49 protein-coding genes, 1 tRNA gene and 2 pseudogenes (1 of these 52 only partly in view) are annotated in these 55,223 nt (G+C 69.5%); 30 read left to right on the forward strand and 22 right to left on the reverse strand.

Annotated features, from left to right (window positions below):
• From prmA to ACW7G5_RS01055, 7 genes are all read right to left on the reverse strand, one after another.
• A protein-coding gene (gene prmA / locus ACW7G5_RS01025) for a 50S ribosomal protein L11 methyltransferase (protein ID WP_457002800.1) crosses the window boundary here: on the reverse strand, positions 1 to 690 show its 5' portion. The gene continues 231 nt to the left of window position 1, outside the view; 690 of the gene's 921 nt are visible here — the first part of the coding sequence; its start codon is at positions 688 to 690; its stop codon lies beyond the left edge, outside the window.
• Between the two features lie 89 nt (positions 691 to 779).
• Positions 780 to 2,780 carry a hypothetical protein gene (locus ACW7G5_RS01030; protein ID WP_457001053.1) on the reverse strand — a complete coding sequence of 667 codons (2,001 nt, stop codon included), beginning with the start codon at positions 2,778 to 2,780 and terminating at the stop codon, positions 780 to 782.
• A gap of 142 nt (positions 2,781 to 2,922) precedes the next feature.
• Positions 2,923 to 4,293, reverse strand: coding sequence for an acetyl-CoA carboxylase biotin carboxylase subunit (gene accC, locus ACW7G5_RS01035; RefSeq protein ID WP_457001055.1), 1,371 nt, complete (start codon positions 4,291 to 4,293; stop codon positions 2,923 to 2,925).
• An 11-nt stretch (positions 4,294 to 4,304) separates the two neighbouring features.
• Positions 4,305 to 4,784: an acetyl-CoA carboxylase biotin carboxyl carrier protein gene (accB, locus tag ACW7G5_RS01040; RefSeq protein WP_457001057.1), complete on the reverse strand. Its 480-nt coding sequence runs from the start codon at positions 4,782 to 4,784 to the stop codon at positions 4,305 to 4,307.
• A gap of 85 nt (positions 4,785 to 4,869) precedes the next feature.
• Positions 4,870 to 5,316 carry a type II 3-dehydroquinate dehydratase gene (aroQ, locus tag ACW7G5_RS01045; protein ID WP_457001058.1) on the reverse strand — a complete coding sequence of 149 codons (447 nt, stop codon included), beginning with the start codon at positions 5,314 to 5,316 and terminating at the stop codon, positions 4,870 to 4,872.
• Positions 5,317 to 5,430: 114 nt separating this feature from the next.
• Positions 5,431 to 6,030: a TlpA family protein disulfide reductase gene (locus ACW7G5_RS01050; protein WP_457001060.1), complete on the reverse strand. Its 600-nt coding sequence runs from the start codon at positions 6,028 to 6,030 to the stop codon at positions 5,431 to 5,433.
• Positions 6,030 to 8,417, reverse strand: a complete 2,388-nt coding sequence (locus ACW7G5_RS01055; protein WP_457001061.1) for a protein-disulfide reductase DsbD family protein — start codon at positions 8,415 to 8,417, stop codon at positions 6,030 to 6,032. Before ACW7G5_RS01055 ends, ACW7G5_RS01050 begins: the two co-directional genes overlap by 1 nt.
• Before the next feature lie 246 nt (positions 8,418 to 8,663).
• Between ACW7G5_RS01055 and ACW7G5_RS01060 the strand changes: the two genes are divergently transcribed.
• The 4 genes from ACW7G5_RS01060 to ACW7G5_RS01075 all read left to right on the forward strand — a co-directional run bounded on the left by ACW7G5_RS01060 (position 8,664) and on the right by ACW7G5_RS01075 (position 11,058).
• The gene (locus ACW7G5_RS01060) at positions 8,664 to 8,918 is read left to right on the forward strand and encodes a hypothetical protein (RefSeq protein ID WP_457001063.1); all 255 of its coding nucleotides are present in this window, start codon (positions 8,664 to 8,666) and stop codon (positions 8,916 to 8,918) included.
• A 23-nt stretch (positions 8,919 to 8,941) separates the two neighbouring features.
• Positions 8,942 to 9,631 (forward strand): hypothetical protein, encoded by a 690-nt coding sequence (locus ACW7G5_RS01065; protein WP_457001065.1) that lies wholly within the window; start codon positions 8,942 to 8,944, stop codon positions 9,629 to 9,631.
• A complete protein-coding gene (locus ACW7G5_RS01070; RefSeq protein WP_457001067.1) occupies positions 9,628 to 10,389 on the forward strand; it encodes a hypothetical protein in 762 nt (253 codons plus the stop codon). Before ACW7G5_RS01065 ends, ACW7G5_RS01070 begins: the two co-directional genes overlap by 4 nt.
• A 168-nt stretch (positions 10,390 to 10,557) precedes the next feature.
• Positions 10,558 to 11,058 carry a hypothetical protein gene (locus ACW7G5_RS01075; protein ID WP_457001069.1) on the forward strand — a complete coding sequence of 167 codons (501 nt, stop codon included), beginning with the start codon at positions 10,558 to 10,560 and terminating at the stop codon, positions 11,056 to 11,058.
• A gap of 203 nt (positions 11,059 to 11,261) precedes the next feature.
• Here ACW7G5_RS01075 and ACW7G5_RS01080 read toward each other — a convergent pair.
• Positions 11,262 to 13,037: pseudogene (locus tag ACW7G5_RS01080) on the reverse strand (endonuclease); the annotation flags it as partial.
• A gap of 153 nt (positions 13,038 to 13,190) precedes the next feature.
• On the opposite strand from ACW7G5_RS01080, the gene ACW7G5_RS01085 reads away from it, so the two are divergent.
• From ACW7G5_RS01085 to ACW7G5_RS01100, 4 genes are all read left to right on the forward strand, one after another.
• A complete protein-coding gene (locus tag ACW7G5_RS01085) occupies positions 13,191 to 13,691 on the forward strand; it encodes an acyloxyacyl hydrolase (protein WP_457001070.1) in 501 nt (166 codons plus the stop codon).
• Between the two features lie 178 nt (positions 13,692 to 13,869).
• On the forward strand, positions 13,870 to 14,157 hold the full coding sequence (groES, locus tag ACW7G5_RS01090; protein WP_457001072.1) for a co-chaperone GroES: 288 nt from the start codon (positions 13,870 to 13,872) through the stop codon (positions 14,155 to 14,157).
• A gap of 57 nt (positions 14,158 to 14,214) precedes the next feature.
• Positions 14,215 to 15,855, forward strand: a complete 1,641-nt coding sequence (gene groL, locus ACW7G5_RS01095) for a chaperonin GroEL (RefSeq protein WP_457001074.1) — start codon at positions 14,215 to 14,217, stop codon at positions 15,853 to 15,855.
• Between the two features lie 86 nt (positions 15,856 to 15,941).
• Complete coding sequence (locus ACW7G5_RS01100; protein ID WP_457001076.1) at positions 15,942 to 18,104, forward strand: hypothetical protein; 2,163 nt, start codon at positions 15,942 to 15,944, stop codon at positions 18,102 to 18,104.
• Between the two features lie 109 nt (positions 18,105 to 18,213).
• Here ACW7G5_RS01100 and ACW7G5_RS01105 read toward each other — a convergent pair whose 3' ends face one another.
• Positions 18,214 to 20,826 (reverse strand): protein kinase domain-containing protein, encoded by a 2,613-nt coding sequence (locus ACW7G5_RS01105; protein WP_457001077.1) that lies wholly within the window; start codon positions 20,824 to 20,826, stop codon positions 18,214 to 18,216.
• Entirely contained in the window at positions 20,816 to 21,391 is a 576-nt protein-coding gene (locus ACW7G5_RS01110) for an ECF-type sigma factor (protein WP_457001079.1), read from the reverse strand. The genes ACW7G5_RS01105 and ACW7G5_RS01110 overlap by 11 nt, the downstream gene beginning before the upstream one ends.
• 156 nt (positions 21,392 to 21,547) lie before the next feature.
• Here ACW7G5_RS01110 and ACW7G5_RS01115 point away from each other — a divergent pair, with 156 nt between their 5' ends.
• The 4 genes from ACW7G5_RS01115 to glnE all read left to right on the forward strand — a co-directional run bounded on the left by ACW7G5_RS01115 (position 21,548) and on the right by glnE (position 28,638).
• Entirely contained in the window at positions 21,548 to 22,462 is a 915-nt protein-coding gene (locus tag ACW7G5_RS01115; RefSeq protein WP_457001081.1) for a DUF808 domain-containing protein, read from the forward strand.
• 9 nt (positions 22,463 to 22,471) lie between these two features.
• On the forward strand, positions 22,472 to 23,671 hold the full coding sequence (locus ACW7G5_RS01120) for a UDP-N-acetylglucosamine--N-acetylmuramyl-(pentapeptide) pyrophosphoryl-undecaprenol N-acetylglucosamine transferase (RefSeq protein ID WP_457001083.1): 1,200 nt from the start codon (positions 22,472 to 22,474) through the stop codon (positions 23,669 to 23,671).
• A gap of 7 nt (positions 23,672 to 23,678) precedes the next feature.
• On the forward strand, positions 23,679 to 25,292 hold the full coding sequence (locus ACW7G5_RS01125; protein ID WP_457001085.1) for a phytoene desaturase family protein: 1,614 nt from the start codon (positions 23,679 to 23,681) through the stop codon (positions 25,290 to 25,292).
• A gap of 532 nt (positions 25,293 to 25,824) precedes the next feature.
• On the forward strand, positions 25,825 to 28,638 hold the full coding sequence (gene glnE, locus ACW7G5_RS01130) for a bifunctional [glutamate--ammonia ligase]-adenylyl-L-tyrosine phosphorylase/[glutamate--ammonia-ligase] adenylyltransferase (RefSeq protein WP_457001087.1): 2,814 nt from the start codon (positions 25,825 to 25,827) through the stop codon (positions 28,636 to 28,638).
• Between the two features lie 33 nt (positions 28,639 to 28,671).
• Here glnE and ACW7G5_RS01135 read toward each other — a convergent pair whose 3' ends face one another.
• Positions 28,672 to 29,610 (reverse strand): phosphoribosylaminoimidazolesuccinocarboxamide synthase, encoded by a 939-nt coding sequence (locus ACW7G5_RS01135; protein WP_457001089.1) that lies wholly within the window; start codon positions 29,608 to 29,610, stop codon positions 28,672 to 28,674.
• A 78-nt stretch (positions 29,611 to 29,688) separates the two neighbouring features.
• On the opposite strand from ACW7G5_RS01135, the gene ACW7G5_RS01140 reads away from it, so the two are divergent.
• The 5 genes from ACW7G5_RS01140 (at position 29,689) to trpE (ending at position 35,866) form a co-directional block, all read left to right on the forward strand.
• Positions 29,689 to 30,021 (forward strand): J domain-containing protein, encoded by a 333-nt coding sequence (locus ACW7G5_RS01140; RefSeq protein ID WP_457001091.1) that lies wholly within the window; start codon positions 29,689 to 29,691, stop codon positions 30,019 to 30,021.
• Positions 30,022 to 30,125: 104 nt separating this feature from the next.
• A complete protein-coding gene (gene rpe / locus ACW7G5_RS01145) occupies positions 30,126 to 30,812 on the forward strand; it encodes a ribulose-phosphate 3-epimerase (RefSeq protein WP_457001093.1) in 687 nt (228 codons plus the stop codon).
• 40 nt (positions 30,813 to 30,852) lie between these two features.
• Positions 30,853 to 31,803 (forward strand): lipid kinase YegS, encoded by a 951-nt coding sequence (yegS, locus tag ACW7G5_RS01150; RefSeq protein WP_457001094.1) that lies wholly within the window; start codon positions 30,853 to 30,855, stop codon positions 31,801 to 31,803.
• Between the two features lie 342 nt (positions 31,804 to 32,145).
• Entirely contained in the window at positions 32,146 to 34,344 is a 2,199-nt protein-coding gene (locus ACW7G5_RS01155; protein WP_457001095.1) for an FG-GAP-like repeat-containing protein, read from the forward strand.
• Between the two features lie 43 nt (positions 34,345 to 34,387).
• Entirely contained in the window at positions 34,388 to 35,866 is a 1,479-nt protein-coding gene (gene trpE, locus ACW7G5_RS01160; protein ID WP_457001097.1) for an anthranilate synthase component I, read from the forward strand.
• A gap of 15 nt (positions 35,867 to 35,881) precedes the next feature.
• On the opposite strand, the gene ACW7G5_RS01165 is transcribed toward trpE, so the two are convergent.
• A complete protein-coding gene (locus tag ACW7G5_RS01165) occupies positions 35,882 to 36,142 on the reverse strand; it encodes a DUF2249 domain-containing protein (RefSeq protein WP_457001099.1) in 261 nt (86 codons plus the stop codon).
• 80 nt (positions 36,143 to 36,222) lie between these two features.
• Positions 36,223 to 37,068, reverse strand: coding sequence for a cytochrome c oxidase assembly protein (locus ACW7G5_RS01170; RefSeq protein ID WP_457001101.1), 846 nt, complete (start codon positions 37,066 to 37,068; stop codon positions 36,223 to 36,225).
• A 141-nt stretch (positions 37,069 to 37,209) separates the two neighbouring features.
• On the opposite strand from ACW7G5_RS01170, the gene ACW7G5_RS01175 reads away from it, so the two are divergent.
• Positions 37,210 to 37,671 carry a CopD family protein gene (locus ACW7G5_RS01175; protein WP_457001103.1) on the forward strand — a complete coding sequence of 154 codons (462 nt, stop codon included), beginning with the start codon at positions 37,210 to 37,212 and terminating at the stop codon, positions 37,669 to 37,671.
• Positions 37,672 to 37,696: 25 nt separating this feature from the next.
• Here ACW7G5_RS01175 and ACW7G5_RS01180 read toward each other — a convergent pair whose 3' ends face one another.
• From ACW7G5_RS01180 to coxB, 4 genes are read right to left on the reverse strand one after another with little or no spacing between them, the layout of a single operon-like run.
• Complete coding sequence (locus ACW7G5_RS01180; RefSeq protein ID WP_457001104.1) at positions 37,697 to 38,224, reverse strand: DUF2231 domain-containing protein; 528 nt, start codon at positions 38,222 to 38,224, stop codon at positions 37,697 to 37,699.
• 1 nt (position 38,225) lies between these two features.
• Positions 38,226 to 38,600, reverse strand: a complete 375-nt coding sequence (locus tag ACW7G5_RS01185) for a hypothetical protein (protein ID WP_457001105.1) — start codon at positions 38,598 to 38,600, stop codon at positions 38,226 to 38,228.
• The gene (ctaD, locus tag ACW7G5_RS01190; RefSeq protein ID WP_457001107.1) at positions 38,597 to 41,113 is read right to left on the reverse strand and encodes a cytochrome c oxidase subunit I; all 2,517 of its coding nucleotides are present in this window, start codon (positions 41,111 to 41,113) and stop codon (positions 38,597 to 38,599) included. Before ctaD ends, ACW7G5_RS01185 begins: the two co-directional genes overlap by 4 nt.
• Positions 41,110 to 41,961 carry a cytochrome c oxidase subunit II gene (coxB, locus tag ACW7G5_RS01195; protein ID WP_457001109.1) on the reverse strand — a complete coding sequence of 284 codons (852 nt, stop codon included), beginning with the start codon at positions 41,959 to 41,961 and terminating at the stop codon, positions 41,110 to 41,112. The genes ctaD and coxB overlap by 4 nt, the downstream gene beginning before the upstream one ends.
• A gap of 268 nt (positions 41,962 to 42,229) precedes the next feature.
• Between coxB and ACW7G5_RS01200 the strand changes: the two genes are divergently transcribed.
• The 4 genes and pseudogenes from ACW7G5_RS01200 (at position 42,230) to ACW7G5_RS01215 (ending at position 45,707) form a co-directional block, all read left to right on the forward strand.
• A complete protein-coding gene (locus ACW7G5_RS01200) occupies positions 42,230 to 42,808 on the forward strand; it encodes an anthranilate synthase component II (RefSeq protein WP_457001111.1) in 579 nt (192 codons plus the stop codon).
• A gap of 72 nt (positions 42,809 to 42,880) precedes the next feature.
• Positions 42,881 to 43,906, forward strand: a pseudogene (gene trpD / locus ACW7G5_RS01205) (anthranilate phosphoribosyltransferase); the annotation flags it as partial.
• Positions 43,907 to 44,037: 131 nt separating this feature from the next.
• Positions 44,038 to 44,859, forward strand: coding sequence for an indole-3-glycerol phosphate synthase TrpC (gene trpC, locus ACW7G5_RS01210; RefSeq protein ID WP_457001113.1), 822 nt, complete (start codon positions 44,038 to 44,040; stop codon positions 44,857 to 44,859).
• Entirely contained in the window at positions 44,856 to 45,707 is an 852-nt protein-coding gene (locus ACW7G5_RS01215; protein ID WP_457001115.1) for a haloacid dehalogenase-like hydrolase, read from the forward strand. Before trpC ends, ACW7G5_RS01215 begins: the two co-directional genes overlap by 4 nt.
• A 115-nt stretch (positions 45,708 to 45,822) precedes the next feature.
• Here the strand turns inward: ACW7G5_RS01215 and ACW7G5_RS01220 are convergent, their stop codons facing one another.
• The 3 genes from ACW7G5_RS01220 to crp form a co-directional block, all read right to left on the reverse strand.
• A complete protein-coding gene (locus tag ACW7G5_RS01220) occupies positions 45,823 to 46,575 on the reverse strand; it encodes a sulfite exporter TauE/SafE family protein (RefSeq protein WP_457001116.1) in 753 nt (250 codons plus the stop codon).
• A 100-nt stretch (positions 46,576 to 46,675) separates the two neighbouring features.
• The gene (locus ACW7G5_RS01225; protein ID WP_457001118.1) at positions 46,676 to 47,143 is read right to left on the reverse strand and encodes a GNAT family N-acetyltransferase; all 468 of its coding nucleotides are present in this window, start codon (positions 47,141 to 47,143) and stop codon (positions 46,676 to 46,678) included.
• A gap of 6 nt (positions 47,144 to 47,149) precedes the next feature.
• The gene (gene crp, locus ACW7G5_RS01230) at positions 47,150 to 47,782 is read right to left on the reverse strand and encodes a cAMP-activated global transcriptional regulator CRP (RefSeq protein WP_457001120.1); all 633 of its coding nucleotides are present in this window, start codon (positions 47,780 to 47,782) and stop codon (positions 47,150 to 47,152) included.
• A 215-nt stretch (positions 47,783 to 47,997) separates the two neighbouring features.
• Here crp and speD point away from each other — a divergent pair, with 215 nt between their 5' ends.
• Complete coding sequence (gene speD / locus ACW7G5_RS01235; RefSeq protein ID WP_457001121.1) at positions 47,998 to 48,789, forward strand: adenosylmethionine decarboxylase; 792 nt, start codon at positions 47,998 to 48,000, stop codon at positions 48,787 to 48,789.
• A 184-nt stretch (positions 48,790 to 48,973) separates the two neighbouring features.
• The gene (gene sugE / locus ACW7G5_RS01240) at positions 48,974 to 49,291 is read left to right on the forward strand and encodes a quaternary ammonium compound efflux SMR transporter SugE (RefSeq protein ID WP_457001123.1); all 318 of its coding nucleotides are present in this window, start codon (positions 48,974 to 48,976) and stop codon (positions 49,289 to 49,291) included.
• Here the strand turns inward: sugE and coq7 are convergent.
• Complete coding sequence (coq7, locus tag ACW7G5_RS01245; RefSeq protein ID WP_457001125.1) at positions 49,288 to 49,929, reverse strand: 2-polyprenyl-3-methyl-6-methoxy-1,4-benzoquinone monooxygenase; 642 nt, start codon at positions 49,927 to 49,929, stop codon at positions 49,288 to 49,290. The two genes, sugE and coq7, sit on opposite strands and share 4 nt — an antisense overlap.
• Positions 49,930 to 50,108: 179 nt before the next feature.
• On the opposite strand from coq7, the gene rplM reads away from it, so the two are divergent.
• The 6 genes from rplM to maiA all read left to right on the forward strand — a co-directional run bounded on the left by rplM (position 50,109) and on the right by maiA (position 53,938).
• Positions 50,109 to 50,537 (forward strand): 50S ribosomal protein L13, encoded by a 429-nt coding sequence (gene rplM, locus ACW7G5_RS01250; protein ID WP_343255050.1) that lies wholly within the window; start codon positions 50,109 to 50,111, stop codon positions 50,535 to 50,537.
• A 3-nt stretch (positions 50,538 to 50,540) separates the two neighbouring features.
• A complete protein-coding gene (rpsI, locus tag ACW7G5_RS01255) occupies positions 50,541 to 50,933 on the forward strand; it encodes a 30S ribosomal protein S9 (RefSeq protein WP_457001127.1) in 393 nt (130 codons plus the stop codon).
• A 50-nt stretch (positions 50,934 to 50,983) separates the two neighbouring features.
• Positions 50,984 to 51,058 (forward strand) — tRNA-Gln (locus tag ACW7G5_RS01260).
• Positions 51,059 to 51,166: 108 nt separating this feature from the next.
• Complete coding sequence (locus tag ACW7G5_RS01265; RefSeq protein WP_457001129.1) at positions 51,167 to 51,910, forward strand: 2OG-Fe dioxygenase family protein; 744 nt, start codon at positions 51,167 to 51,169, stop codon at positions 51,908 to 51,910.
• A 247-nt stretch (positions 51,911 to 52,157) separates the two neighbouring features.
• Entirely contained in the window at positions 52,158 to 53,147 is a 990-nt protein-coding gene (locus tag ACW7G5_RS01270; protein ID WP_457001131.1) for a fumarylacetoacetate hydrolase family protein, read from the forward strand.
• A gap of 86 nt (positions 53,148 to 53,233) precedes the next feature.
• Positions 53,234 to 53,938: a maleylacetoacetate isomerase gene (maiA, locus tag ACW7G5_RS01275; RefSeq protein WP_457001133.1), complete on the forward strand. Its 705-nt coding sequence runs from the start codon at positions 53,234 to 53,236 to the stop codon at positions 53,936 to 53,938.
• A 75-nt stretch (positions 53,939 to 54,013) separates the two neighbouring features.
• Here maiA and ACW7G5_RS01280 read toward each other — a convergent pair whose 3' ends face one another.
• On the reverse strand, positions 54,014 to 55,129 hold the full coding sequence (locus ACW7G5_RS01280; protein WP_457001135.1) for a PilT/PilU family type 4a pilus ATPase: 1,116 nt from the start codon (positions 55,127 to 55,129) through the stop codon (positions 54,014 to 54,016).
• Between the last annotated feature and the right edge of the window lie 94 nt (positions 55,130 to 55,223).

A 55,223-nucleotide genomic window follows, 5' to 3' on the forward strand; every position in this document is an offset into this window, starting at 1 on the left:
GCCTTCGGGTGCGTATACCGACATGCGCTCGCCCACGGCATTGCGCTCGGCGTTGTCGGCGGTGGCGAGTAGTGCCTGTGGGTCGTTGTCGATGCCGGTGGCGTGGGCGGCGCCGAGCTTGAGCGCGGCCAGCGCCAGGATGCCGCTGCCGCAGCCGAAGTCGAGCACGCGGACGCCGTCCAGCAGGCCGTCGGCGGCCAGGCCGTCCAGCCAGCGCAGGCACAGCGCCGTGGTGGGGTGGGTGCCGGAGCCGAAGGCCAGGCCGGGGTCCAGGCGCACGATGGCGGCCTCGTCGCCCTCGGCGCCGTCGGGCAAGTCGTGGTTCCAGGGCACGATCCAGGTGCGTTCGCCGAAGCGCAGCGGCACGTACTGGTCCATCCATGCGCGCTCCCAGTCCTGGTCCTCGACGTTGCGGAACGAAACCCGGCTCCAGTCCAGGCCGGAGTCGAAGCTTTCCAGTGCAGCGAGCAACAGCAGGGCATCGGCGTCGTGCGGGAACAGCGCGCTCAGCGAGATCGCCGCCCAGAGCGGGGTTTCGCCTACGCCGGGCTCGAGGATCGCGCGTTCGTTGCCGGTATCGGCGTCCGCATCGAGCATGGTCACCGCCAGTGCGCCGACGTCGTCGAAGGCGTGCTCGTAGCGGGGTTGTTCGGATTCGCGGCAGTGCAGGGTCAGTTCAAGGAAGGGCATCACGCGGTGGCCGGACCAGGGAAACGCCATGGTACCGGCCAGCGCGTCGGGTTTGCCGGCCCGGGAATGCCCCGGGCCGGCAAGAGGGCTCAGCGGCCCGGCACCAGGGTCTCGACCTGGTAAGCGGTGCCACGGCCGGTGCCGTCGGCGCGCAGCGTCGCGGTCCCGCTCACCGGGGCCTGGGTGGACAGCACGGTGAACGAGTACAGCTCACCCCAGCCCAGCGAACGGCCGCTGGAGCCGGTGCTCCACTCGATGCTGTTGGCGCCGGCCTCGAAGGCCCAGTCGTTCGCCGCGTCGAGGTCGCCATCGCGGACCGTGGTGGCGGTGACGGCGTCACCCGATGCGGTGGCCAGCGCAAAGGCGTCGAAACCCTGCGTGGAGTGGATGCGCAGGTTGGGCGAGTTGCCCTCGGTTTCCGCGAACGCGAAGTCGAAGTTCATCAGCGCGTAGTGGTACTGCCAGAGGCCGCCCGCCAGGCGCCTGGCCTTGACCGCCAGCTTGGCGTGCGAGTCCCCGGACACGAGCTCGGTGATGAGCTTGCGCTCCTTGGTCGGGTTCATGTGCGGGTTGCGCGGATTCATCGTCGCGCCGCCGGAGTCGAACCAGCGGTCGATGGCCGAGCCCAGGCGTTCCGCACTGGTCCCGATGTTCCAGATGCTTCCGGTCCACGACGGGTTGGTGACCTTGGTGGACATCGAGTTGTAGATGTTGATGTCCTTGCGGGCCACGTACCAGGACTCGAACATCCAGGTGGCGCCCGGGTTGGCGGACGGCGACACCTGTGACTCGCCGACCAGCAGGCGGTGGACGTAGTTGTCGCCGGGCGCGGTGTTCTGGATGCCGTTGCAGTCCGGATCAAAGACCGAGCCGCAGCGCCCCCAGAGCCCGGAAGACGGCAGGATCTCGTCGCGCGAGGTCATGCCCTGGGTGTAGTCGTTATTGCCGACGGAGTAGGTGTCGGTGCAGCCGCGGCCGAGCGCGTGGCCGTGGTGGTCGTTGCTGTCCAGGCAGCTGCCGTTGGTGGTCAGGTACGCGTGCTTCACGCCCGAGCGGCCGATCTGCTCGAAGCTGCCATCGGCATTGGTCCGGTACATGTTCCAGATCAGGTAGGGATGCTGGTCGTTGTTGTACGGCGCCGAATTGCCCGTGAACTTCTGGTGCCACGGGATGCTGGCCGTCCACATCGCGCTGCTGGTGCCCAGCGGGTCGTTGGGCACGGTGGCGTTGATGCTGCCCTCGTTGACGTTGTTCTTCAGCGTCGCCGACGGCGCGATGGCCATGGTGCCGCTGCCCTCTGCTCCGGTGCAGTCCTGGCAGCGCAGGTACTGCGCGAAGGTGCTGAGCATGAAGATGTCGTTCTGGTAGGTGCTGCCGTCGGGTGCCGGGTCGCCGTCCCAGGTGATGTGGTTGGCCTGCGGCCGCAGGTCGCCGCTGCCACGCATCTGTACCGGAACGTCGAGCTGCAGTTCGGCGATCGCCATGCCGGCGGCATACGGGGCGCCGATGCGCTTGGCCAGGCGTTCGCTGATGCGGATGTCGGACGAGCCGATGGTGAACGATGCCGGATCGTCCAGCAGCTCGTGCATCACATGGTCGACGTGGAACCAGGCCACGCCCTTGGCGTCGACCAGGTCGAACTCGGGTTCGGCGCCGCGCTTGACGGCGCGCGGCACCAGGCGGAAGCCGTCAAGGTCGATGTTGCCGCCCTTCAGCTGCACCACGTAACCGCCGCGGGCCTGCAGGGCACCGCCGGCCATTTCACGGGCGTAGCCGTTGTCGACGATGAAGCGCATCTGCCGGGCGTCCTGCAGCGCGAAGCGCTCGGAGCCGTCGGAGGTGGGCTGGCCGTGGACGGAGGCGGGCACGATGCGCATGCCGAGGTCGCCGGCAAGGTCATGGTTCCAGCGGATGCCGATGTCGCCACCGCCGATGCTCCAGGGCCTCTCGGCCGAGGTTTTGTCATCAGTGGTTGCGCCCTTGGGCGCGGGCGCAGCGGTAGGTGGCTGTGCAAATACGATCCCGGCGGTGGCCGTGGCCAGAAGGCCGCCCAGCACGGCGGTGGCGACCCTGCTCTTGCGAACGCGCATCGATCCTCTCTCCCTTGTCGTTGGTACCGGCCCCCGTGCCCGGTGAACGACCGAGCATATGCGAGGTGGCCGGGCTCACCATGTTGCGCTGCCGCATGGTGCCGCCAACGGCAATGTGCGCCGCCCCGTGGGGCGGCGCCTGTCAGAGGATCGAGAGCGAGGTGTCCTTGCGCTCGGTCAAGCGCTTTTCCAGGTAGTGGATATTGCGCCCGCCTTCCTCGAAACCACTGTCCGCCAGGATCCGCTGCTGCAGCGGGATATTGGTGCGGATGCCGTCCACCACCATCTCGCTGAGCGCCACGCGCATGCGGCAGATCGCCTGGTCGCGGTCGGCGCCGTGCACGATCAGCTTGCCGATCATCGAGTCGTAGTTGGCCGGCACCCGGTAGCCCTCGTAAACGTGGCTGTCCACGCGCACGCCCGGCCCGCCCGGCGCGTGGAAGTGCTGGATCAGCCCGGGCGAGGGCATGAAGCTGTCCGGGTCCTCGGCGTTGATCCGGCACTCGATCGCGTGGCCGCGGATCACCACGTCTTTCTGGCGGATCGACAGCGGCCGCCCGGCGGCGATCATCAGCTGCTCGCGGATCAGGTCGATGCCGGTGACCATCTCGGTGACCGGGTGCTCGACCTGGATGCGGGTGTTCATCTCGATGAAGTAGAAACGGCCGTCCTCGAACAGGAATTCGAAGGTGCCGGCGCCGCGGTAGCCGATGCGGATGCATGCATCCACGCAGACCTGGCCGATCTCCGCGCGCATCGCGTCGGTGATGCCGGGCGCCGGCGCTTCCTCGACCACCTTCTGGTGGCGGCGCTGCATCGAACAATCGCGCTCGCCCAGGTGGATGGCGTTGCCCTGGCCGTCGGCCAGCACCTGGATCTCGATGTGGCGCGGGTTCTCGAGGAACTTCTCCATGTAGACCATGTCGTTGCCGAAGGCCGCCTTGGCCTCCTGCTTGGTGGTCGCCACGGCGCCGGGCAGCGCGGCCTCGGTGTGGACCACGCGCATGCCGCGGCCGCCGCCGCCGCCGGCGGCCTTCACGATCACCGGATAGCCGATCCCGCGCGCCAGGCGGATGTTCTCCGCGGCGTCGTCGCCCAGCGGGCCGTCCGAGCCGGGCACGCAGGGCACGCCGGCGGCCTTCATGGCCTTGATCGCCTCCACCTTGTCGCCCATCAGCCGGATGGTGTCGGCCTTGGGGCCGATGAAGATGAAGCCCGACTGCTCCACGCGCTCGGCGAAGTCGGCGTTCTCGGCCAGGAAGCCGTAGCCGGGGTGGATCGCCTGGGCGTCGGTGACCTCGGCGGCGGCGATGATGCTGGCCATGTCCAGGTAGCTCTGCGGCGAGGGCGCCGGGCCGATGCACACCGACTCGTCGGCCATGCCGACGTGCTTGAGGTTGCGGTCGACGGTGGAATGCACCGCGACCGTGCGGATGCCCAGCGCGTGGCAGGCGCGCAGGATGCGCAGCGCGATCTCGCCGCGGTTGGCGATGACGACCTTGTCGAGGGGCATGTCGTCGGGCCTCAGCCGATCACGAACAGCGGCTGGTCGAACTCGACCGGCTGTCCGCTCTCGCCGACGATCGCCAGCACCGTGCCGGCGACGTCGGCCTCGATCGGGTTGAACATCTTCATGGCTTCGATGATGCCCAGCGTGTCGCCGGCGCCGACCACCTGGCCGACGGTGACGAAGGCCGGCTTGTCCGGCGCGGGCGATGCGTAGAACGTGCCGACCATCGGCGAGCGCACGACGTGGCCGTCGGGAAGAGCTGGACCGGTGGGCTCGGCCGGCCGGCCGCCGGTGGCGGCCTGGACGGGCGACTGCATCGGCATCACCGGCTCGGGCTGCGCGCCGGCCTGGATGAACTGGGCCGGCGCCTGCGGCGCATAGCCGCGCGGCGTGCGCGCCAGGCGCACGGACTCCTCGCCCTCCTTGATCTCGATCTCGGCGAGGTTGGAGTCCTCGAGCAGGTCGATCAGCTTCTTGATTTTTCTCAGGTCCATGCGGGCCTCTCTGGTGGTGCCGGCAGGTGCCGGCAGTGGCAATCGGGGAATCGTGGGTCGTGGACGGTGAATCCGGAATCCGGCCTCAGCCCGCCCGCGCCAGGCGGGGCAGGGCGGCATCCAGCGCAAGCGCGTAGCTGGCGGCGCCGAAGCCTGCGACCACGCCCACCGCCAGGTCGCTGAAGAAGCTCTGGCGGCGGAAGGGTTCGCGGGCGTGCGGGTTGGACAGGTGCACTTCGATGAAGGGGATCGCGACCGCGGCCAGCGCGTCGCGCAGCGCCACCGAGGTGTGGGTGAATGCGGCCGGGTTGAGCAGGATGAAGCAGGTCCCGTCGCCGGCGGCGGCCTGGACCCGGTCCACCAGCACGTGCTCGGCGTTGGACTGCAGGCTTTCGAACGCCAGCCCCGCGGACTCCGCGCGCGCGCGCAGCCCGGCGTCGATCGCGGCCAGGGTGTCGCGGCCATAGATCTCCGGCTCGCGGCTGCCGAGCAGGTTGAGGTTGGGGCCGTGGAGGACCAGAAGCCTGTCCATCTCCGGTGCGGATCCGCCTTCACGAAAAACGGCGGTCAGTCTGCGGCAAGCGGCGGATCGTGTCCAGATCGCCGAAGTTTTGCGAATTAGCGCAGTTTTAAACGCTTGTTTGATTCAGTCGCGGTTGCGCGCCCAGTCGTCCAGCTCGCCATGCACGAAGGGACCGATGCGCTGCTTGAGCAGCTGGCCGTCGGCCGAGACCAGCACCGTATACGGCAGGACCCCGCGCTGGTTGCCGAGCTGGACACCGGAATCGCGCGGACCGGCGGCGTCGATCAGGATCGGATAGCGCACCGGGATGCGCTCCAGGAATTCCTCCACGGCCGCCTGGTCGTCGAGCGCGATGCCGATCACCTGCACTCCGTCGTCACCCTGTTCGGCGGTGAAGCGGTCGAGTTCGGGCATTTCCTCGATGCAGGGGCCGCACCAGCTGGCCCAGAAATTGACCAGCAGCGGGCGGCCCGCGAACTCTTCGGGCAGGGTGCGCGGACGGCCGGACAGGTCGGGCAGGGTGATGGTCGGCACCGGGTCGCCGCGCTTCGCGATCGCGAGGTCCCCGGGCGGCGCCGGGGCCACGGCATCCATCGCATGTTGTACCGCGCGCTGCCCGAGCTCGGTGCGCAGCAGCGGACCGGGGCCGTTCACCGCCAGCCCGGCCACCACGCCAAGGACGCCCGCGGCCAGCGCTACCAGCAGGATGCTGCGCGTGCGCATCAGCGTGCCGCCCGTTCAAGCGCCGCGACCGCGGTGTCGGGGTCGAGCACGGCCGGCAGTACGTGGCCTTCGCCGCCGTCGCCCGGATAGACCACGTACAGCGGCACGCCGACGGCGCGGTGTTGCTCGAGGAACGCGCTGATCTCCGGATCGACGTTGGTCCAGTCGCCGACCATATAGGCGGCGCCGGTGCGGGCCAGGGCGTCCTTGAAGGCATCGCCGGACAGCGTGCTGCGCTCGTTGGCCTTGCAGGTCACGCACCAGTCGGCGGTCATGTTCACGAAGACCGGGGTGCCTGCGTCGCGCAGGGCGCGCAGGCGCTCGGCGGAGTAGGCGACGCTGCCGCCTTCGGCCCCGGCCACCGCCGCGACCGGCGGCGGCATGCGGCCAACCAGCCATGCGGACGACAGCGCCAGCACCAGCAGCGCGATCGCCGGCAGCCGCCGCAGCCAGCCGCCGCGCATGCGTGCGCGCTCCAGCCACCACAGCGCCAGTGCCATCACCGCCACCCCGGCGGCCACCACGGCCATGGCGTCGACGCCGCGCTGGCGGCCCAGCACCCAGGCCAGCCAGATCGCGCTGAGGTACATCGGGAAGGCCAGCACCTGCTTGAGCGTGTCCATCCACGCGCCCGGCCTTGGCAGGCGGTCGGCCAGCGCCGGCACCAGGCCGACCAGCAGGAACGGCAGCGCCAGGCCCAGGCCCAGGGCCAGGAACACCAGCAGCGCGGCGGCCGGCGAGGCGGAGAAGGCATAGGCCAGCGCGCCGCCCATGAACGGCGCGATGCAGGGGCTGGCGACCACGCAGGCCAGCACGCCGGTGAAGAAATCGCCGACCGGGCCGCTGCGCGCAGCCAGGCCCTGGCCGAGATTGGCGCTGCCGCCGACGCTGAACACGCCCGACAGGCTCAGGCCGACCGCCGCCATCAGCAGCACCAGCGCGGCCACGAAGCCCGGCTGCTGCAGCTGGAAGCCCCAGCCCATGGCCTGGCCGGCGGCGCGCAGCGCGAGTACGGCCAGGCCGACCACGGCGAACGCGACCAGGACGCCGGCGGTGTACCAGAGCGCCTGGCGGCGGGCGTGGGCGCGGCTGGCACCACCCTGCGCCAGGCCGAGGACCTTGAGCGAAAGGATCGGCAGCACGCAGGGCATGAGGTTGAGCAGGATGCCGCCGGCCAGCGCCAGCAGCAGGGCCAGGCCAAGGCCACCGCCGTCCGGCATGGCCGGGGGCCTGCTGCGCGCGGCATTGTCGGCGGCCGCGTCGGCCGTGGCGCCAGGCGTGCCGTTGATGGGCGCCGCAGCGTCCGTGGCTGCGGAGTCCGGCGCATCAGCAATGCCGGCGGCGAGCGGGGCCTGCGCGTTTGCGACACCTGCGCCCCCCGTTCCCGCAGGGCCGCTAGCGGCGTCGGTGGTGGCCGGGTCGCCGGCATCCGCCGCTGCCCCCGCGGTGGCTGCCGCCTCGGCTGCGGTTGCCGCCGTGCCCGCCGGCAGCGACACGCGCACGCTGCGGGTCATCGGCGGATAGCAGATGCCTCCGTCCTGGCAGCCCTGGAAGGTCGCCGTGAGCGTGGCTTCGCGCGCCTCGCCGTGGCTGCGCCGCAGCGGCAGGGGCACGTTGACCTGGTCGAAATAGACCACCACCTCGCCGAAATACTCGTCGTGGTGTGCGACCCCCCGCGGCCAGCGCGGCGTGCCCGCCTGGATGCCGTCGGCCTCCAGCGTGAAGCTGCTGCGGTCGCGGTAGAGGTAGTAGCCCGGCGCCGGTGTGAAGCGCATCAGCAGGGTATCGCCATCATCGGCAATGGCTTCGAATGCGAAGGCCTGCGCTTCCGGAAGCGGCAGCGCGCCGGCAGCGCCGCCGCTGACTGTCGGTGCGGAGCCGCCCGTGCCGCCCGTGCCCAGTGCCTGGCCCAGCGCGGCGAAGCCGGAATCGGCCTGCTTCGGGGTCGCGGCTGCGGCAGCCGGCAGCGCCACCGCCACGGTGCGCGTCTGTGGCGGATAGCAGATGCCGACGTCGGCGCAACCCTGGTAGCGGATCTTCAGTCCGGTGCGTGCGGCCGTCGCGGTGCCCGGGAGTACGCCCGCCACGCGGCCGCGGTAGGTTTCGACGTCGCCGAAGAATTCATCGGTATACGGCGTGCCGGCAGGCAACTGCAGCCCGGCCGGGTCGGCGCGGAACCCATCGTCCACGGGTTCGGCGCCCATGCGGTGGCGATAGAGGTAGTAGCCCTCGGCGATCGTCCACTCAAGCCCGATGCCACCTGCCGCGGAGGCATCGACCCGCAGCACGAAGGCCTCGTCCACCGGCAGCAGATCGTCCATGCCGATCGCGGCCAGGACCGTCCCGGGCACCAGCAGCGTCGCCAGTGCGAGCAGGGCGGCGCACATCCATCGCCGCGCCGGTGGCCTGGCGATCGACCTCCGGATGCGGGCGTCGGGGCGGTTGCAGCGGTGCGGGGGGGCGGTCATCGGCACGGACGGGCGGCGGGCGGCAGGAGCCGGACAGGGTAGCCGACCCGGGCGGCCCGGACCCTTGCGGTTGCGGAACGCAGAAGCCCGGGCGCGCCTTGGTGAATGTCCGGAAGCCGGGCCGGGCGTCGTCTGTAGGGAGGCTTCGACAACGGGAGGAGGCCAATGGATATCGATCGCCGCGGCAGGTCTGCGGGAGGGCTGCTGCCAGCAGTGCTGGCGCTGCTTCTTGGAGGCTGCGGGGTCTCCCAGGGCGATGCGCCTGCAGTCGATGTGCCGGACCAGGCCGCCAGCGCGCTGACCCCCGCTGAAGCGGAGCTGGTGGACGCGCTTGGAGGAATCCCCGTGGACAACGGAAAGATCAGCCGCGATGAACTCCGGCGGCGGGTCATGTCCCCCCCTGGCGAGGAGCAGCCGTGATCGCTCTTCGATTTGCACTGGCGATGCTGCTTGCCGGCATCGGCGCCATGCTGCCATCGCCGGCACATGCGGCGAAAAAGGTCATTGGCGCCGACTGCGACGTCGGCGGCTGCCAATGCATGCTGTCCAGCCTCACGGTCCAGGATGTCGAGGTGCTGACCGGCGAACAGGCACCCGCGGGCGCCGAAGGCATGACGCTGGTGATGGCGTTCGGCGAAATGACCTGGGTGGCGAAAACCCCTGGCGAGATCCACCGGAACTTTGGCGGGTCGGGTGATTGCCCGATCGATCCGTTTCCCGGTCCAGGCCCGGCCAGCAGTCCGCGGGATGGCGTCTGGGAGATCACGACCGACGTGGTGGACCTGTCCCAGTGTCCGATGGCCGCCATGTTCGGCGTCGATCCGCCGGTCACGCAGCGGATGGCCATCACGTGGGACGGGCGCTTCGATCCTAACAGGTACATGCCCACGAGTACGCACTTCATCCAGTGGTCCCGCATCGACGACGCCAACTGGAGCGGCACCCTGGGACCGACCGGTGGGCCGATAGCCACCACCATGCGGGCGCAGCTGGTCGACCGGGAAACCATCCGCGGCTGGGGCGACGTCGAGACCTCGGGATTGGCGAGGGAGGCGACGAAGTGCATGTCCCTGCACTCGGGCTACACCGCGCGCTGGGTCTCGGACATCGCCGTGGAAGGGGCGCAGCCATGATCCATCCCCGTTTCACGCTGACCGCGTTGCTCGGCCTCGGGGCGCTGCTTGCGACGCCGTCCGCGCAGGCGGAAAAGAAGATCGTGGCCGCGGACTGCGACGTTGGCGGCTGCCGCTGCATGCTGTCCAGCCTGACCGTGGAGGACGTCGAGGTGCTGACCGGCGAAGCCGCGCCAGCCGGCGCCGCCGACATGACGTTCGTGATGGCCTTTGGCGAAATGACCTGGGTCGCGAAATCCACGAAGGAGATCCATCGCAACTTTGGCGGCTCCGGTGACTGCCCGATCGAGCTGTTCCCCGGAGCCGACCATGGTCCGCGTGACGGGATCTGGGAGTTCGTCTCGACGCCAATGGACCTGGCCAGGTGTCCGCTGCTGGCCCGCAGCGGGATTCCCATGGCCATGGGCACGCCGACCACGGGCGACGTGCCGATCACCTGGAATGGAAGCTTCCACCCGGACAGGTACATGACCGTGCCGGAAGAGTATCTCCGCTGGACCCGGATCGATGCCGGCAACTGGCGCGGAGTTATGTTCGATGACCTGGCCACGCAGGTAGGCGGGATACTGAAGATCGGAATCGATGCGCGGGCGCGGCTGGTCGACAGCGAACATGTACACGGCTGGATCGCCTACAGCTCGCAGGTCGAGGAGTCGGGTCCGCTGGGTGCACTGATGAAGAACTCGCCCGGAATGATGGAAAGCATGGCGTGCGATACGCGGGCCGAGTACACCGGGCGCTGGAAATCCAGCCGTTGAAGCCTGCTGCAACTCGTGGTTGCACGCGTAAAGCCCCGGTTTTGACGCTGCGGCGCCGTCATACCGACGAAAGCGTGTCTGGCGTCACGCTCGAGGGGCTGGGTGCTCCTCTAAGGTTGGATGGCGGGGCCGGTGCGGCACCGCGTCCATATCTGAGGAGATACCCATATGTACAGATTGACCTGCCTCGTGGCAGCCGGTGCCCTGCTTCTGGGCGCAACCCAGCAGGCGCAGGCACTGGATCTGCTCACGACGACCGGGACTGGCCCTGTCGGCAACTGCCAGGCGGCGCTGCCCGCTTTTGAAGGGTTGATCCGCAAGCGTCCGCTTGCCGTGGTCAACGAGAGCGATGCGCCGGCTTTCGTGACCTGTGCGCTTGCCAACGAAGAAGTCTCGTTGAACGTGATGAGCTTCAGCACGCGGGTCAGCAATGGGTCGGCCGGCCCGGTCACGGTGACCTGTACCGCGGTGGTCGGTGATGAGCTTGCAACTGCCAGCTACATTCCAAAATCGATCACGTTGGCCAGCGGTGCTGCTGGCAATCTGACCTGGTCCGGCGCCGATGCCGGCGGTCTGTTGACGTCGAAGTCGATCGCGTTGAGCTGCAGGCTGCCGTCGATGGCAGCGCTCAATCGCAATCGCATCACCACGCTGCTGTCGCTCATTTGATCGTGCAAACGCAGAGGGGCGCCGGATCCCGGCGCCCCTCTGTTTGAATCACTCCCCTGTTTGAACGGGAAGCCAGGCGCGGGCCGTCAGCGCATCGCTTTCAGCTTGCGTCCGGTTGATGCCGCAGGTGCCGGCACCGGAGCGATGGTTCCACGCGCGCGCGGATCCTTCAGCCGCGGATTGCGGGGCTCGCTCGCCGCTGGCGTGCCGAGTTCACAGGTTGCCGGCGTGCTCGAGTTGAACAGCGCCTGGGTGCCCCACTCCGGATGGTCGATGAAGGGGTTGCGGTTGCCCTGGTGGGCGGCGACCACTTCGTTGCGGGCGCGCTCGGCATCGTCCGGCGGGTCGGCAAGGTGCCATTCGATCAGGGTCGACAGCAGCCCCATGTATGCCGGTGACGAGCTCGTGCCGACGATCTTGCTGCGCTCGTCGGTGAGTTCCAGGTCGGGCTCGGACTGGCCGGTGCCGGGGTGCGTGCCGCCCTCGTAGCGGATCGCCATGTACATCACCGCGCGTGCCATGTCGCCCTTGCGTGCGCCCCAGACTTCGAACGAGCCCTGGTTGCCATTGGATCCCTGGACCCAGTTCGAGTTGCCCGGGTAGGTGCCGCTGCCACCGCCGCGGCCGTTGTTGAACTCCGTCGGGCGTTCGCCGCAGTTCGCCGATTGCGCGCAGTCGGCGAATGGCATGTTGCCGCGGTTGGAGTTGTAGACCTCATCGCTCAGGTAGAGCATGTGGGCGTCGGTGTACGGCGAGTGCGGAAGGCCCAGGTTGCCTTCCCGGCTCGGGAAGCCGAGCGAGTTCGGCCAGGTGTGCTCACGGTTGTATTTGTTGCTGCCGCCGCTGCCCGCGCGGTCGGAGCCCTTGGTATAGCTGCGGTTGCGATAGACGTCGAGGATCTTGCCGGGATCGTTGGGATCCTCGTCGGCGATCTCGAGGATCGTCCAGGTGGTGATGCCGCCGCCGCTGTAGGGATAAGCGACATGGCCGCGGATGGTTTCGTGCAGCGAGCAGCGCAGCTGGTCCGGGCTGGAATCGTTGACCAGGCCGTAGTAGTCGTCGCTACCGCCGCCGCCGCCGCCGTCGCCCGCACTCTTCACGTGGAAGTCGATGACGGTGTCGGCTTCAGGCGCAGCGTCATCGAGATCGAGGATGAAACCGGCGTCGACCCGCAGCGAACAGGCCTGGCCCGGCACCAGCGGAGCCGAAGGCGTCAGGGTGAAGCTGGTCGCCTGCCCCACATGATCGAGCGTGGGCGCGCGATGGCGCGCCGGGCCTTCGCAGGCCAGGGTGAACGCGCCGGGCTGGGCGATCACGGGCTCGCTGAAGGAGACGGTGAGTTCGGCCGCGTACGGGAAGTTGCTGGAGTCCTGCGTCGGGAATGTCTCGACCACGCGGGGGGCGGCGTTGCCGGGTTCGCCGAAGGACTGCCCGATGTTGCAGGTGCCGAAGGTCTGGGCGGCAGCCTCTGCCCAGGCGAAGTCGGCGTAGACATTGCCGGTGCCGCCGAGCTGCAGCGAATGGCCTACGGGCGTGCTGTTGGGCTGCATGACGCCGATGTCGGTGCTGGTCATGCCGGCGGCGGGGCCGTTGCTGGCCGTCATCTCGCCTTCGTAACTCAGGAACTGGACCACGTTGCCCTGCGGATCGACCAGCGCGATGCCATCCGGCGCGCCGTTCTGCAGGCCGTTCTCGGGGTACTCGATGGTGGCGATGCGCACTTTGCCGCCGCAGGCCACGAGGTCGCCCGCGGGCAGGGTATCGGTGTCGTAGCTGGACCCGTTGCTGCCGTTGTAGAGCACGAGCTGGTAGCCGGCGAGGCTTTCTCCGGCGCTGCCGACGACCTCGATCGCCTCGCCGACGTCGGTGTCGATGTTGTCGTAGTGGATCTCATTGATGAAGACTTCGGCCTGGGCCGGGAATGTAGCGGCAACTGCCAACGCGATTGCGTAACAGAGCCGGGAACTGACTAGACGCATCTGGAAACTCCCCTTTATGGACCACGTAATCTAACCTTCAAATATGACCGCTGCCAGACAGGGACACACCATTCCGCCTGCCTGCACGCCAGCGCGACACGACGAACGTATTCTTGCGGGGCGAATCCTCCCCCATTCATCCAGGTTGCCCCCATGCCCGTTCCAATCCGCTCCGTCGCACTCCGCGCCGGACTGGCCGCAGTCCTGACTTTGGCCGCGCTGCCGGCCCTTGCCGCGGCCGATATCGAGGTGGCCGCCGGCGGCTCCAAGACCACCGAGCGCGAGTTCACCAAAGTGGCCTCGGTCGCCTGGCTGCCGGAACTGAGGCAGCTGGACAATGCGGTGCTGCGCGGCGAAGTCGGCGCCATCTACGTGGATGGCCGTGGCAACGTGCGCGGCCGCGACCTGGCCGACAACGTCGTGGTCGGCTACGTCGGCCTGCGCTACGAGCGCACCGACAACGGCCTTACCCTTGGTGCCGGCATCGGCGCCCAGTCGGGCGAGACGGACGCGCTCTCCGGCGATCCGCAGTTCGTGACCACCGCCGGCTGGCGCTGGGACCGCTTCTCGCTGTTGTTGCGGCATATCTCGAACGCCAGCCTGCACTCCCCCAACAACGGCGAGACCATGGTCGTCGGCGCCTGGCGCTTCTGAGTCGGGATTTTTAACCCCCGGGGGCCTTGAACCCCGCGAACGCCCCCCCATCTTGCGGACATCCCGGCACTGCCGGGTTTTCGCGGCGCGCGTTTTGGCACTCGGCAGGGCCGACTGCTAGACTTCGCGACCGATTCGTCACTTTACCAAGCAAAATCAATCACTTGTGAGGATTTCCATGAACCTGAAGCCGCTTTACGACCGAGTAGTGGTCAAGCCGATCGAAGCCGAGCAGATGTCCGCCGGCGGCATCGTCATCCCCGACAACGCCAAGGAAAAGCCCACCCAGGGCGAGATCGTGGCCGTGGGCGAGGGCAAGGCCCTGGACAACGGCAGCGTGCGCGCGCCGAAGGTCAAGGTCGGCGACAAGGTCATCTACGGCCAGTACTCGGGCTCGGCGTACAAGCACGAAGGCACCGAATACAAGATCGTGCGCGAAGACGACATCCTCGCCATCGTCGGCTGAGAGCGCGCCAAGCGCATCGCAATCCCCATTCCCTGATCCAGCTCCGAGGAAACAACAATGTCCGCGAAGGAAATCCGCTTCGGCGAAGACGCGCGCTCCAAGATGGTGCGCGGCGTCAACGTACTCGCCAACGCCGTCAAGGCAACGCTTGGCCCGAAGGGCCGCAACGTCGTGCTCGACAAGAGCTTTGGCGCGCCCACGATCACCAAGGACGGCGTGTCCGTCGCCAAGGAGATCGAGCTGGCCGACAAGTTCGAGAACATGGGCGCGCAGATGGTGAAGGAAGTCGCCTCGCGCACTTCCGATGACGCCGGCGACGGCACCACCACCGCGACCGTGCTGGCCCAGGCCTTCATCCGCGAGGGCATGAAGGCGGTCGCCGCCGGCATGAACCCGATGGACCTCAAGCGCGGCATCGACCAGGCCGTCAAGGCCGCCGTGGAAGAGCTGAAGAGCATCAGCAAGCCGTCGTCGACTTCGAAGGAAATCGCCCAGGTCGGCACCATCTCGGCCAACTCCGACGCCAACATCGGCGACCTGATCGCCCAGGCGATGGACAAGGTCGGCAAGGAAGGCGTGATCACGGTTGAAGAGGGTTCGGGCCTGGACAACGAGCTCGACGTGGTCGAGGGCATGCAGTTCGACCGCGGCTACCTGTCGCCGTACTTCATCAACAACCAGCAGTCGATGTCGGCCGAGCTGGATGATCCCTTCATCCTGCTGCACGACAAGAAGATCTCGAACGTGCGCGACCTGCTGCCCGTCCTCGAGGGCGTGGCCAAGTCGGGCAAGCCGCTGCTGATCGTCGCCGAGGAAGTCGAGGGCGAGGCCCTGGCGACCCTGGTGGTGAACACCATCCGCGGCATCGTGAAGGTCGTGGCCGTCAAGGCCCCGGGCTTCGGCGACCGTCGCAAGGCGATGCTGGAAGACATGGCCATCCTCACCGGCGGCACCGTGATCAGCGAGGAAGTCGGCCTGTCGCTCGAGAAGGCGACCATCAACGACCTCGGCCGCGCCAAGAAGATCCAGGTCACCAAGGAAAACACCACGATCATCGACGGCGCGGGCGAAGGCTCGGGCATCGAAGGCCGCATCAAGCAGATCAAGGCGCAGATCGAAGAGACCTCTTCGGACTACGACCGCGAGAAGCTGCAGGAGCGCGTGGCCAAGCTGGCCGGTGGCGTTGCGGTGATCAAGGTCGGTGCCTCGACCGAGATCGAGATGAAGGAAAAGAAGGCCCGCGTCGAAGACGCCCTGCACGCCACGCGTGCGGCGGTGGAAGAGGGCGTGGTCCCGGGCGGCGGCGTCGCGCTGCTGCGCGCCAAGACCGCGGTCGAGGCCCTGAAGGGTGCCAACGAAGACCAGAACCACGGCATCCAGATCGCCCTGCGCGCGATGGAAGCCCCGCTGCGCGAGATCGTGACCAACGCCGGCGAAGAGCCGTCGGTCATCGTCAACAAGGTCAAGGACGGCAGCGGCAACTTCGGCTACAACGCCGCCAACGGCGAGTTCGGCGACATGATCGAGTTCGGCATCCTGGACCCGACCAAGGTCACTCGCACCGCGCTGCAGAACGCGGCGTCGATCGCCGGGCTGATGATCACAACCGAAGCGATGGTGGCCGAGCTGCCGAAGAAGGACGAGCCGGCGATGCCGGGCGGCGGCGACATGGGCGGCATGGGCGGCATGGGCTTCTGATCCACGCCCTATCGCTGTGCTGCTTCACGAAGAACCCCGCCGCGAGGCGGGGTTCTTTTTTATCGAACTTCCCGGGGAGTCCATGGATGAACAAGGGCAAACGCCGGCTGCGGCGCGCGGGCTGGATCCTGCTGGGCACCTGGCTGGTCTATCTCGCCGCGGGCAACGCTCTTCTCAACGTCGATGCGGCGCAGTCGCTGTTGAATCGGAAGCCGGAAAAGTTTCAGATCAACTGGGATGGCGGCCATACCCTGCTGCCCGGGTGGGTTGTCGTGAACGGGGTGCGCATGCAGGGGCATGCGCGGCGCACGGCGTGGACGGCGCAGGCCGAGCACGCCACTGGGCGGGTCGCACTGCTGCCGCTGCTCAAGCGCGAGATCCGCATCCCTTGGGTCGAGGCTGACGCAGTGAGCGGTTCGATAGAGCGCGTCGATACCGAGGTTCCGTCGCCCGCGCAGCGGCCTGGCGCCTGGATCCTGCGCATGGACCGCATCGCCAGCGACAGCATCGTGGGCGGGGAGGTGTTTGGCGTGCATCTTGCCGGCCATGGCCGGGCCGAGGTCGGCTTCAGCAAGCAGTTCCGTGGCGGGCCTGCGGCGCTGCTTCCATCCACGGCGGCCTTCAGCGGGCTCAGCCTGGGTGATGGCGAAACGCAGTGGCTGCGCGACGGCGTCGTCGAGGCCGCGTTCTCGATGACCGAGCTGCCCGCGGGCCAGGCCGGCCTTGCGCGGCTGCAGGCTTTGCAGGCATCGCTGACGATTGAAGGAACGCCCCTGGGCCTGCGCGCCGAGATCGACGAGACCGGCCGCTATGCCTTCCACCTGGTACCCGGGGTTGAAGGCGGCGAGCTGGATGCGAAGTTGTCACTGCGCGACGGTGCGCTGGAGCCGGGCGGGATGCTGTCGCTGCAGTTGCCGCTGCGCGCGCGCGGTGCGGATGGCGAGTCGGTCGACAACGCGCTGACGCTGGGGCTAGCGGTGGACGAAGACCTGCACCTGCAGGTCGCGCTGCCCGATGTCGATCCCGAACAGCCCAGCCTGGACGCCGACCTGCGCCTGCCTGGCAACGTGCTGCCGCTGGGCGACTGGCGCGTGCGACTGGCCGGCGGTGAGGGCCACGTGCGCGGCCGTTGGCACATGCCGTCGATCGGCGGCGTGCTGGCATTGTTCATGGACAGCGACTGGCTGGCGCTGGAGGGCAGCGGCGGCATCGAGGCCGATCTGCAGCTCTCCGATGGCCGCCTGCGCGAGGGCAGCACGCTGCGGGTGCGCGACGTGCAGGCGCATGCGGACCTGCTCGACACCCGCTTTGAAGGCGTGGCGCATGCCGATGCCGTGCTCGGTCGTGACGGGGAAGGCGCACTGCAGTCACGCGTCGACGTGGTGATGGACCGCTTCAGCGCCGCGCGGCATGACGCCCTGGAGCAGCCGCTGGTCAGCGGCCGCGACCTGCGGGTGCAACTGGTCTCCGACGGCCGCCTCGAGCACCTGCGCGAGACCCTGGCCGCGCACCTGGTGTTCAAGGGCGCGCGGGTGCCCGACATCGCCGTGCTCAATGCCTGGCTGCCGAAGGATGGCCTCCGCTTCGGCGGCGGCAGCGGCACGCTTGGCGCGGACCTGCGGCTCGATGCCGCGGGCGACATCGGCACCGGATCGCTGCGCGTCGACGCGCGCCGGGCGCAGATCGAGGTTGCGGGTCTCGATCTCGCCGGCGACGTGGTCATCGACGGCCGCTTGCGCGGCGGCAACCTGCGCGACGGCGAGCTCCGGCTCGACGGCAGCCAGGTGCGCCTGCGCAACGTCGCCTTCCGCGAGCGTGACGGCCAGCTGCGTTCGGGCTGGTGGGCAACCATCGACATCGACCGCGGGCAGGCGGCCTGGAAGAAGCCGGTGACGGCCGGCGGCAACATCCAGGTGCGGATGCGCGACGTCGGCTTCCTGCTGGCGATGTTCGCCGACCGCGGCGATTATCCGGCGTGGATCGGCCGCATGGTGGACGCCGGCGAGGCGCACCTGCGCGGACGCTGGGCCTGGCGCGATGGCGTGCTGGTACTCGACGGTGCGCGCGGCGAGAACGACCGCTTCAGCGTCGATGCCCGGATGAAGATCGAGGGGGAGCGACGCAGCGGCGACCTGCACCTGGCCTGGGGGCGACTGGGCGTCGGCGTCGAGCTCGATGGTGCGGAACGTGAACTGCACCTGCGCAATTCGCGGGCATGGTTCGACTCGCGCCCGTCCCTGCTGCCATAGGCCTTCAGCTTGCCCGGGTCCGCGGCCCCGTGTCTGCGGCCGGGTCGCCAGGAGGCGGGAACCGCCACGTAGTCATGCATGTTCCGCGCTGGCCGGCTGCAAGAAGGCGTCAGGGCAGCGCCAGGCAGTGCGTCTCCACGGGTTCGGCCAGGCAGCGGGCGATCGGTGGCGCATCGTCCAGGAAGGCCGCCGCCTCCGTCGCGAGGGCGGCCAAAGCGTCCGCGTCGGCAGTCTTCTTCGCAAGCAGCATGGACAGCATCCAGGGGCGCATCCACGAGTTGTCCAGCCCGCGCCTCACGCTCTCGCGCAGTCCGGCGGCGAGAGCACCAGCCTCGCGCAGCTTCCCCTGCGCCATGCGCACCTCGGCCTCCGCCAGCGCATAGATGTGCGACTGGCCCGCGTCGGCGCCGGCTTGGCACTGCTCGAGCGCATCGTCAGCGCCCGCGACGTCGCCGAGGCGGAGGCGGATCGATGCGCGCATGCCGCAGATGCTGCGCCCGATGGAGGTCTGGTCGTTCGCGTTCAGGACCCTCAGTGATTCGGCCTGGTCCAGGTCCTCGAGGGCGGGGACAAGGTCGCCCAGCGTGGCCCTGAGGATGCTGCGGTACCTGATGCATTCGGATGCGGCAAGGTTCTTCCGTCCCACCGCCTGGCCGATGGCCACGCCCTGGTCGTAGTGGTGCAGGGCCGGTTCGGGATCGCCCGTCAGATGCAGCTGCGTACCCATGTTGCAGTGGATGTTCGCGGCGAGCTGATGAGGTTCGCGGTAGACCGTGTCCACGATCCGCACGGCTTCGTCCAGCATTTCGCGCGCGCGGTCTGGCCGCCCGGCGAGCAGGAAGGTGCCCGAATTTCCCGCAAGCCGGTAGGCGTACCAGCCGCTGTCTTCGCCCTCGAGTTCGCGTGAGAGGCGGAGCTCTTCCTCCATGATGGGAAGGACGTCGGCCCTGTCGTGGTCGTTCTGGACCATCACCACGCCCAGGGTGGCGACGATGTCGCGGTGCACGTAGCTGTTCGCATGGCCGGCGGTGAGCGCGTCTTCCAGCAGCTGGCGCGTGATGGCTTCCGCGCTGGCCGGGTCGTGGAAGGCATTGGCCTGGGCAACGCTGAGCCGGGCGTCGAACACGTCCTCCTCGGCCAGCCTGTTCGCAATGGCCAGGGAGGCCGCGCGATTGCTGGCCGCGATGGCTTCATCGATTCGTCCGGTGTTCCTGTAGATCTCCGACAGTTCCATGTGCACGAGCACGCGTTCGCGCGCACCGATGTCCGGGTGTGCATGCGTATCCAGCAGGTCGAGCGCTGCCAGCAGGTCCTGTTCGCCGAGCTCATAGCGGCTCAGGTGCATGCGCGCGGCGCCCGTGAGCAGGAGGATGTCGGCGGCGGCGACCGGGTCATCGGCAAGCAGCGCGGAACGCGCACGCCTCGAGCCTTCCTCGAGCAGGTCCAGCGCATCCGGAACCTCGCCGGCCGTCGGCTGGGTGGACATGAAGATCTCTTCGAGGAAATCCCGCACCAGTGTCGCCCGCTGCGCCTGCACTTGCGCGTTCTCCGCCGCCTTCTGCGCTTCCCGCGCCTGCCAGAGCGTCGCCCCGATGCCGCCGGCGAGGCTCGCTGCCAGGAGGACCGCCCCCACCACGCCCAGGCGGTTGCGCCCGATGAACTTGCGCGCGCGATAGCCCAGGGTCGGGCTCTGTGCCAGCACCGGACGCCCCTCGAGCCAGCGGCGCAGGTCGGCGGCGAAGGCCTCGGCCGATGGGTAGCGCCGCTGCGGCTCCTCCGCCAGCGCCTTGAGCAGCACCCGGTCGAGGTCGTTCCTCAGCGGCACGTAGTGGCGGTGCCAGGCATCGCTGCTGGCGCGTACCAGCTGCGAAGGGCGCGTGGCGGTGGCGCCGTCGCCGCCCTCTGGAGTCCGCCCGGTGAGCAGGCGGTGGAGCAGGGCGCCAAGGCCGTAGACGTCGATGGCGGTGCTGGGCGGGTCGCCGCGCAGCTGTTCGGGCGCGGCATAGCCGGGCGTCAGCGCACGCCACATCGTCTGCGTGCGCTCGTCCTGCGCATCGGTGAACTGGCCGATGCCGAAATCGAGCAGGCGCACGTGCCCGTCCGCTTCGACCAGGACGTTGGAAGGCTTCAGGTCGCGATGGATCACCAGGTTCCGGTGCGCGTAGGCGATGGCGTCGCAGACCTGGAGATACAGGCGCACCGTGGCCGGCGCATCCGGCGTGTGCGATTCGCACCAGAGGTCGATGCGTTCGCCTTCCACCAGCGGCATCGCCAGCCAGCAGGTGCCGTCGCCGGATACGCCGGAGTCCACCAGCGGGGTGATGTTGGGATGGTTGAGGCGGGCGAGGATCTCGGCCTCGCGCTGGAAGCGCTCGTGGCCGGTAATGCCCAGCGCGCCCAGCGTGAGCACTTTGAGCGCCGCGTCCTGGCGGGCGATGCCGTCGCTGCGCGAGGCCCGGTAGACCACGGCCATGCCGCCGCGGCCGAGCTCGGTCTCCAGGGTCCATGCGCCAAGCTGCACGCCGGCCAGGTCGCTGCCGGGCGATGCGAGTGCCGCGCTCGGGCGGACGTGGGCGGCGATGAGCTGATCGAGCCGGTGGCGCACGGGGGCCGGCAGGTCCAGCGCTGCCAGCCAGGCGCCGCGATCGCCTTCGGACAGGTCCAGCCACTGGCCGAAGGCGGCGTCTGCGGCCTGCCAGTGGGCGAGCGCGTCAGCGTCCATCGTTGCCCTCATCCAGCATCGCCAGCAGGAACGCGCGCGCGCGCTCCCATTCGCGCTGGGCGGTGCGTTCGGAAATCTCCAGCAATTCGGCGACTTCCTTGAACTCCAGTCCGGCGAAGTAGCGCAGCTCCACCACTTGTCGGCGCTGCGGGCTGAGCTGCTCCAGCGCATCCAGGCCTTCGTGCAGGGCGAGCACGCCGGTGTCGGCCGCACCGCCGGGCGCGGCCGGTGACAGGTCTTCGTCGAGCTCGAGGTGGATGGCGCCGCCCCCGCGCTTCTGCGAGAGGTTCTTGCGGGCGTCCTCGACCATGATCCAGCGCAGCGCCTGGGCGGCGGCTGCGAAGAAATGCCGCCGGTCGACCAGGTTCAGATGGTCCGATGAGGTGACGCGCAGGAACAGTTCGTGCACCAGCACTGTTGGTGTCATGGTGGCGTCCCGGCCACGCAGCCGCGAGCGCGCCATGCGCATGAGTTCCGGATACAGCGCCTGGAAGACCTCTCCCATGCGCTCGGGTTCGCCGCTGCGCGCACGCACCAGCAACTGGGTGATATCCGTTTCGACCATGCCTGCCGCCCTCCCGGTGGCGTGCAAGCCGGCGAAGGTAGCAGCGGCCCGGGCCGGCCGCAATTGTCGCTGACGCCAGTGGCCGGGCCCGTTATATGGCACGGGCGGCGAGGGTGCGACAATCCGCCCTTTCCCACATACCGCAATGGATTCCCGATGGCCGGTGCCTCCCTGCTCACCCTGCTCGACGACATCGCGGCCCTGCTCGATGACGTCGCCGTACTCACCAAGGCCGCCGCGAAGAAGACCGCCGGCGTGATTGGTGACGACCTGGCCCTGAATGCGCAGCAGGTCGCGGGCGTGAAGGCCAACCGCGAACTGCCGGTGGTCTGGGGCGTGTTCAAGGGGTCGCTGGTCAACAAGCTGATCCTGGTGCCGGCGGCGCTGCTGATCAGCTGGCTGGTGCCGTGGCTGGTGGTGCCCTTGATGATGGTCGGCGGCGCGTACCTCTGCTACGAAGGCTTCGAGAAGGTGATCGAGAAGCTGTTCCATGCCCACGCCAAGCCCGACGTCGAGGCACGCGCGCAGGCCGTGCTCGCCTCGGGCGAAACCCCGCGCCAACTGGAAAAGAAGAAGATCCGCGGCGCGGTGCGCACCGACTTCATCCTCTCCGCCGAGATCATCGTGCTGTCGCTGGCAGTGGTCGCCGACGAGTCCCTGCTGACGCGGGCGGTCGCGCTGTCGGTGATCGCGCTGGCGGTCACGGTGTTCATCTACGGAGTGGTCGCGGCGATCGTGAAGATGGACGACGCCGGGCTGTGGATGGACAAGCGGCCCGGCGTGCTCGTGCCGGCGCTGGGGCGCGCGCTGGTGTACGTGACGCCTTGGATGATGAAGGCCTTGGGCATTATCGGCACCATCGCCATGTTCCTGGTGGGCGGCGGGATCTTCGTGCACAACATCGATGCCCTGCACCACTTGATCGATGTGTTGCTGGGCTGGGGCCTGCCGGCTTTCCTCGCCGACACCGTCGCCAGCCTGGTGGTCGGCATGCTGGTTGGCGCGCTCGTGGTGGGCGCGGTCAGCCTGTTCAACCGGGTGCGCGGCAAGGCACCCGCGGAAGCGCACTGAGGCGCCTGCATGCACAGTGATGACCAGCGCCCGGGGCGCGCGACGATCGGCCTGGCCGCCGGAGGCACCGGTGGCCACCTGTTCCCGGCCGAGGCCCTCGCGCGTGAGCTGCAGGCGCGCGGGCATGGCGTGGTGCTGTACACCGAAGAACGCGGCGCGCGGTTCACGCAGGCGCTGGAAGGGCTGCCGCATCTGGTGCTGCCGGCGCGCAGCCTGGCGGGTGGCGTCGGCGGCAAGCTCGCGGCGGCCATGGTGATCCTGCGCGCCGCGGCCACCGCGCGCGCGGACATGAAGCGCCGCGGCGTCGGCCTGCTGGCCGGCTTCGGCGGCTATCCAAGCTTCGCGCCGGCGCTGGCCGCGCGCAGCCTCGGCCTGCCGCTGCTGCTGCATGAGCAGGGCTCGCGGCTGAGCATGGCCAACCGCCAGCTGCTGCGCTTCGCCGATCGCGTGGCGACGTCGTTCGGTGACCTCGGCGGCGTGGAGGACGCGGCACGCGGCAAGCTGGTCGAGACCGGCAATCCGGTGCGTGCCAGCATCCTCGAGGCTGCGCGGGCGCCGTATCCGCCGCTGTCCGACGGTGTCCCGCTGCGCCTGCTGGTGGTGGGCGGCAGCCAGGGCGCCGCGGTATTCGGCCGCGTGGTGCCGCCGGCCCTGCTGGCCTTGCCGGATGCACTGCGCGCGCGATTGAAGATGTCGCTGCAGTACCGAGGCGATGATGCCGACGCGGTTGCGGAGCAACTGCGCTGCGCCGGCATCGACGTCGACCTGCAGCCGTTCTTCGACGACATGGCCGCGCGCCTGCGTGATGCCCACCTGGTCATCACCCGCGCCGGCGCGACCACGATCGCCGACCTGCTGGTGGTCGGGCGCCCGGCGATCCTGGTGCCGATCCCGCAGGGTGGTTCGCGCGACGAGCAGCGCGGCAACGCCGAAGCGCTCGAGCGACTCGGCGCAGGCTGGTGCATGCGCGAGGATGATGGCGGCTTCACCGCCGAAGCCTTGGCGGCGCGACTGCGGGTACTGTTCGCCGGCGCCGGCACCAGTGCGCGATCGGGCGCAGGCCCCGTGTCGCAGCCGGACAGTGTGCGCCTTGCCGAAGCTGCCGCGGCGGCTGCGCGCCTTGGGCGCCCCGACGCAGCCGCCCGCCTGGCCGACGAGGTGGAAGCGCTGCTGGCCGCACGCGCCCCAACCGCGAGCGCGAAGGCCTGACGTGCCGATGACCGCGACCGACGACGTCCTGATCATCGGTGGCGGCCACAACGGCCTGGTCTGCGCCGCCTACCTTGCCGGCGCCGGGCTGAAAGTGCGGGTGCTGGAGCGTCGCGGCATCGTCGGCGGTGCCGCGGTGACCGAGGAGTTCCATCCCGGCTTCCGCAACTCGGTCGCCAGCTACACGGTGAGCCTGCTCAACCCGCTGGTGATCGCCGACCTGCGCCTGGCCGAGCACGGCCTGCGCGTGGTCGAGCGGCCGTTCTCGAATTTCCTGCCGCTGCCCGATGGCCGCGCCTTCCGCCTGGGCGGCGAGCACGGCGCGGCGGAGGTGGCCCGGTGGTCGGCGCGCGATGCCGAACGGCTGCCGCAGTACTTCGCGATGCTGGATCGCGTGGTCGCGGTGCTGCGCGAGCTGATGCTGCTGACGCCGCCGAACGTGTCCGACGGCTTCGTGCTCGCCGACTGGCTGGCGTCGGGGTCCGTCGTGCGCCGCCTGCGCCACCTCGACATGCGCGGCCGCCGCGACCTGCTGGACCTGTTCACCAAGTCCGCCGGCGAACTGCTCGACCACTGGTTCGAGTCCGAACCGCTGAAGGCCGCGCTGGGCTGGGACTCGGTGGTCGGAAATTTCGCCAGCCCCTACACGCCGGGCAGTGCCTACGTGCTGCTGCACCACGTCTTCGGCGAGGTCAACGGCAAGCAGGGCGCGTGGGGGCATGCCATTGGTGGCATGGGCGCGATCACCCAGGCGATGGCCGCGGAGTGCGCCGCGCGTGGCGTGGTGGTCGAGACCGGCGCCGAGGTCGCGCAAGTGCTGGTGGAAGGCGGTCGCGCCGTGGGCGTGGCCCTGGCCGACGGTCGCGAACTGCGCGCGAAGATGCTCGCCAGCAACCTCAATCCGAAGCTGCTGTACACGAAGCTGGTGCCGCGCCAGCACCTCGACGACGACACCGCACAGCGCATCGAACGCTACCGCTGCGCCTCGGGCACCTTCCGCATGAACGTGGCGCTGTCGGAGCTGCCGGACTTCACCGCGTCGCCCGGCACGCAGCTGCAGCCGCACCACCAGAGCGGCATCCTGGTCGGGCCTTCGCTGCGCTACTTCGAGCAGGCGTATTTCGATGCGAAGTCGAAAGAGCACAACGCCGGGTGGTCGCGCGCACCGATCGTGGAACTGGTCATCTCCTCGACCCTCGACGACAGCCTGGCTCCGGCCGGCCGGCACGTCGCCAGCCTGTTCTGCCAGCACGTGAACCCGGACGTCGACGGCGGCTGGGACCTGCATCGCGACACCGTGGCCCGGCTGATGATCGATACGGTGGACGGCGTCGCGCCCAATTTCGCGCGCAGCGTCCTCGGCTACGAAGCGCTGTCGCCGCTCGACCTGGAGCGCCGCTTCGGCCTGGTCGGCGGCGACATCTTCCACGGCTCGCTGGGCCTGGACCAGCTGTTCTCCGCACGCCCGTTGCTGGGCCAGGGAAACTACCGCGGCGCACTCCCGGGACTTTACCTGTGCGGCTCCGGAACGCATCCGGGCGGCGGCGTCACCGGCCTGCCGGGTCGCAACGCCGCCCGCGAAATGCTGCGCCACCTGGGACGCCGCCGATTCCCGGAATAGTTCCTGAACTGGCGAGTTTCGTTTTGCGCTGCAGCGTGCAACTTGCATAACGTTTCCTTCACGATCGTCCTGCACCCGACGTGGGGGAGGGAGCAAAGCCCGAAGCGGTCCGCCGCTTCGGGCTTTTTTTGGTCTCTTCTCCCGGCTGAGGGAGAGGCGTATGCCGGCCCGGCAGAGCGGCTGGCTCTTCTCGAGGCCCCGGGGGCTGACGTGACAGTTGGAGCGTTGTTGCGCCGGGAGTTGCTCCGTCCTGGGCCGCGCTGCCCGTCCCGCGCACAGGGGGTGTGCTCCCCCGGCCTGTCCGCGTCCTGCTCCCAAGGCCGGCCGCCGGCCATCCATGGCCGGCTGTACGCACACCCCCTGTGCACGGGACGGGCCGTGGAGTTTTCCTGCTTCGGGACGGAGATCAGGAGCGGGCGCGTGTTCCCTCCCGGAGCATCAACCGAAAGCCCCTCAATCAGGAAAAGAACCTTTTCCGTCTCCATCCCCGGCATGCAATGGCGGCAGGTCGAGGCGATGCCACAATCGGCAGATGGACCTGGTGACCCCCGAAGGCGAAGACGCCGCGCTCCGCGCCCACGTTGACCGCTCATTGGCGCGCCTGCAGGCCGGCCTGGCCGAGCGTGGCGGCGAATCCCTGCGGCGGGTGGTATCCGCGAGTGACTTCGCGGCCGAGGTCTTCGCGCGCCAGCCGCAGGTGCTGGAAGCGCTGCTGGATGATCCGTCCGCGCCAATCGCGCCGCCGCGGCTTGCCCCCGATGCCCCCGAGGCCTGGCCGGGCCAGCTGCGTGGCTACCGCCGCGCAGCGTCCGCGCGCCTGGTCTGGCGCGACCTGAACGGGCTGGATGGGGTGGCCGACACCCTGGCCGGGAGCACGCACCTGGCCGAGACCTGCCTGCAGCTCGGGTTGGCCGCGTTGGAAACCGGGCTTGCCGCGCGCCACGGCGTGGTCCGCGATGGCAGCGGCGCGCCGGTCAGCCTGGTGGTGTTCGCGCTGGGCAAGCTCGGCGGCGGCGAACTGAATTTCAGTTCCGACGTCGACCTGGTCTATGCCTATGCCGAAGCCGGCGAAAGCGACGGCCCGCGCCCGCTCGCCGCCGAGGAATACTTCGCCCGCCTGGGACGCGCGCTGGCGAAGCTGCTCGACGAACAGACCGCCGACGGCTTCTGCCACCGCGTCGACCTGCGCCTGCGTCCCTTCGGCAACGCCGGCCGGGTGGCGCTGAGCTTCGCGGCGATGGAGCAGTACTTCCAGCGCGAGGGCCGCGACTGGGAGCGCTACGCCTGGCAGAAGGCGCGACCGGTGGCCGGCGACATCGACGCCGGCGAGCGCTTCCTGGTGGCGCTGCGGCCCTTCGTCTACCGCCGCTACCTCGACTACGGCGCCCTGGCCGGGCTGCGCGAGATGAAGGCCGCGATCGCCGCCGAGGTCGCGCGCAAGGACCTGGCCGACGACATCAAGCGCGGGCCCGGCGGCATCCGCGAGATCGAGTTCCTTGTGCAGGCGCTGCAGCTGATCCGCGGCGGGCGCGAGGGGGCGCTTCGCGGCCGCAGCCTGCTGCCCATGCTCGACGCCCTGCGCATCGCGCGCCAGGTCGGGCCCGATGCCGCGGCCGATCTCGCCGACGCCTATCTGTTCCTGCGCCGGATCGAGAACCGGCTGCAGATGCTGCGCGATGCGCAGACCCACGTGCTGCCCGTCGAGCCCTTGGACCGGCTGCGCATCGCCGGTGGCCTGGGGCATGCCGACTGGGAGGCGCTGCTCGCCGAACTGGAACCGCGGCGCGAGCGCGTGGCGGCCGAGTTCGACGCCCTGCTCGCGCATCGCGACGAGTCGCGCGGCGCGGTCAGCGGCGATCTCGCCGGCTACTGGCGCGCACTGCCCGAGGGCGGCGACGCCGGCGTGCTGGCCGCGGCCGGCTTCGGCGACCAGGGCGAGGTCGACGCCGCGCTGCGCGACTTCGTGCGCTCGCCCAGCGTGCGCGAACTCTCCGACGCCGTACGCGCGCGCCTGGACCGGGTGATGCCGGTGATGCTGCAGGCCAGCGCGCCGGCCGACCGCCCGCTGCAGGCGATGCGCCGGCTGCTGGCGCTGCTGCACAATATCCTGCGCCGCGCCAGCTACCTGGCGCTGCTCGACGAGCAGCCCGCGGCGCTGGCGCGGCTGACCGACCTGGTCACGCGCAGCGCCTTCCTCGCCGAGCGCGTGGCCGCGCACCCGCTGCTGCTGGACGAGCTGCTGGACGCGCGCGTGGAAGGACCGATGCCCGGGCGCGGGCAGATCGATGCCGCCTGCGCGGCCGCGCTGCAGCGCGATGACATCGAGGGCGCGTTGTTCACGCTCAACGAGACCCGCCAGGCCCTGAGCTTCCGCATCGCGCTGGCCACGCTGGACGGACGCATGGCGGCCGTCGACAGTGCACACCAGCTGGCGTTGCTGGCCGACGGCGTGCTCGCCACCGTGGTCGCGCTCGCGGAGCGCGAGATGCGCGCCGCGCACGGCGGGGTGGCCGATGCACCGTTCGCAGCCATCGGCTACGGCAGCCTGGGCGGGGAGGAACTTGGCGTCGGCTCCGACCTCGACCTGGTGTTCCTGTACGACGCGCCCGCCGATGCCCTGTCCGATGGCCCGCGTCCGCTGGAGGCGCAGCGCTGGTTCGCGCGCTTCGCGCAGAAGATCGTGCTGCTGCTGGGCACGGTCACCGGCGCCGGCCGCCTGTACGAAGTCGACGTCCGCCTGCGCCCGGACGGTGGCAGCGGCCTGCTGGTGTCATCGCTCTCGGCCTATGGCGAATACCAGCGCGAGCGCGCCTGGACCTGGGAACACCAGGCGCTGGTGCGCGCGCGCTGTGCGGCTGGTGATGCGGGCCTGTGCGAGGCATTCGAAGGCGTGCGTGCGGCGGCGCTGGGGCGGCCGCGCGACTGGCCGGTCCTGGCCGCCGAGGTGGCGGCGATGCGCGCGCGCATGCGCAGCGAACTCGACCGTGGCCGCGACGGCCTGTTCGATCTGAAACAGGGCGAGGGCGGGCTGGTGGACCTGGAGTTCCTGCTGCAGGCGCTGGTGCTCGGGCACGCGGCGGAGCATCCGGGCCTGCTGGAGCCGCGCTCCACGCGCGGGCTGATCGCCGCCTGCCGCGAGGCCGGCCTGCTTGATGCGGCTACCGTCGAAGCGCTGGCCGCCGCGCATGCCGAGCTGGTGGCGCAAGGCCTGGCGCAGACCCTCGACCGTCGAGCCCGGATCGTTCCGCGAACCGAAGCACTGGACACCGCCCGCACCGCCATCACCGGCGCACTGCGCGCCGCCGGCCTCCACCAGACCGAACCTTCCCCGTATGAGCAGCTATAGCTGCTCCTACAGGACGGGGGCGGGGTGGTGGGCTCAGCCGGCCTTCGCGCCCGCGTCGATGTCGATGCCGGCCAGCCGCTGCAGCGCTTCGGCGTACTTCGCGCGCGTGCGCTCGATCACTTCCGCCGGCAGGTGCGGTCCGGGCGCGGTCTTGTCCCAGTCCTGCGTCTCCAGCCAGTCGCGTACGAACTGCTTGTCGTAGCTCGGCGGGCTGGTGCCGACTTCGTAGGCGTCGGCTGGCCAGTAGCGCGAAGAGTCGGGCGTGAGCATCTCGTCCATCACGTACAGGCGGCCGTCGGCATCGGTGCCGAACTCGAACTTGGTGTCGGCCAGGATGATGCCGCGCTCGGCCGCGTACTCGGCGGCGAAGGCGTAGAGGCGCAGGGTCGCGTCGCGCACCTGCTCGGCCAGCTCGGCGCCGATCGTGCGCACCATGGTGTCGAAGTCGATGTTCTCGTCATGGTCGCCGGCGGCGGCCTTGGTCGAGGGAGTGAAGATCGGCTGCGGCAGCTTTTCCGCCTGGCGCAGGCCGTCGGGCAGGGCGATTCCGCTCACGCGCCCGGTGCGCTGGTAGTCCTTCCAGCCGCTGCCGATGAGATAGCCGCGGGCGATGGCTTCCACCGGGACCGGCTTCAGGCGCCGGGTGACCACCGACCGCAGGCGGTAGGCCTCCGCATCCACGCCTTCGGGCAGCACGGTGGCCACGTCGATGCCGGTGAGGTGGTTGCGCACCAGGTGCTCGGTCAGCTCGAACCAGAAGTTCGACACCTGGCTGAGCATCTCGCCCTTGCCGGGGATGGGGTCGGGCAGGACCACGTCGAAGGCGCTGAGGCGGTCGGTGGCGACCATCAGCAGCAGCGGTCCGAACGCGTCCGGGCCGCGGCCGGCCGGGAGCGCGTACACGTCGCGGACCTTGCCGCGGTGGAGCAGTTCGAGCCCGGGCAGGTGGGCTTCGAGCAGGGTCGTGGCCATGGGTCGTATCGCAGCCGTCGGGCGAGCATTGTAGCGATGCGCGGTGTTTGCGCGACCCGTGACGCTAGAATCAGGCGCATGAAGCGATGGTATGGAAAACTCCTCGGATTCGTCGCCGGTTGGCTGCTGATGCGGCACCCGGCCGGCGGCCTCATCGGCCTGCTGATCGGGCACGCGTTCGACAGCGACTGGTTCCGGCGCGCGGACCACGGTGCCTGGAGCGTCCTCGGCCTGGGTCCGGAGGCCAGCGAAGCCGAGGTCGACCTCGCCTATCGCCGGCTGATGGCCCAGTACCATCCCGACCGCATGACCGGCGCCGCGCCCGAACTGCTTGAACAGGCGCAGCGGCGCGCGGCCGAGATCAACCAGGCCTACGACCGGATCCGGAACAAGCGCCGCAGCGGCCGGTAGAATCGGCGGTCCTGGTGCGTCCGTGCGCGCCCCGGCGCGGGCCCGCGGAACGGGCGCAGCCGAGGCGCGGGGCCACCGGCCGCCCACCTGCCTGCGAGCCCGCCATGCTGCCGACCGTCATCGCCCCGTCCATCCTTTCCGCCGACTTTGCGCGCCTGGGCGAGGAGGTCGACAACGTCCTTGCCTCCGGCGCCGACTGGGTGCATTTCGACGTGATGGACAACCATTACGTGCCCAACCTGACCATCGGCCCGCTGGTCTGCAGCGCGCTGCGTAAACACGGCGTCACCGCGCCGATCGACGTGCACCTGATGGTGTCGCCGGTGGATCGCATCGTCGGTGACTTCGCCGAAGCGGGCGCGACGCTGATCAGCTTCCATCCGGAAGCCAGCAGCCACGTGCACCGCACGATCCAGCTGATCCGCGCCGCCGGTTGCAAGCCGGGCCTGGTGCTGAACCCCGCCACGCCGGTCGATGTGCTGGACTACGTGCTCGACGAGCTCGACCTGGTGCTGCTGATGTCGGTGAACCCGGGCTTTGGTGGCCAGGCCTTCATCCCTTCCGCGCTCGACAAGCTGCGCAAGGTGCGCGAGCGCATCGACGCCAGCGGGCGCGAGGTGCGCCTGGAGATCGACGGCGGGGTGAAGCCCGACAACATCGGCGCGATCGCGGCAGCGGGTGCGGACACGTTCGTGGCGGGCTCGGCGATCTTCAGCCAGCCCGACTATGCCGGGGTGATTTCGCGCATGCGCCGCGAGGTCGCGCAGGCCTGTGTCACTACCGCGCCATGAGTATCCGTCCGGACTGCGATCGCGGTGTCCGGCTGCAGGCATGAGCGCGCCCCGCTGGTTCTTGGTCATCAACGGCAAGGCCGCGGGCGACGACGCGCTGCGCGAAGCGGTGACAGCAATGCGCGAGCGCGGCGTCCACATCGATGTGCGCGTGACCTGGGAGCCCGGCGACGGCGCGCGCTGCGTGGGGATCGCGGTCGCGAAAGGCGTTGATGCCATCGTTGCCGCCGGCGGCGACGGTACGCTGAGCGAGGTCGCGACCGCGCTGGCCGAGGGGGATGCCGGGGCCGCGACGCTGCCTGCGCTGGGACTGGTGCCCCTGGGCACGGCCAACGATTTCGCCTCGGCCGCGGGCATTCCCGAGGCGCCGCTGGCCGCGCTCGAGCTGCTGCTGGCGGAGCCCGCGCGCGATATCGACCTGCTGCGGCTGGAGGGCGGCGGCGGTACCCACTGGGCGGCCAATATGGCCAGCGCCGGCTTCGGCACCCAGGTCACGCTCGACACGGATGAAGGCCTGAAGAAGCTGCTGGGCGGCCTGGCCTACCTGGTGACGGGGCTGGCGCGCCTCGGGCGCATCGACCCGATCGCCGCACGCCTGCGCGGACCCGGCTTCGAGTGGGAAGGCGGATTCATCGCCCTGGGCATCGGCAACGGCCGCCAGGCCGGTGGCGGCCAGGCGCTGTGTCCCGATGCCCTGGTCGACGACGGGTTGCTCGACGTCACCGTCGTCCCCGACCTCGAGGGCGAGGTCGCGGCCACGCTCGGCACGGTGCTGGCGGAGGGGCGCGGCGCCGCGCTCGAGCGCGTGGCCGTACGCGCGCGCCTGCCGTGGCTGGAGATCGAAGCCGCGCAGCCGATGGTGTTCAACCTCGACGGCGAGCCGGTGGAAGGCCGCCGCGTCCGCGTCGAAGCGGTCGCCCGCCGGCTGCGCATGCACCTGCCGGCCGGCTGCGCGCTGCTGTCGGCCAGGGGTCGCGTCTCGGAGGCGTGAAGAAATTTCCATGCAGGGTCCGGCATGCTGGTGGTGCGCGGCATGGTGGGCGCAGGGATCGCGGGACAATTCAACCAAGGGAGCTCATGCATGAACTGGAGGGGAAAGCCCGGACAATCGGGTATGTTGGCCGCGGGGATGATATTGGCGGTGGCACTGGTGGCCGGCTGCAGTGGCCGGGACGGTGAAGGGCAGGATCCCGCGGCAAAGGCGGCAGCGTCTCCGGCCGAATCACTCGCCACCAGCATCAGCAGTTCGCGCCAGGCGCAACTGCGCTCCGGCGACCCGCATGCCCGGGCCGGCGTGGCCCCACTGGACCAGGCGTCAACGCTCGGATCCACCGTGGCTACGCTTGCCGACAACGGAGAGCTGACGCGGCCCCGGATCGATGCCGATCCTGTGTCGGAAGGCGCCTATCGCTGGCATCCGGTGGAAATGAGCGAGGAACATGCGCTGGCGTCGCTGATGACCGGCGACATGACCCTGCGGACGGCCGCGGGTGACCTGCTGACGCTCGAGTACGAACGACATGAAGAGCACGCCAGTGGCGACTGGACCTGGATGGGCCTCGTCAAGGAAGCGGCGGACGGCTTCGACAGCGCGGTGATCACTTTTGGTGCCAAGGCCGTCTTCGCGCACATTCCCCAGCCGGGCAACGTGCCCCCCCTCAAGATGGCCATGCGCAATGGCGCAGTCTGGATGGGGGAAACCTCGTACGCCGAACTCGCCAAATGGCAGGCCCCACGGAGCGGCACCGACTTCCTCATTCCGGATGTCGCCGCGCTCGACGCGGGCGACGCGGACATGGCCGCGGCGGCAGCGATGGTGCGGGACGCGGTGGCCATGGCGAGTCCCTCCCGGCCGACGATCGACCTGATCCTGGGATACTCGGGCGGCTTCCGCGCGAAGCATGGCGGCGTTTCCCAGGCGGTCACGCGCATCAACTACCTGATGGGCCTGACCAACCGTTCGCTCGACAGCAGCAGGACCAACGGCCGCATCCACCTGCTGCACACGGTCGAGGTCGCCTATCCCGACAGCAAGTCGAACCACGATGCGCTGTATGAGCTGGCGGGCAAGAACGGCTACAGCGTCCCGCCTTCGCTCGCAGCCCTGCACGGGCCGCTCCGGGCCCAGTACGGTGCCGACCTCGTCGGGATGATCCGGCCGTATGTACAAGCCTCCAGCGGGAACTGCGGCTTGGCCTGGGTGATCGGCGCCGGCCAGGCGCCGATCACGCCGGCAGCGGCAGAGTATGGCTTCTCGGTCACCTCCGACGGCTATGACAACGGCTGGGGCTGCGATGACCTGGTCCTGCCCCACGAGCTCGGACACAACATGGGCCTGAAGCACGACAGGGAGAACGCCGTCGATGACGATGGCAACCTCGCTTACGGCGCCTATTCCTACGCGTTCGGTTACAAGACCACCGAGCCCGACGGCGTCGGGTTCGGCGACATCATGTCCTACACGGACTCGGGGCAGCCCACAGTGCTGGGGTATTCCAGCCCCACGCTGTACTACCTGGGCGAGCCCTTCGGGACCGCGCAGGACGACGCATCCCGCGCCCTGCGCCAGACGATTCCCGCCGTCGCCGCGTTCAGGGCCACCACGACGCCCGGCGACCGGAGCGCACGTCACGACGTCAATGGCGATGGCAACTCGGACATCATCGTGCGTAACGCAAGCTCGCTGAAGGTCGGTCATTGGCGCATGAATGGCCATGCCGTGCTTTCAGCGCCCGCGTCGCAGAGCTATGGCTCGCAGCTGTCGCTGGTCGCCACCGGGGACTTCAATGGCGACGGGCGAACCGACATCCTCTGGCGCCGCGCCAACCACACCTTCCGGCTTTGGACGGCGTCCGGTAACGGCTGGAAGCCGAGCAGCATCAATCGTTCACCGATCCTCGCGTCGAGCGTGGTGGTGGGAGCGGCCGATATCGACGGCGATGGCCGCGACGAGGTGCTGATCGTCAACAAAGCATCCAAGTCCCTTACCTACTGGAAGGTTTCCGGCACCAGCCAGACCGGGCATCCGCACTACGCGGTCAATCCGGCCAACCAGCTGGTGGCGACCGGCGACCTCAACGGCGACGGGCGGCATGACCTGGTGTGGATGAACAGCACGCGCCGGCTGAACCTCTGGTGGAGCAACGGCCCGGGCTTCGGCGAAGCGCGGTCGCTGCTGTCGTCGGTACCGGTGCCCGCGGGCTGGACATTGGCGGGTATCGCCGACATCAACGGCGACGCGCAGGGTGACCTGGTGTTCTTCAACCACTCGAACTCACGCTTCATGTGGTGGGAGGTTCGCGGCGGACAGGTGCACACCCGGCATGCACCGCGGCAGCTTGCGGCGGGCACCCAGCTGGTCGCGCTGGGCGACTACAACGGCGACGGCTATTCGGACGCCCTGATGCGCACCAGCGGCAACGAGTTGAAGGTCTGGTACAGCGATGGCACCCGGATTCCTTCGGCAAGCGTGTCGGTGACCCGGCAGGCGGCGCGGAACACCGTGGTGGTCAAGGGAGGCGTGGGCGGCTGACGCAGCCGTGCAGGTTGCAGGCCCGATCTGCCAGACTTCGCAAATGATGACGCCCGATCGGTTCCGGCGGCTGGCAGCCGCCGGACATACCCGTATTCCCGTGCTGCGCGAGGTCCTGAGTGACCTCGACACGCCGCTGTCGGTCTATCTGAAGCTGGCCGACGGCCCGCACAGCTGCCTGTTCGAATCCGTCGAGGGCGGCGAGCGCTTCGGCCGGTACTCGATCATCGGCCTGCCGGCCACGCGCGTGCATGAATTCCGCGGGCGGCGCTACGCGCTGCGCGAGCACGGCGAGATCGTGGACGAGCGCGAGATCGCCGATCCCTTCGCCGAGGTCGAGCGCCTGCGCGCGGAGCACTCGGTGCCCGAGATCGAAGGCCTGCCCGGTTTCAGCGGCGGGCTGGTGGGCTGGTTCGGCTTCGAGACCATCGGCTACATCGAGCCGCGCCTGGCCGCCGACGCCGGCCTGCGCGACGACCTCGGCACGCCCGACATCCTGCTGATGCAGTGCGACGAGCTGGCCGTGTTCGACAACCTCAAGGGTCGGCTGTACCTGGTGGTGCACGCAGATCCGCGCCAGCCGCAGGCGCTGGCGCGCGCGCAACGCAGGCTGGATGCGCTGGTGCACCGCCTGCGCCAGGCGGGCACCGGCTATCCGGAAACCCTGCATCCGGCGGCGATGGACGAGGGCGACTTCGTCTCCGGCTTCACCCGCGACGGATTCATCGACGCGGTGGCGAAGGTGAAGGAGTACATCGCCGGCGGTGATGTGTTCCAGGTGGTGCTGTCGCAGCGGCTGTCGGTGCCATTCCAGGCGCGGCCGGTCGATGTCTACCGCGCGCTGCGGGCGCTCAATCCGTCGCCCTACATGTATTTCCTCGACGTCGGCGGCACCCAGGTGGTCGGCAGTTCGCCCGAGATCCTGGTGCGCATGCAGGGCGGCGAAATCACCGTGCGCCCGATCGCCGGCACCCGTCCGCGCGGCGCCACGCCGGCCGAGGACGCCGCGTTGGAAGCCGAGCTGCTGGCCGACCCCAAGGAGCGCGCCGAGCACCTGATGCTGATCGACCTCGGACGCAACGATGTCGGCCACGTCTCGGAGCCGGGCACGGTCGAGGTCGGCGAGCAGTTCGTGGTCGAGCGCTACAGCCACGTCATGCACATCGTCAGCGAGGTCACCGGCAAGGTGCGCGGCGGCCTGTCGTATGCCGATGTGCTGCGTGCGACCTTTCCCGCGGGCACGGTCAGCGGAGCGCCCAAGATCCGCGCGCTGGAGATCATCCGCGAGCTCGAGCCGATCAAGCGCAACGTCTATGCCGGCAGCATCGGCTACATCGCCTGGAACGGCGACGCCGACATGGCGATCGCGATCCGCACCGCAGTGATCCAGGACGGCCACCTGCACGTCCAGGCCGGCGCCGGCATCGTCTACGACTCCGACCCGGTGAAGGAGTGGGAAGAGACGATGAGCAAGGGCCGCGCGCTGTTCCGCGCCGTGGCGCAGGCGGCCGGCGGGCTCTGATCTTTGCCGCGGGCCTCAGGTCCGCACGATGAAGTCGATCACGATCGCACCGGGTTCGCGTTGGCGATAGGCGATTTCGATGCGGTCGCCGAAGCGGTCTTTCAGCTGGGTGAGCAGCGGCAGCGGGTCGTGGTCGTTGACGAAGCGCATCGCTTCGCCGGGCTCCAGCGCGCCGAAGGCACCGAAGATCGCGGAGTGGCGGAAGCGGCGCGCGATGCCGCGGGCGTCGAAGGGATGGGCGGTGTATTCGGACGTGGTGGTGGCTGCATCGCTCATGTCGGTGTCCTCCGTGTGGGTCCGACAGCCTGCCCCCGTGGCGGCCCGCACGGCCATGATCCAGGTCAGGGCATCGGCGATCAGCGCGCTTGCCGCGACAGCCGGGCGAAGCCGTGCCACAGCAGCCACATCGCGCCGAACAGGTAGGGGATGCAGCTCGGCACCCACATCAGCACGCCGGCCAGCTGCTGGTCGGCCATGACGTCCAGGCCCAGCTGCGGCGCGCGTTCGGCATAGATCGGATACAGCGGCCGGGTGGCGAAGGTCAGCAGCGCGCCGAGGAAGCCCATCTGCATCATCACCGCCACCATCGCCACCACGCCCGCGCCGGAGCCCACGTGCGGGTCGCGGATGCGCCGCCACATTGCCGCCCACAGCCAGAGGCCCGAGGCGAGGAAGGTGCCGTGCATCGCCCAGTGCACCGGATCGCTTTCCAGTGCCGCGGTGGTGGCGACCGGCAGGTGCCAGCCCCAGAGCACCGCGCCGTGGACCACCGACGCCGCGGTCAGTGAGCCGGCGGCGGCCGTCGACGCCGCGCCCAGGCGCCGGTGCAGCCAGGCCGAGGCGCGCACCGGCAGCGCGTGCGCCGCGACCGCCAGCGGCTTGCCGGCCAGCAGCAGCGGCGGCACGAAGGCGAGCAGCAGCATGTGCTGGGCGATGTGCGCCGCCAGCGACCATTCGCCATAGGCGTCCAGCGGCCAGGTGGTCGAGAGCAGGAGCACGACGGCGCCGGCCGCCGCCACGGCGGCCCCGCCAACGCCGACGCCGGTGCCCACGCCCGCGCGCCGCCACAGCCGCGACAGGCCGAAGGCATACAACAGGATCCACGCCGCCAGCGGCAGCAGCAGCCAGGGCGTCAGCGTCCACGCGGTGGCTAGCGTGGGCGGGTGGTCGTGGCCCTGGTGCGCGAACGCGGGTCCGGCCATCGCGGCCAGACTGCACACGCAGGCGAGGGCGCGTGGCCCGACGCGCTCCCGCGACACGAGCCTCGCGGCCGCGACGGACGGCGCACACGGCCGCTTCGCGCCTCCGCGGCCACACTGCGCCGGACCCCCTGGGGAGTTGCCATGTATTTCTGGCTGAAGATGCTGCACGTGTCCGCGATGGTCCTGTGGTTCGCGGGCCTGTTCTTCCTGCCGCGGCTGATGGTCGCGCACCATCGCGGCGAGCGCGATGCGGCCGGCGGCTATTTCACCGTGGTCGCCAACCGCATCTTCTTCCGGGTGGCCTCGCCGGCGGCGCTGGTGGTGGTGGCCACCGGCATGACCCTGATCGCCTACGGGCCCACCGGCGCGTGGCTGGTGATGAAGCTGGTGCTGGTGGCCGCCGTGGTGATGCTGCACCTCTACGCGGGCCTGATGCTGTACCAGCTCGGCCAGGGGCGTGGCCGCCACGGTGCCACCTTCTACCGGATCCTCGGCTGGGCGCCGCTGCTGGCCCTGCTGGCGATCGCAGCGCTCACCGGCGCCAAGCCGCTCACCGTCGGCGACCTGCCGCCTCCACCGGGCGTCGCCACCGGCCCGCGCTGAAGCCGCGGACGGGGGCGCGCCGGCCTCAGGCCCGCGGCGGCGCATCGGGCCCATCGTCATCCCCGCCGGCACCGCCGGCCACGCCGATGCCGTGGTGGAAGCTCAGTCCACCGCCCAGCCATCCGGCCACGCCCACCAGCGCCGCCATCAGCGACGACAGCAGCAGGCCCCAGGGCCAGACCGCCGCCACCGGGTCGGGCCAGCGCAACCAGGCGTTGCCGGCCGCGACCGCGAGCAGCATCACCGCGGCCATCGCGTGGCTCCAGGCCGAGACGTGCCGGCGCACCACCGGGATCAGCAGCAGGTCAACCAGGCCGACCGCGCCGGCCACCAGGCCCATGGCCAGGCCCGCGCCGTTGAGCACAGCGCCGAGCTGGGCCCAGAACGGCAGGCCGCTCCACAGGAACAGCAGGTCGGCGGGCGCAACCACGATCAGGAAAGCGATCGGGAACACGACCAGCATCGGATGCACCGGGTGCTTCAGGATCGCCACCTTGCTTTCGACGGTGCGGCTGAGCTGCGGCGGTTCGGGTGGGCGCAGGGGGGCGGGCATGTCAGGCGCAGCCCGGCAGCAGCAGCACGGGAATGGTGGTGAAGCACACCGCCACCGCGGCCATGATCGACAGCGCGCCCGTCACCGCCGCGGCGAAGCGACGGCGTGCGGCGATCTCCGGCGCGGAAGAGTCCGCGCGCGCCGCGTGCCAGTCGCGCCACGCGCGCAGGCCGAGCCAGGCGAGCATCGCGAACGCGACCACCGTCAGCGCGCCCAACCACCAGGCCAGCGCCTCGAAGCCTGCGAAACGGATCTGGTCGAGGCCCTCCGCGCAGGCCACGCCCTGCAGCGAATACACCACGACCAGGTGCAATGCCCACACCGCCATGGGGAGGCCTATGCCGGTCAGCCGATAGGGCGAAATTGCATCGTTCATATCAACCTCGGGAACAGGTGCAGTACGCCCCAGGCCAGCACGCCCTGGGCCACGGTGTAGCGCCACAGGGCGGCGGTGACGCGGGCTTCAAGCGGCCGCGCCGCGGTGACCAGTCCGTACCGCAGCCGCGCCGCCACGAACAGTGCGAACAGCATCGCCAGCACAACGTGCACGGCGTGGAAACCGGCGAGCGTCCACGCGACCGAGGCATAGGCGTGCACGCCGGGCGCGCCTGTCGGTGCCATCGCCCACGCGTGCGCGGCCATGAACGCGGCGCCAAGTGCGGCGGTAAGGATCCATCCAGCGGCCGCCTGCCTCGCTGCGCCGCGGCGCAACGCCCGCGCCGCGAACCAGGTCGCGCCCGCGCAGCCAAGCAGCAGGGCGAGTGATGCCAGTGCCGCCGGCCAATCCGCGATGCCGATGCCTGGCGGCGGCCAGGCCTGCGTGCCCAGCCACAGGTAGAAATAGCTGAACACCAGCGAGGCGAACAGCGACCCGTCCACCAGCAGCGACATCACCAGCGCCCACCAGCCCGGTGCGTTGCGCGCGGCGCCCTGCGTGGGCAGCACCAGGCCGGGCTCGGCCTCGACCGCGTCCGGGCCACCGGGATCACCCGTGGTCCACGCCCAGCGCCACAGCAGCGCGAGCAGCGGCGGCAGCATGACCAGCGCCGCCCAGTACAGCTTGGCGATGAAGCATGCCAGCAGCGCAGCCAGCACCAGTGCCGCCAGCAGCGGCATCCAGGTTGGGCCGGAAACGCGGATCACCTGCTCCGGCCGCGCGTCGAGGAGGCTGGTGCCGATCAGCTCGCGCACGCCATGGCGCGCATCGCCCAACAGTCCGTCCGGCCGCGCGCTGGCTTCAGCGAGCAGGGGGTCGGCCCACAGCGGGTCGCGTCCCTGCACGCGCGGCACCGAGGCGAAGTTGAAGTTCGGCACCGGATGCTCCAGCGCCCACTCCAGCGTGCCCGCGCGCCAGGGATTGCGCCGGCTGCGCGGCCCGTGGCGGAAGCTCATCGCCACGTCCAGCAGCACCGCCACCATGCCCACGGCCAGCACGAAGCCCGCCGCGGTGGACACCAGGTTGAGCCAGTGGAAGCCGAGCTCCGGCAGGTAGGTGTAAGCGCGGCGCGGCATGCCCAGCAGGCCGGTGAAGTACATCGGCAGGAAGGTCATGTTGAAGCCGATGAAGACCAGCCAGAACGCGGTGCGGCTGAGGCTCTCCGACGGCTCGCGTCCGCTGGCCAGCGGCAGCCAGTAGTACAGGCCCGCGAACAGCGGGAACATCAGCCCGCCGATCAGCACGTGGTGCAGGTGGGCGACCACGAAATGGCTGTCGTGCGCCTGCCAGTCGAAGGGCACCATCGCCACCATCACGCCGGTCAGGCCGCCCGGCACGAAGACGAAGAAGAAGCCGAACAGGTACAGCGTCGGCACCCGCAGCCACGGCCTGCCGGCCCATAGCGTCGCGATCCACGCGAACACCTGGATGCCCATCGGGATCGCCACCGCCATGCTCGCGGCGCTGAAAAAGGCCAGCGCCAGCAGCGGGATACCGACGGCGAACATGTGGTGCACCCACAGTCCGAAGCTGAGGAAGCCCGTGGCCACCAAGGCCAGCACGATCCATGTGTAGCCGACCATGGGCCTGCGCGCGAAGGTCGAGACCACCATCGACACCACGCCCGCCGCTGGCAGGAAGATGATGTAGACCTCCGGGTGTCCGAACAGCCAGAACAGGTGCTGCCACAGCAGCGGATCGCCACCCAGCGCGGGGTCGAAGAACACGAAGCCGAACGCGCGCTGGATCTCGAGCAGGATGCTGGCGAGGATCAGCGGCGGGAAGCCGAACACGATCATGAACGACGTCACCAGCATCGCCCACGCGAACAGCGGCATGCGGCGCAGGTCCATGCCGGGCGCGCGGCTGATGAGGATGGCGACGATCATTTCCACCGCAGCCGCCACCGCCGCGATCTCGGAAAAGGTCACGCCGATCAGCCAGAAGTCGGCGTTGAGCCCGGGCGACCAGGTGGCGTCGGTCAGCGGCACGTACATGAACCAGCCCGAGTCCGGCACCGCATCGAACAGGAAGCTGGAGTACAGGAACAGGCCGCCGAACAGGTAGCACCAGTAGCCGAAGGCCGAGAGCCGCGGGAAAGGCAGGTCGCGCGCGCCCAGCATCTTCGGCACCAGGTACAGCGCGAAGCCCTCCATCACCGGCACCGCGAACAGGAACATCATCGTGGTGCCGTGCATGGTCACGAATTCGGCGTAGCGCTGCGGATCCAGCACTTCGTTGCCGAACCAGGCCAGCTGCAGCCGGATGAACATCGACAGCAGGCCGCCGACCAGGAAGAACACCAGCCCGGTGACGATGAAGCGCATACCGATCGTGGAGTGGTTGACCGCGGTCAGGCGGCCGCGCCAGCCCGGCGGGGTGCCCCAGGTGGCGTGGAGGGCCTGCAGGCGTTCGTCGTGCTGCGTGACTGCCGGGGTGGGCGAAGGGCTCATTGCGATGACCCCGCGGCGTCATCGTCGCCTGCGTCAGGCGCCGCCAGCTGCCGCGCTGCCGGATCCGGCCGCTCCGGCCCGGCATCGCCGGCGCCGGGCACGGCGTTGACGCGGACGGCGTCGCCCGGTTCCAGCGCGTCCAGCGTCGCGACGGCCGTCGCGTCGGCGGCCGCCACCGCGTCAGGGACCCCGGCTCCAGCCTGGCGCGCGAGCCAGGCAGCGTGACCGGCGTCGTCGCGGACCACCACTTCGAAAGCCATCATCGTGTGCCCGGTCCCGCAGTACTCCGCGCACTGGCCACGGATGCGGCCCTCGCCATCGGCGCGCAGGCGCAGGCGGTTGACGCGCCCGGGAACGGCGTCGATCTTGCCGCCCAGGCGCGGGATCCAGAACGAGTGGATGACGTCGGCGCTGGTGATGCGGAACTCGACCAGGCGCCCGCGCGGCATCGACAGCACGTCCATCGATTCGGCCACCACATGGCCGTCATCGTCGTAGTAGCGGAAGTGCCAGCGCCAGCGCCCGGCGACCACGTCGACGCGCGCATCGACCTCCTGGCCGAGCCCGGTGATGCGCGCGCTCGACAGCGAGCCGTAGACCAGCAGCCCGGCCAACAACACCGGCGGCAGCACCAGTCCGCCGCCGACGATCAGCCGCTGCGGCTTCGCCAGCGCGCGCGTATTGCGGCCGCGGTACAGCGCCCAGATCACCAGCGCCATCACCAGCAGCCAGACCGCCATCGCGCCCCAGAACATCGCCCACCAAATGCCGGCGATGGCTTCCGCGGCGGGGCCGGCCGGGTCCAGTGTGGACTGCGGGCCTGCGCAGCCCGTCATCACGAACAGCACGGGTACCGCCAGGGTGCGCGGCAGCGGCGGGACGCGGGAAGCGATGCTCGCGATGTTGGTCCCCTTTGCGGTCGACGGCGCCGCGGTGCGGCCCGCAGCGCGCTCCGAGCAGGCTAGCGGCGTCCGCGGACAGCGAATGTGAACGCGCGTCGAAGGGCCTGTTCGGGGCAAAATGGGCTGCCCGCAAGCGCCGTGGCCGCGGGATGCCGATGCACGGCCGGCCGCAAGCAGCGGGCTACCTCCGACAAATCAACTGGATGCGGCGCACATGCTGCTGATGATCGACAACTACGACAGCTTCACCTTCAACCTCGTGCAGTACCTGCAGGTGCTGGGCGCCGAGGTGGAGGTGGTGCGCAACGATGCGCTGACCGTCGACGACATCGCGCGCCGCGCGCCGAGCCATATCGTGATTTCGCCGGGCCCATGCACGCCGAACGAGGCGGGGGTGTCGCTGGAGGTGATCGAGCGCCTGGGTGCAACCACGCCGATCCTCGGCGTCTGCCTCGGCCACCAGGCCATCGGCCAGGCCTACGGCGGCCGCGTGGTGCGCGCGGGCCGGATCATGCACGGCAAGACCTCGGCCATCCGCCACGCGGGGAACGGTGTGTTCGCCGGGTTGCCGGACGGGTACGAGGCCACGCGCTACCATTCACTGGTGGTGGAGCAGGCGGGCCTGCCGGACTGCCTCGAAGTCACGGCCTGGACCGAAAACGACGACGGCAGCCGCGAGGAGATCATGGGCCTGCGCCATCGCGAGCACCCCGTCCAGGGCGTGCAGTTCCACCCGGAGTCGATCCTCAGCCAGCACGGCCACGCGCTGCTGAAGAACTTCCTCGACGCCTGAGGCCGCCGCCGGCCACCGCGCCGCGCGCCGCTCCCGGCATCCCCCCATCGCCGACAGAAGCCAGTTCCCGACATGCCCATCACCCCCCAGGAAGCCCTGCAGCGCACCATCGAACACCGCGAGATCTTCGAGGACGAAATGTTCGACCTCATGCGCCAGATGATGCGCGGCGAAGTCTCGCCGCTGATGACCGCGGCGATCATCATCGGACTGCGGGTGAAGAAGGAGACGGTGGGCGAGATCACCGGCGCGGCCCGCGCGATGCGCGAGCTGGCGCGCAGGGTGGACGTCGCGGACCGCACACACCTGGTCGACATCGTCGGCACCGGCGGCGACGGCGCCAACACCTTCAACATCTCCACGGCCTCGAGCTTCGTGATCGCGGCCGCCGGCGGGCGTGTGGCAAAGCACGGCGGACGCAGCGTGTCGTCCACGTCCGGCAGCGCCGATGCGTACGAAGCGCTGGGCGCAACGATCGAGCTGCCGCCCGGGGCCGTGGCCGAATCGATCGCGCGCACCGGCATCGGCTTCATGTACGCGCCGGCCTACCACCCGGCGATGAAGGTGGTCGCGCCGGTGCGCCGTGAGATGGGCGTGCGCACGCTGTTCAACATCCTCGGGCCGCTGACCAACCCGGCCGATGCGCCGGCGATCCTGATGGGCGTGTTCCATCCCGACCTGGTCGGCATACAGGTGCGCGTGCTTCAGGAGCTGGGCGCCGAACGCGCGCTGGTGGTCTGGGGCCGCGACGGCATGGACGAGATCTCGCTGGGCGCCGGCACCCTGGTCGGCGAGCTGCGCGACGGCAAGGTGCGCGAGTACGAAGTCCATCCGGAGGACTTCGGCATCCCGATGGCGGCCAGCCGCAACCTGAAGGTCGATGGCGCGGAAGAGTCCAAGGCCATGGTGCTGGAGGCGATCAGCGACGCCGACGGCCTGCCGGGGCGGATCGTGTCGCTCAACGCCGGCGCGGCGCTGTACGTCGCGGGCGTGGCGGATTCGATCGCCGCCGGCGTGGAGCTGGCGCGCGCGACCATCGCTTCGGGCGCGGCGAAGGCGAAGCTCGACCAATTCGTCGCCGCCACGCGCGAGCTGGCGGCCGATACGATCGCGGCCATGGCCGCTCCCGCAGCGGCTTCCACAGCCGCTCCCACGGGGGCTCCGGGCGCTTCTTTGGGAGCGGCTACAGCCGCGATCGATACCAGCGGGCGAGCTGCAGGGGACGAGGCATGAGCACGACCCAGGCGCCGGACGTACTCGCACGCATCCTTGCGCGCAAGGTCGAAGAGGTCGCCGAGCGCAACCTGCGCGTGTCGCCGGCCGAGATCTTCACGCGCCTGGCCGATGCGCCGCCGGTGCGCGGCTTCGCGGCCGCGCTCGAAGCGAAGATCGCCGCCGGGCACGCCGCGGTGATCGCCGAGGTCAAGAAGGCCAGCCCGTCGAAGGGCGTAATCCGCGAGGACTTCGATCCCGCCGCGATCGCGCGCAGCTACGAAGCCGGCGGCGCGGCCTGCCTCTCGGTGCTCACCGACGTCGACTTCTTCCAGGGCGCCGACGACTACCTGCTGCAGGCGCGCGACGCGTGCTCGCTGCCGGTGCTGCGCAAGGATTTCATCGTCGACGGCTACCAGGTCGACGAAGCCCGCGTGCTGGGCGCCGACTGCGTGCTGCTGATCCTGGCCGGCCTGGACGATGCGCGCCTGCACGACCTCTGCGTGCAGGCGCTGGAGCTGGGCATGGACGTGCTGGCCGAGGTGCACGATGCCGACGAGTTCGAGCGCGCCCTGCGTCTGCCGGCGGTCGACGGCCGTGCGCCGCTGCTGGGCATCAACAACCGCGACCTGCGCAGCTTCGAAGTCTCGCTGGACACGACGCTGGCGCTGAAGGCGCGGGCGCCGCAGGGCCGCCGCCTGGTGACCGAGAGCGGGGTCATGACCGCGGCCGACGTCGCGCTGCTGCGTGGCGCTGGCGTCGATGCCTTCCTGGTCGGCGAAGCCTTCATGCGCGCCCCCGACCCGGGCGACGCGCTGCGCGGGATGTTCGGCACGTGAGCGGCGCTCCCATCGCGGCCATGGCCGCTCCCACCAAGGCAGGTCGCGATGTTCCTGTGGGAGCCGCTACAGCGGCGAATCCCGGCGAAGCGCGCCGCTACGCGCCCCCGCGCGACGACGCCCCCCTGATCGTCTTCGACTTCGACCACACGCTCTACGACGGCGACTCCGGCAGCCACCTGTTCGCCTGGCTGATCAAGCGCACCTGGTGGCGCCGGCTGCTGGCGCTGCTGCTGGCGCCGGTGTTCGGCCCGATGGTCGCCTTCCTGCCGACGCGGCGCATGGGCATTTCCGGCTTCGTCTGGGCCGGCACCGTCGGCTTCCACCGCGTGCCTGAACTCGATGCGCTGATCGATGCCTACGTTGCCAACCACGTCGAGGACATCCGCGGCCGCCTGCTGCCGGTGGCGCTTGAGGTCTTCCACGCCCACCGCGAACGGGGCGACCGCGTGGTGGTGGCGACCGGCGCGCCGCCGGAGCTGGCGCGCGCGATCCTGTCCTTCGTCGCCCACGAGGACGTACCGGTGGTCGGCACCCTGGCCGGCCCGCGCTTTGGCGCCGTGGTCGCCGCGCGCCACTGCCACAACGAAGAGAAGATGCGGATGCTGCGCGAGCTGGGCTGGGGCGACATCGACGCCGCCTATTCCGACTCCTGGGCCGACCTGCCGCTGCTGCTCGGCGCGCGCCGGCCGGTGGTCGTGAATCCGAAGCAGGGCTCGATCGAACGCTTCCGCCGCGCGCTGCCGCCGGGCACGCCGATCCTCAACTGGGGCTGCCCGGGCCGCGGCGGCGAACCGGTTGCGGTCGGCGTCGGTGCGGACGGAACGCTGCCGGCCGACCGCGCTTGAAGCCGCGCTGAGGCCCGGCTCCCCGGGGCCGCACCAACGCCCTCCCTGGGGCCTGCGCCAATGCCCGTCCATGGTGGGTCCTGCTCCTGCGGGGGGGGGGCGATTGGCGGGGGCTTCAGCCGGCCAGGGCCCGCCAGATCTGGAAGCCCGAGATCGCCAGCACCAGGCCGCCCACTGCGAACAGCACGATCCGCTCGCGCACGTGGCGCACCATCAGCGCCGCCAGCGGCGCCGCGATCACCCCGCCCAGCAGCAGGCCCAGGATCACCTGCCAGTGCTCGAGTCCGATCGAGAACAGGAAAGTGATCGAGATCGCCAGCGTGACCGCGAACTCGGCCGCGCTGACCGTGCCGATGCTGGTCCTCGCTTCGCCGCCGTGGGCGAGCAGGGTGGAGGTGGCCATGGGTCCCCAGCCGCCGCCGCCGATGGCATCCAGCAGTCCCGAGACGAAGCCGAGCACCCCCACGCGCTTCACCTCGCCCCGCGGCAGCCGGCGCCCGGCCGCGCGCAGCAGGATCAGAAGGGCGAGCACCAGCAGGTAGCCATGGATCCAGGGGCGGATGGCCTCGCCATCGACGTGGCTGAGCACCGTGGCGCCGATGACGCCGCCGACCACGCCCGGCACCGCCAGGCGCAGCATCAGCCTGCGGTCGACGTTGCCAAGCAGTCCGTGCGCGGCACCGGAGACGCCGCTGGTGAACACCTCGGCGGTGTGCACGCTGGCGCTCACCGCCGCCGGCGGCATGCCCATCGCCAGCAGGATCGAAGAGGACACCAGGCCGTAGGCCATGCCCAGCGCGCCGTCGACCAGCTGCGCGCACAGGCCGATCGCCACGAACAGGAGGAAGGGGCTGTCCAGCAGGTCCATGCGGGTTGTCCAGGCGCGCCGCGCCGACGGGAGGCGCGCAGGTTAGCCAGCCGGGCGTGACGGCGCCTTGTCGTGGATCAGGGTCGGGCCGTGGCCCGGATCAGGCGTCGCCCAGGCGCTTGATGAAGCGCAGGGTGCCGTCGCTGAAGCCGCAGGCCCTGTAGAAGGCGTGGGCGTCGGTGCGCTGCGAGCCGCTGGCCAGTTCGACCCGCGCGGCGCCGGCGGCACGCGCGCGGCGTTCGGCTTCGCGCAACAGCTGGCGGCCGAGTCCGCGGCCCTGCGCATCGGGCGAGACCACCAGCGCAGTGATCCGGCACGTGGTCGTGTCCAGCGGCAGGTAGTACATGAAGTCCAGCGCGATCAGTCCGGTGACCATGCCGCCGCAGCGCGCCACCACCAGGGCCTGGCGGTCGTCGCCGCTGATCACGGCGATCCGGCGCGCAGCATCCGCGGTGTCGCAGGGATAGCCGAGCGCGCAGAGCAGGGCGGCGACATCGTCCGCGTCGATCGACGACGCGCTGCGCAGGTCGGCGTCCGGAAGCACCCCGCGGGGCTCGAACGCGACCATCCGGGCTCAGCGGGTGCCGAACAGCACGATGGTCTTGCCGCGCGCGTGCAGCTTGCCGTCGATCTGCAGTTTCTTGAGCACGCGTCCGGCCATCTCGCGCGAGCAGCCGACCAGGCGCGCCAGTTCCTGGCGCGAGACCCGAAGCTGGGTGCCGTCGGGATGGCTCATGGCCTCCGGCTCCCGGGTCAGGTCGTGCAGGGTGCGGGTGATGCGGTCGGTGACGTCGAGGAAGGCCAGGCGACCGGCCTTGCGGCTGGTGTCGAGCAGTCGCCGCGAGAGCTGGGCCCCGATCGAATACACGATCTGCGTGGCGTCACCCGACAGCGAGCCGTCGAACAGCTGGTACAGGCGCTCGTAGCTGATCTCGGCCAGCTCGGTCTGCACCCGCGTGCGCAGGATCACCTCGCGGACGTCGGACTCGATGAACAGTCCCATCTCGCCCACGAACTCGCCGGGGCCGAAGTAGCCCAGGATCAGTTCGCGGCCGTCGTCCTCCTCGGTGATGATGCTGACCGAACCGCTGACCACGTAGTACATGGTCCCGGCCTGGTCGCCCGGGCGGAAGACCTCGGTGCGGGGCGGGTAGCGACGACGATGGCAGTGCGCGAGGAAGCGCTCGATCGTCGCCGGTGAGGGCATGAGTGGATGCAGGGGGCGTTTGACGATGCTGATTATGGCCACAGGGCTGATAGTCATGAAGAAGTTAAACGGGGGATGAAGCAAGAGTAGGCCGTCAGGCCGCATCCGGCAAACCGTTGATCCCCCGTAGGCCGACTCAAGCCGCTGCCGGTCGCAGCCGCGGCTCCTTTGCCGCATACTCGCGGACTTTCCGCCCGAACCGGGGTCCGCACGACGTGGTCAAACCGCTGCCTCGCTTGAAGCTTCAGGGATTCAACAACCTCACCAAGGCCCTGAGCTTCAACATCTACGACGTGAGCTACGCCGTCTCCAAGGACGAGCGCCAGCGCTACATCGAGTACATCGACGAGGAGTACAACGCCGACCGGCTGACGCAGATCCTTACTGACGTCGCCGAGATCATCGGTGCCAACATCCTCAACATCGCGCGCCAGGACTACGATCCGCAGGGTGCGTCGGTGACGATCCTGATCTCGGAAGAACCGGTGATCGACAAGGCGGACGCGAAGGGCGTGATCTCCGACGCCGTGGTCGCGCACCTGGACAAGAGCCACATCACCGTCCACACCTATCCCGAGACCCACCCGCAGGAGGGCATCGCGACCTTCCGCGCCGACATCGACGTGGCCACCTGCGGCGTGATCTCGCCGCTGAAGGCGCTGAACTACCTGATCGAGAGCTTCGAGTCGGACATCGTGATCGCCGACTACCGCGTGCGCGGCTTCACCCGCGACATCAAGGGCAAGAAGCACTTCATCGACCACAAGATCAATTCGATCCAGGACTTCCTGGCCAAGAACATCAAGGCCCGCTACGAGATGTTCGACGTCAACGTCTACCAGGAAAACATCTTCCACACCAAGATGCACCTGAAGGACTTCGACCTCGACCAGTACCTGTTCGAGGAGAAGGCGCGGAACCTGTCGTTCAAGGAGCGGATGAAGATCGAAACGCTGCTCAAGCGCGAGATCGAGGAGCTGTTCCACGGGCGCAACCTGGTGGTGTGAACGTTCCTGGCATCGGGCGCCGCCGGTTACGCGGCGTTCGACACGGCGCTGGCAGGATGCAGCGACGATTCAACAGTGCGGGACGACCCGCACGCGGGGCCTGGTCCCGCGCACGAAGACCGACGGCGGTCCGGGGCGAAGGCTCCGGGCCGTTTTTCATTGCATCTACCGAGGAAACGCCCCCATGGCATGGATCTACCTGTTGCTCGCCGGCCTGTTCGAGATCGGCTTCGCGATCGGACTCAAGTACACCGAGGGCTTTACCCGCCTGTGGCCCAGCGTGTGGACGGTCGCCACCGCGGCGATCAGCCTGTGGCTGCTGACCCAGGCGCTGAAGGTGATCCCGGTGGGGACCGCCTACGCGACCTGGACCGGTATCGGCGCGGTCGGCGTCGCGACCATCGGCATCCTGGCGCTGGGCGAGAGCGCTTCGCCGGCGCGCCTGGCGTGCATCGGGTTGATCGTTGCCGGCGTGATCGGCCTGAAGCTGGTTTCAGCCTAGAGGCGGTAGGCCACGGTCTTCATGAGCTTCGAGGCAGCCGCCATCAGCGTCGGGATCGGCTGTGGCAGCACCCGGGCGCCGGCGGCCTCGGCGTTGTCGGCGTGGCGGGCCTCGTCGGCCTTCATGGTCTCGAGGATGGCGCGGCTGCGCAGGTCGGCGCCGGGCAGCGTCTGCAGGTGCTCTTCGAGGTGGGCTTCGACCTGGCGTTCGGTTTCGACCACGAAGCCGAGGTTCCAACCGTCACCGCGCAGCCCGGCCAGCAGGCCGATGGTGTAGCTGCCGGCATACCAGAGCGGATTGAAGATGCTCGGCCGGCTGTCCAGTTCGCGCAGGCGGTCGTCGCACCAGGCCAGGTGGTCGGTCTCTTCCTGTGCCGCCTCCAGCAGGTGCGCCCGGGTGGCCGGATCGCGCGCGACGGTGGCCTGGCCGACATACAGCGCCTGCGCGCAGACCTCGCCGACGTGGTTGATGCGCATGAGCCCGGCGGCGTGGCGGCGTTCGGCGGCGTCCAGCTCGACCTCGGGCTCGCCGGCGCCGGGGTTTGGACGTTCGGCACGCGGCCGGCCGGCCACGGTCTCGAGGGCGTTCTGGACATCCGCCAGCAGGCGGTCGATCGGGGACAGGGTGCGGGTGGTCATGCCTTCATTGTGCGCTGGCGCGCCGGAGTGGGCCACATGGCAAGCCGGCAACTTGCGGCGAGCCCGCGTGGCCGGTACAATTCCGCCTCTTGCGTTCCCTGAACGTGAAAACGCGTGGCGAAGTTCCGCAGGCGATGGCCCGCGCAACCACCCCGACCAGTCACCCCTGAGAGTTCCCGATGAAAACCTTTACCGCCAAGAACGAGACCGTCCAGCGCGACTGGTACGTGGTCGACGCCGCCGGCAAGACCCTCGGTCGCCTGAGCACCGAGATCGCGCGTCGCCTCCGTGGCAAGCACAAGCCCGTCTACACCCCTCACGTCGACACCGGCGATTACATCGTCGTGATCAACGCCGAGAAGATCCACGTCACCGGCAACAAGCTCGCCGACAAGATGTACTACCGCTTCACCGGGTACATCGGCAACCTGAAGTCCGAGACCCTGGGGCAGGCGCTCGAGCGCCACCCGGAGCGCGTCATCGAGCATTCGGTCAAGGGCATGCTCCCGAAGAACACCCTGGGCCGCGCGATGTACCGCAAGCTCAAGGTCTACAAGGGTTCCGAGCACCCGCACGCCGCCCAGCAGCCGCAAGTCCTGGATATCTAAGTCATGGCAATCACCCAGAATTACGGCACCGGCCGTCGCAAGTCCTCCACCGCCCGCGTGTTCCTGCGCCGCGGTACCGGCACCATCACCGTCAACGCCCGTCCGCTGGACGAGTTCTTCGGTCGCGAGACTGCGCGCATGATCGTGCGCCAGCCGCTCGAACTCACGAAGAACACCGAGAGCTTCGACATCTACGTGACGACCCACGGCGGCGGCACCACCGGCCAGGCCGGCGCCATCCGCCTGGGCATCGCCCGCGCGCTGGTGGAATACGACGAGACCCTGAAGACCGAGCTGCGCAAGGCCGGCTTCATGACCCGCGACGCCCGCGAAGTCGAGCGCAAGAAGGTCGGCCTGCACAAGGCACGCCGCGCCACGCAGTTCTCGAAGCGCTGATCGCTGTATTCAGGATCGCTTCGCGCGATCCTGCGTTACAATTTCCGCATAGCCCCGTCGCCAAGCGGTAAGGCACCTGACTCTGACTCAGGCATTCGGAGGTTCGAATCCTTCCGGGGCTGCCACATCGCAACAAGCCCTGAAGCCCGCCTCGCGCGGGCTTCGTGCTTTCCGGGCCCGGCGCCTGACGGTGGCGTCGGACCGGTCGTCCGCGAACCGTCGAGGGCATCGCCATGGGCGTCATCTTTCCGCCGCCGTATACGCCCCAGGGCCGTGAATCGCAGGCCCTGCGCGACGATGGCTACGCGGTGCTGCCGCCGGCCGCGGTGGCGGCGGTCACCGGGCTCTCGATGGAGGCGGTCGCCGGCCTGGGCGTGGGCTGGGGCGCACTTCCTCCCGACGAGTACCTGCGCGACGGCGGCCGCTATCGCAGTCGCCGGCATTCGTGTTTCGTGGTCGATGGCGGCGAAGCGCGCATGGCGCCGCACCGCGCGCACTGGCAGTCGCTGGATTACAACGCCCTGCACGGCGGCATGGAGCGCATGTACCAGCCGCTGTCGCCGGAGCTGGTGTCGCAGCCGGCATGGGCGCGGCTGCTTGGCGCGCTGGGCGTGCTGTGCAGCGGGGTACGCGACGCCGGTCCCTGGCACGTCGAAGCCCACCAGTTCCGCATCGACACCAGTGACGGCATCGGCCGCCCGACCCCGGAAGGCGCGCACCGCGACGGCGTCGACTTCGTCGCCGTGTTCATGGTCGGCCGCGAGGGCATCAAGGGCGGCGAGACCCGCGTCTTCGACGCCGCCGGCCCCGACGGCCACCGCTTCACCCTGGAAGCCCCCTGGTCGCTGCTGCTGATGGACGACACCCGCGTCATCCACGAATCCACGCCCATCCAGCCCCTGTCCCCCGACGGCCACGGGTATCGCGACACCTTGGTGCTGACCTATCGAGCCGGAGCGTTCCAGGGTGAGGATTAAGAGCTTTTTTGCCACGGATTTACGCGGATAAGCGCGGATAGGGCAAAAGCCGCATCAACGGTATCAAGGCATCCCGACATTGCGCGGACGTGCCGCAAGCCTCCACGGACTTTCGCTCTGTCAGTGGATGGACCTTTTTTGCTCTATCCGCGCTTATCCGCGTAAATCCGTGGCAAAAAATGCTTTCGCAACCGTCCCGCCGTCGCCCCGCTACAATCCGGGGGTTGAGACTTTCTGCGGAGTGGTGATGAAGCTGGGTTCTTTGAAAGAGGGCGGCCGCGACGGCACGCTGGTGGTGGTGTCGCGCGATCTGTCGCGCGCCGTGCGTGCGACCGGGATCGCGTCGACGTTGCAGCAGGCGCTGGAAGACTGGTCTAACACGGCACCGCGCCTGGTCGCGCTTGCCGCGGCGCTCGATGCCGACAGCGCCGACGGCAGCTTCGACCTCGAGCCCGCGCAGCTGGCGGCACCGCTGCCGCGCGCCTACGAGTTCCTCGACGGCAGCGCCTACCTGCCGCACGTGGCCCGCGTTCGCCGCGCCCGCGGCGCCGAGGTGCCGGAAAGCTTCTACACCGATCCGCTGATGTACCAGGCCACCAGCGCCGGTTTCCTCGGGCCGCGCGACCCGGTGCGCGTGACCAGCGAAGAGCACGGCATCGACCTCGAGGCCGAGATCGTGGTCATCACCGACGACGTGCCGATGGCGGTCACGGCCGAGCAGGCCGCCGGCCACATCCAGCTCATCGGTCTGGTCAACGACGTCAGCCTGCGCAACCTGATTCCCGGAGAACTCGCCAAGGGCTTCGGCTTCCTGCAGTCCAAGCCGCGCTCGGCGCTGTCGCCGGTGTTCGTGACCCCCGACGAGCTGGGCGACGCCTGGCGCGGCAGCAAGCTGCACCGGGCGCTGGTCACCCACGTCAACGGCGAGTGGTTCGGTGCGCCCGAGGCGGGCGTGGACATGCAGTTCGACTTCGCCCAGCTGGTCGCGCATGCGGCGCGGACGCGGCCGCTTTCCGCCGGAACCATCGTTGGTTCAGGGACGATCGCAAACGAAGACACTTCGCTGGGTGCCTCGTGCTTCGCCGAAAGGCGAACAGTCGAGGCCCTCGAGCACGGCGCACCCCGGACGCCCTTCATGTCGTTTGGCGACCTGGTACGGATCGAGATGCTCGATGGCGAGGGCGCTTCGATCTTTGGCGCCATCGAACAGCGCATCGAGCACCAAGCCGCCCCCTGAGGCAAAAGGCGGACCGCGCCGCGCGCCGGGCGTGCAGATCCGGCTGGGCCGGGACGGGTGGGGCGGGGACTGATCAAGGGGAGAGCATGGCGGCCGAGAGCGAAGTGGCGATGGGCGGGAACGGCAACGGCAACGGGGCGCTGTGCCTGCACTCGTACTGGCGTTCAAGCGCGGCCTACCGCGTGCGCATCGGCCTCAACCTCAAGGGCCTGAAGTACGACACCGTCCCCGTGCACCTGGTGCGCGGCGGCGGCGAACAGCATGGCGCCGACTTTGCCGCGCTCAATCCCCAGGAGCTGGTGCCGGTGCTCCAGCATGGCCAGCGCAACCTGCGCCAGTCGCTGGCGATCATCGAGTACCTCGACGAAATGTGGCCGGAGCCGCCGCTGCTGCCGGCCACTGCGCGCGACCGCGCACGGGTGCGGGCGCTGGCACAGGTGGTGGCCAGCGACATCCATCCGCTCAACAACCTGCGCGTGCTGCAGTACCTCGAACACGATTGGGGCGTGCCCCAGCCCGAGCGCGAGGTCTGGGTGAAGCATTGGATCGACAAGGGCTTCCGCGCGCTGGAGGCATTGCTGGCGGACAACCCGTCCACCGGTGAGTTCTGCGACGGCAACCAGCCGACCATCGCCGACTGCTGCCTGGTGCCGCAGGTCTACAACGCGAGGCGCTTCGGCATCGACATGGCCGCGTATCCCATCATCGACCGCATCGAACGACACTGCCTGGCGCTGCCGGCCTTCGACGCCGCGCGCCCGGAGCGCCAGCCCGACGCACCAGTGACGTAAGTCCGCCTTCGTGGGAGCCGCTATAGCGGCGATTCGCGGCCATGGCCGCTCCCACGGGTGGGCGCGCAACGCGCGTCAGTGCGACTGCCCGCTGTCGAAGATCTCGGCGTAGGGGTCGTGCTCGCCGTCACCGCCTTCGGACAGGCGGAACTTGAGGTCCAGGCCGTCGCGCGAGTCGGCGGCGCGCAGCGCGGTCTCGCGCTCGATCCGGCCGTCCTTGTACAGGCGGAACAGGCACTGGTCGAAGGATTCGATGCCTTCCTCCAGCGACTCTTCCATGGCCTGCTTGACCTCGTGCACCTGGCCGCGTCGCAGCAGGTCGCGGATCATCGGAGTGTTGATCAGGACCTCGGTCGCCGGCATCCGGCGGCCGTCGATGCCCACCACCAGGCGCTGGCTGACTACCGCCTTGAGGTTGAGCGACAGGTTCATCAGCACGTTCTTGTGCGCGGCCTCGGGGAAGAAGTTGAGGATGCGCTCGATGGTCTGGTCGGCGTTGTTGGAGTGCAGCGTCGCCAGGCACAGGTGGCCGGTCTCGGCGAAGGCGATCGCCGCCTCCATCGTGGTCGCGTCCAGGATCTCGCCGATCAGGATGACGTCGGGCGCCTCGCGCATCGCGTTCTTCAGCGCGTTGTGGAAGGCGTGGGTATCCAGGCCGACCTCGCGCTGGTTGACGATCGACTTCTTGTGCCGGTGCAGGTATTCGATCGGATCCTCGATGGTGAGGATGTGGCCCGCGGTGGTGGTGTTGCGATGGTCGATCATCGACGCCAGCGTGGTCGACTTGCCGGAGCCGGTGGAGCCGACGATCAGCACCAGCCCGCGCGGGGCCATGATGATCTCCTTCAGGACCTGTGGCAGCTGCAGCTCTTCGATCGAGGGGATCACGCTGCGGATCGCGCGGATCACCATGCCGACTTCGCCGCGCTGCTTGAACACGTTCACGCGGAAGCGGCCGGAATCGGCCAGCGACAGCGCCATGTTCAGCTCCAGGTCGCGCTCGAACTGCGGCACCTGGCCCTCGTCCATCAGCGAGTACGCGATCTTCTTGACCATGCCGGGGGGCAGGCCGGTATTGCCGAGGGGATAGAGCTTGCCCTCGACCTTGATGTACACCGGCGCACCGGTGGTCAGGAACATGTCGGAGGCGTTCTTCTCCGTCATCAGCTTCAGGAAGTAGCCGATGTCCATCGTGGGATTCCCCTATCGCGCCGCGCCGGATGTTTGCGATCCGGGCGGATGCTGTTGACAATGGCCGTGCGTCCCCTTTCCCCGCGGCGGCCCC

The organism is Luteimonas sp. A501, assembly GCF_054052085.1.

What these genes read in the sequence shown, in the direction of transcription:
- ACW7G5_RS01030 (WP_457001053.1), bottom strand. Translation starts at nt 2,780, where the DNA reads ATGCGCGTTCGCAAGAGCAGGGTCGCCACCGCCGTGCTGGGCGGCCTT.
- accC (WP_457001055.1), bottom strand. Translation starts at nt 4,293, where the DNA reads ATGCCCCTCGACAAGGTCGTCATCGCCAACCGCGGCGAGATCGCGCTG.
- accB (WP_457001057.1), bottom strand. Translation starts at nt 4,784, where the DNA reads ATGGACCTGAGAAAAATCAAGAAGCTGATCGACCTGCTCGAGGACTCC.
- aroQ (WP_457001058.1), bottom strand. Translation starts at nt 5,316, where the DNA reads ATGGACAGGCTTCTGGTCCTCCACGGCCCCAACCTCAACCTGCTCGGC.
- ACW7G5_RS01050 (WP_457001060.1), bottom strand. Translation starts at nt 6,030, where the DNA reads ATGCGCACGCGCAGCATCCTGCTGGTAGCGCTGGCCGCGGGCGTCCTT.
- ACW7G5_RS01055 (WP_457001061.1), bottom strand. Translation starts at nt 8,417, where the DNA reads ATGTGCGCCGCCCTGCTCGCACTGGCGACGCTGCTGGTGCCCGGGACG.
- ACW7G5_RS01060 (WP_457001063.1), top strand. Translation starts at nt 8,664, where the DNA reads ATGGATATCGATCGCCGCGGCAGGTCTGCGGGAGGGCTGCTGCCAGCA.
- ACW7G5_RS01065 (WP_457001065.1), top strand. Translation starts at nt 8,942, where the DNA reads ATGCTGCTTGCCGGCATCGGCGCCATGCTGCCATCGCCGGCACATGCG.
- ACW7G5_RS01070 (WP_457001067.1), top strand. Translation starts at nt 9,628, where the DNA reads ATGATCCATCCCCGTTTCACGCTGACCGCGTTGCTCGGCCTCGGGGCG.
- ACW7G5_RS01075 (WP_457001069.1), top strand. Translation starts at nt 10,558, where the DNA reads ATGTACAGATTGACCTGCCTCGTGGCAGCCGGTGCCCTGCTTCTGGGC.
- ACW7G5_RS01085 (WP_457001070.1), top strand. Translation starts at nt 13,191, where the DNA reads ATGCCCGTTCCAATCCGCTCCGTCGCACTCCGCGCCGGACTGGCCGCA.
- groES (WP_457001072.1), top strand. Translation starts at nt 13,870, where the DNA reads ATGAACCTGAAGCCGCTTTACGACCGAGTAGTGGTCAAGCCGATCGAA.
- groL (WP_457001074.1), top strand. Translation starts at nt 14,215, where the DNA reads ATGTCCGCGAAGGAAATCCGCTTCGGCGAAGACGCGCGCTCCAAGATG.
- ACW7G5_RS01100 (WP_457001076.1), top strand. Translation starts at nt 15,942, where the DNA reads ATGAACAAGGGCAAACGCCGGCTGCGGCGCGCGGGCTGGATCCTGCTG.
- ACW7G5_RS01105 (WP_457001077.1), bottom strand. Translation starts at nt 20,826, where the DNA reads ATGGACGCTGACGCGCTCGCCCACTGGCAGGCCGCAGACGCCGCCTTC.
- ACW7G5_RS01110 (WP_457001079.1), bottom strand. Translation starts at nt 21,391, where the DNA reads ATGGTCGAAACGGATATCACCCAGTTGCTGGTGCGTGCGCGCAGCGGC.
- ACW7G5_RS01115 (WP_457001081.1), top strand. Translation starts at nt 21,548, where the DNA reads ATGGCCGGTGCCTCCCTGCTCACCCTGCTCGACGACATCGCGGCCCTG.
- ACW7G5_RS01120 (WP_457001083.1), top strand. Translation starts at nt 22,472, where the DNA reads ATGCACAGTGATGACCAGCGCCCGGGGCGCGCGACGATCGGCCTGGCC.
- ACW7G5_RS01125 (WP_457001085.1), top strand. Translation starts at nt 23,679, where the DNA reads ATGACCGCGACCGACGACGTCCTGATCATCGGTGGCGGCCACAACGGC.
- glnE (WP_457001087.1), top strand. Translation starts at nt 25,825, where the DNA reads ATGGACCTGGTGACCCCCGAAGGCGAAGACGCCGCGCTCCGCGCCCAC.
- ACW7G5_RS01135 (WP_457001089.1), bottom strand. Translation starts at nt 29,610, where the DNA reads ATGGCCACGACCCTGCTCGAAGCCCACCTGCCCGGGCTCGAACTGCTC.
- ACW7G5_RS01140 (WP_457001091.1), top strand. Translation starts at nt 29,689, where the DNA reads ATGAAGCGATGGTATGGAAAACTCCTCGGATTCGTCGCCGGTTGGCTG.
- rpe (WP_457001093.1), top strand. Translation starts at nt 30,126, where the DNA reads ATGCTGCCGACCGTCATCGCCCCGTCCATCCTTTCCGCCGACTTTGCG.
- yegS (WP_457001094.1), top strand. Translation starts at nt 30,853, where the DNA reads ATGAGCGCGCCCCGCTGGTTCTTGGTCATCAACGGCAAGGCCGCGGGC.
- trpE (WP_457001097.1), top strand. Translation starts at nt 34,388, where the DNA reads ATGATGACGCCCGATCGGTTCCGGCGGCTGGCAGCCGCCGGACATACC.
- ACW7G5_RS01165 (WP_457001099.1), bottom strand. Translation starts at nt 36,142, where the DNA reads ATGAGCGATGCAGCCACCACCACGTCCGAATACACCGCCCATCCCTTC.
- ACW7G5_RS01170 (WP_457001101.1), bottom strand. Translation starts at nt 37,068, where the DNA reads ATGGCCGGACCCGCGTTCGCGCACCAGGGCCACGACCACCCGCCCACG.
- ACW7G5_RS01175 (WP_457001103.1), top strand. Translation starts at nt 37,210, where the DNA reads ATGTATTTCTGGCTGAAGATGCTGCACGTGTCCGCGATGGTCCTGTGG.
- ACW7G5_RS01180 (WP_457001104.1), bottom strand. Translation starts at nt 38,224, where the DNA reads ATGCCCGCCCCCCTGCGCCCACCCGAACCGCCGCAGCTCAGCCGCACC.
- ACW7G5_RS01185 (WP_457001105.1), bottom strand. Translation starts at nt 38,600, where the DNA reads ATGAACGATGCAATTTCGCCCTATCGGCTGACCGGCATAGGCCTCCCC.
- ctaD (WP_457001107.1), bottom strand. Translation starts at nt 41,113, where the DNA reads ATGAGCCCTTCGCCCACCCCGGCAGTCACGCAGCACGACGAACGCCTG.
- ACW7G5_RS01200 (WP_457001111.1), top strand. Translation starts at nt 42,230, where the DNA reads ATGCTGCTGATGATCGACAACTACGACAGCTTCACCTTCAACCTCGTG.
- trpC (WP_457001113.1), top strand. Translation starts at nt 44,038, where the DNA reads ATGAGCACGACCCAGGCGCCGGACGTACTCGCACGCATCCTTGCGCGC.
- ACW7G5_RS01220 (WP_457001116.1), bottom strand. Translation starts at nt 46,575, where the DNA reads ATGGACCTGCTGGACAGCCCCTTCCTCCTGTTCGTGGCGATCGGCCTG.
- ACW7G5_RS01225 (WP_457001118.1), bottom strand. Translation starts at nt 47,143, where the DNA reads ATGGTCGCGTTCGAGCCCCGCGGGGTGCTTCCGGACGCCGACCTGCGC.
- crp (WP_457001120.1), bottom strand. Translation starts at nt 47,782, where the DNA reads ATGCCCTCACCGGCGACGATCGAGCGCTTCCTCGCGCACTGCCATCGT.
- sugE (WP_457001123.1), top strand. Translation starts at nt 48,974, where the DNA reads ATGGCATGGATCTACCTGTTGCTCGCCGGCCTGTTCGAGATCGGCTTC.
- coq7 (WP_457001125.1), bottom strand. Translation starts at nt 49,929, where the DNA reads ATGACCACCCGCACCCTGTCCCCGATCGACCGCCTGCTGGCGGATGTC.
- rplM (WP_343255050.1), top strand. Translation starts at nt 50,109, where the DNA reads ATGAAAACCTTTACCGCCAAGAACGAGACCGTCCAGCGCGACTGGTAC.
- rpsI (WP_457001127.1), top strand. Translation starts at nt 50,541, where the DNA reads ATGGCAATCACCCAGAATTACGGCACCGGCCGTCGCAAGTCCTCCACC.
- ACW7G5_RS01265 (WP_457001129.1), top strand. Translation starts at nt 51,167, where the DNA reads ATGGGCGTCATCTTTCCGCCGCCGTATACGCCCCAGGGCCGTGAATCG.
- ACW7G5_RS01270 (WP_457001131.1), top strand. Translation starts at nt 52,158, where the DNA reads ATGAAGCTGGGTTCTTTGAAAGAGGGCGGCCGCGACGGCACGCTGGTG.
- maiA (WP_457001133.1), top strand. Translation starts at nt 53,234, where the DNA reads ATGGCGGCCGAGAGCGAAGTGGCGATGGGCGGGAACGGCAACGGCAAC.
- ACW7G5_RS01280 (WP_457001135.1), bottom strand. Translation starts at nt 55,129, where the DNA reads ATGGACATCGGCTACTTCCTGAAGCTGATGACGGAGAAGAACGCCTCC.